The organism is Exiguobacterium sp. SH5S13 (assembly GCF_004337085.1).
GTDB classification, from domain to species: Bacteria; Bacillota; Bacilli; order Exiguobacteriales; family Exiguobacteriaceae; genus Exiguobacterium; species Exiguobacterium aurantiacum_A.
The window spans coordinates 114,346-159,266 of sequence record NZ_SJUS01000004.1 but is presented as its reverse complement, the minus strand read 5'-3'; the positions used below and the strand labels follow the sequence as shown (position 1 = coordinate 159,266).

Genomic DNA, 44,921 nt, shown 5'->3' with positions numbered 1-44,921 from the left:
CTAGCTCTCATCTCATGTACGCTTCCGTGAATCATCCACTTGTCCACTCCTTGTGTCCTCCCCTGACGCTGTTTCTGAGAACAGTGTAGCGAAGAATTGATTGTTGTGGAAAGTGTTGCGTCGTAGTCGTCGCCAGTTGCCCTTTAAGTTTAGCAGTCACATCAATTCCGCAATGGAGGAAGGCGGTGGTGCGGATGGAACAACTGTGGAATTGGGTCGGCGATTATGTAATCGTCCCGATTCTCGCTCCGATCATTGTTCACTTGGTAATCCACCAATCATCCGATCGTGCAAAATCTGAACGCACAAAAAAATGACCCCCTCGGCGCAATGAGATGGGTCACTTTCTGATTCACTAACCATTGTGGCGGCTGGGCCACTTTTGAAGTGGTAGCCTGTAAGCCAGAGGCCGGTGTATCGAGCACCGGTCTCTTTCTACTTGTATCATACCATACTGGTTCCCATTTTTCAGTAATAGAAACACCAATTGATTTTAAATTAGTTAAGAAATAGTATTATCCATTTCATCTGAAACTTCAAAGCGGCTGGGACCACTCGTGGACTACTTTGATGTATAAATTATATCGCAGTTTCTTGGGAACGTCTTATACTTTAAGACTATTTACCAAGCTCTATGGGTCGTCCCGACCCTGACAATTCAAGAATTTCAATTGTAATAACACTTCTTTATCATTTATTTAGATATTAGTAACACCAGTGAACTACTTGCAACTTGGCTGCTTCGCATCCTGAAGTACGAGCTGCTTGGGAAGACCGTGCTTTTACTAGCTACGGTTATGGGCCAAGCTCGTCGGGCAGTCCTTGCCTTGAAGACATGATTTCCTCGGCGAGGCGCAACAGGTTGAGGCTCGCGTTGACGTCGCGGTCGTGGTGCGCGCCGCACGCGACACACGTCCACTCCCGGATGTCCAATCCTTTCTTGCCACTGTTCTCGCCACAGCGCGAACAGATTTGGGTTGAGGCGAACCATGGGTCGGCCTTGATGAGCGTGCGGCCATGGGTCCTGCATTTGTAGGCGAGCTGGCGGACGAACTCGCCCCATCCGGCGTCCCCGATCGACCTCGCCAGGCGCCGATTTTGCATCATCTCCCTCGTTCGGAGTGTCTCGACCACGACGACTTGGTTCTCGTCGACGATGCGTCGCGACAGCTTGTGGAGGAAGTCGTGTCTTCGGTTATTGACCTGCTCGTGTCTCTTCGCGAGGAGAATCCGTGCCTTCTCACGGTTCTTGCTTCCCGGCTTCTTACGGGCGAGCGCGCGCTGCGCCCGTTTGAGCTGCGCCTCGGCCTTTCGCAGGTTGCGCGGGTTCGGGATTTTCTCCGTAAAGAGCGCGTCGTTCGTCATGGAGGCGAAGTGTACGAGACCGAGGTCGATCCCGATCCTGTGCGCGGCCGGGACCCATGGCTCGTCGGCCTGCTCGACGAGGAGCGACACGAAGAACTTACCCGTCTTCGTCATCGACACGGTCGCCGACCGAATGTCACCGTCGAAGTCGCGGTGCTGCTTGAAGCGGATGAACCCGACCTTGGGGAGCCGGATGCGTCCGCCCTCGATGCGGATCGTGCCTTGCTGGTTGTTCGTCGTGTAGGACGCACGCGACCTCCGTTTTGATTTGAACACCGGGAAGCCGGCCGTCCCGGCGAAGAACTTCGCGAACGCCGCGTCGAGGTGTAGCTTCGCGTTCGCGAGCGCGAGACTGTCCGCCTCACACAGGAACGGGAATAGCGGCTTGTAGGAGGCCGGCGTCGGCGGCTTCCGCCTTGGTTCGTTCCCCGCCTCCGCCTCCTTGTGGATGGTGATGTGGTCCTCAAGCAGCTTGTTGTAGATGAAGCGGGCGCAGCCGATCGTCCTGACCAGGAAGTCAGCCTGGGCCTCCGTCGGGTAGAGCCGGTATTTGTAGCCCTTCAGCATGCCTCCGCCCCTCTCGGCCAAAATCGTGATGCGTCTCTTCCTCATCCGATACCCCCGGAGGAGGCGAGGAACTCTGACGGAATCACGAACTTTTGTTCGTTATGTTTGTCACAGGGATGACCGTGATAATGGGGGACGGGCGATTCATCTCAATCCTACGCTGGACCATGACCGAGCCGCTCAGTGGAGCGAGAACTCTCGCCTAATATATTTAAGATTCGTTTGCTTAGTTATCGTCTAGAATGAATAAGGACAACCACGACTCCAATCAATTATGATTATTTTAAACTAAATCATCCCTTCCTCATTTGTGTACTGAATACATACCTTACGTTTTAGACAATAGTCCCAATGCCTATACTCACAGACAGCAATTAGAAATTTAGCCCTGCCTTTTCGTGTGTTGTACGTTATAGCGTGAGAACCAGGCGAGCATCGCGTCCGCCTCTTGGCGCGGGATGTCCTCGACCGACTCGACGGACAACAGGCCGCCGCGCGTCGACAATTGGACATCACATAACCCGAAGCGGCGCTGGAGCGGCGTCTGCGTCACTTCGATCCGCTCGATCCGCGGTTTGTCGGTCAAGAATGAGCGGACGTTGAACGCACCGGTCCGGAGCTCGATGAAGTCCTCATTCCGGGCATAACGGGTCGTCATATAGCTCAATACACGTCCCCCGATGATGATCCCCCATAAGAGGAGGAGCCACCAGGCGTAGTCGCGGAAGAAATAGAGGACGACGCCACTGATGATAAGACCGAACCAACTGATTCGCATCAGCTTGATCCAAAGCGACCGTGTCGGTAAACGATGGAGCGTGTCGGCCCATGTGAACTGGTTGAAGTGCTCGTTCAGCACGGACATCGCCTTGTCCCGTTTGACGAACGGGAGGATCGTCGATGACTCGTCTTTCAACTCGTCCATCGTGCCCGCTGCGACGAGCTCGACACCGACGATGTTGAACCAGCGCCGGATGAACGTCTCTTTGATGCGGATCGCTTGAATCTTCTCGTACGGGATCTCTTTCGCCGAACGGTTCAAGAGCCCTTTCTCGACACGGATCCGATCGCCTCTTCGTTCGAGCTGGAAGTTCCCATATTTCAAGAAGTTGATGACCATGCCGATGATGACAGACAGGAACAAGACAGTAAGGACAAGCACGCCGATGGCGATGATTGAGGCGCTGATGACCCACTCCCCGACTTGATCAAACGTCCCATCAAGGTTGATGAAGTCATCGATCGAGGACACGACCGTCGAGGCGACCGGGAAGATGGCGAATACCGACAGTGACGTCAGCGAGGCGATGATGATCTCGCGTGTCGATAAGGCATAGAGCATGACGCCGGCCGGTTTTTCCGTCACGGTCTCGACCGTTTCGCCTTCGAGTGCCGGTTCGGTCTCGGTCTTGCGCTGCCGTGATTGGTCGAGGATGTCCTCTAACCGTTGCGCTTCCCGTGGCAGCACCCCGGCCAATTTGAACGAGGCGTCATCACTGTTCGCGTTCGTGTCGAACGTCAACTCGACGACACTGAGCAGACGGTAAAGGAACGGACTGTTCGAATGGACGCTCTGGATCTTGTAGAGCGGGAGCGACTTCTCTTTTTTGATCCAGTTCCCGTCGATGATATACATCGTCTTGTCGTCCAAGGCGTAACGGAAATTGCGCCAGCCGAAGAACTTTTGGATCATGTCGAGCAAGAGGAAGAGCAAGATCCCGACGCGCAGGATGATGCCAAACGTCGAGCTCCAATCGTTGTTGATCACAAATAGCAGCACGAGCGGGATGATAAATGACTTGATGACCTCTAATACACGTAACAGTAAAACGCGAGTCGGTAGACGATGCCAAGTGAGCGTCGCTTCCGTCATACGACATCCTCCTCCTCGATGCGAGCATAGACCGCGATCTGTTCACGGAGCGTCTTCGCGAACGACTCCTCGATCGCATAGATCTCATGTGACCCGGCCGCAGTGCCGATCGTGATCGTCTGCAGGCCGTACTTCCGGAGCAGCGGTCCTTGTTGGGCGTGGACGTATTGCACTTTCGTCATCGGAATCAACACGTCGTGTGTCGTGATGATGCCATGATGTAATCGTATCTCGAGCGGTTTTACGTCATACGTGAAGCGTTCTTGCTTCCACTTTTGGAACACGACGATGTCAATCACGCTATAGATGAGATCGATGGCGAGCAAGGTATACATCGTATATTGGAGCCATGTCGGCCAGTCGAAATAGAGCGAGGCGACGACGAGACCGCCGGTGATGACGAGCCCGATCAAATAAAAGATGGCACTCGACAGCCGGAACACGGTCCGTGCCTCGACGGGCAGCTTCCCGCTGATTGGTGATGGTGTTTCAAGTTCTGACATTGGTGTTTCCCCCTATCCGTTCGGACGCGTTGTCCGTCTCTCTTTTAGTATACGTCGTTTATTTGAAAAAAGTTTCATTCCGCTACAGGGAAGGTGTTCGAGTGCGCCCGAACGGTCCTTACTCATTCGTGCAGTCTAACTAAAAGTCTTCTTGGAAATGTTCGATGTATCTTGAGTGTCCCAAAATTTTGTGGGATGCATATAAGGCTCCTCAGCTTAGCTTAATTTAATTGAGAACAAATAACATTCATCCGTTTATATGCTGATAAAGACTTTTGAGTTGTTCGCTTATATAGTTGCGCGCAGCGGTATCGTAATAGCGCCAGTGCATACGCATATATCATGAATTAAAAAAAGAAGCGTCCTAAATTTTTATTAGGAAGAATTATCGTCATTCTTATCTGCCAGGCGAAGCTCATCTAGGTCACTGAACACTACATGTGTCCACTGCTAGAGATTTAATGAGTTGTCTTTCTCGTACATAGATTCAATAATAAAAATCAATCGCTCCTTGGCTAATTAATAAATCGATTTCATGTTCTTTGGAATATGAAAAATCTAGATGAAGTGCAGTATGTAACGAAATATAGGAATTCATCAACGTAGTCCTCTTAATCATGACGCGAGCTTCTCTTTCATCTAAATGAACCTTTAGATGAACGACACTCGATTTCGTAGTAACTATTTTGCCGCATGTCAATTGGCTCACTTAAAAAGTCTCCAGTCAGTTGAGTGTCATTTTCATAAAAAGACAAGTCGACAATCTCTCCGTCCAATTCGTCCCACGTCAATTCGCCCGCCCATGTCTCCTTTAAAGAATGTGACACGGTATAAATTGCGTTAAACTTTTCATCTTCAGAACTCGCAACAAGCTTTGGCGGGAGTGTCAGTGAAAAGCCCACCCATATCACTAAAAAGAGGCCAATCATTCCTAGTTCAACTTTCAGTTTCTTCACTCCGTCTCCTCCTTTTAACTGATTACCTTTATTCCGTTCGGTAGTCACTTTCCACATTCCTTTTTATCCGGCAAAAAAGCCAAGTCGCATGAGCGGCTTGGCATGTACGTGAAACGTTTAGTCTTCAAAGAACCACTTCTTGCGCGGTTCCACTTTCAAGTTGTCGCTATGCTTCTTCATCTCGGTGATGAGGTAGCGTTCGAGTTCGTTCATCGCCTTGACCCAGTTCGTCATCGCCGCGACGAGCGGGACGACGGTCAAGATGAGTTCTTCCTCTTCGTCGCGCATCTTCTCGATCATCAGCTTGGCGAAGTCGAAGTTCTCGTGGATCAAGTCTTCCTCGCGGTCGATGATGTGTTCGTTCTCGAGCTCATATGCCGAGAACAAACGCTCATGCCGACGCAACAAGTGCCGCATATGGCGCAACAGTTCTTCTTCGAGTTGTGGCGGCAGATGTTCGACCGTCAAATAATCGTCGTACAACTTGTCGAGCACGTGGATGGCGGCACTGTTCGTGTCGATCATCTTCGACTTGAGGACGGCCCGACGGTAGATCGGCGTCTTCTTCTCGAGCCAGCGGTTGGCTTTGATCTCTTCTTCGAAATAATCATACGTCGTCTTCGAACCGCGATGTTTCTTTTTCGTCTCGTCGAGCGATTCGAACGACGAGCGGCCGCCTTCCGTCTCGGAGAACAAGCGGGCGATCCGGACTGCCATTTGAAAGACGGTCGTGATCTCGTCTTCGAGCTTCCGTTCATAGCGCGGCGGGAACAACAACGCGTTGACGAGCAGCGCGACGGTGATTCCCATCATGATGAGCAAGTAACGTTCGCCGGCGAACATAAAGATCGACAGGTCGGACTGGCTCGCCCCTTCCATGATCAAGATCGTCGTCAAGATGACGGTCCGCGTCGTCGACTCGAGGTTCAAGAAGAGCAGGATCGAGATGGCGATGATGATGACGACGCCGATCGCGATCGGTGTCGGGTTCGGTGTCAGCATCAACGAGAACACGGCCAGTAAGGCGCCGATCAAGTTCCCTTTCATCTCCTCTAAAAGCCGGACACCCGTCTGATACACCGACGGCAGCAAGGCGAGCGAGGCCGCGAGTGCAGGGACGACGATTTGTTCAAATTGAAACGCTTCGGCAATAAGTAACACCAGGGCGACAGAAATCCCAGTTTTGATCGTTCTAGCTCCAAATCTCATGCGTTCTCGACACCGGAGTGTCTTCCCCCTTTGTACACGTCATGCAATTTTTTAGCCGACTTCGGCGTGCGTGAAACATTTGCCTTTCGAATCGGTCGATGTCAGGTCATTTTGCCCGATTCGAGAGCGCTTCCGTGGTATGATGGCGTTGGATATTTTCTTTAATCTTGATGGGGAGGGGTTTACTTGTCAACCATTGCTTTATTTGGAGGAAGCGGCCGCACGGGGATGCGGATGCTTGAACGATTACTGGAGGACGGACATCACGTCCGCTTACTAACGAGACGACCGCTTCAACCGAGGGACGGTCTTGACGTCATCATCGGCGACGCCACCGACCAGGAAGCCGTCATTGAAACGATACAACGTGCTGACGTCGTCATGTCAGCGCTCGGCACCGACAAACAAAACGTCTTGTCGCGCTTCACCCCGCTCGTCATCGCGGCGATGCAACAGGCAGGACTCAAACGCATCTTGATCGTCGGAACAGCCGGCATTTTACGGGCACACGACTCGGACAACTATCGCTTCGAGACGCGTGAGTCGAAACGGTCGATGACGACCGCAGCCGAGGACCACGCCCGAGCCTATGAGCTGTTCGAAGCCTCCGACCTCGACTACACGATCGTCTGTCCGACGCAATTGATCGAAGGCAAATCTGTCGGTGAGATCGTCATCACGGCCGACGTGTTGGGCACGTTGAACTCAGGCCCGATCGCACGGGATGACGTCGCCGAGCTCGTGCTTCGCGCCTGGAAAGACAGAACATACATCAGACACCGCGTCGGGATCACGACGGAATCATGATTAGGGGATGGGGATTATGAGCGAACAACGCATGCGCCTGGCGCAATTGACCGACGTATTTGAAACAGAAGACGAGACCGAGTCGGCCCGGCTCGCCCGGACCGCACTCCGGAAAGTGACGCGTGACGAGATTTGGATCGCCGTCTGCGGTCACTTCTCGGCCGGTAAATCGACGCTGCTCAACAACTGGCTCGGCGACGGGGTATTGCCGACGAGCCCGATCCCGACGAGCGCGAACATCGTCACGCTCCGTAACGGTGACGCAAGTGCCTCGGTCGCCATCAATGACACGGACTGGATCCGACTCGGGACCGACGAGCTCGAGCACTTGGGCGACTACTGCAAAATCGAAGAGATCAAAGAAGTCGAATACGCGCTACCGCGCTTCCCGTTCGGAAGTGATGTCGTCTTGATGGACACACCAGGTATCGACTCGACCGATGAGCGTCACCGCCAAGCGACGGAACGGTCGCTCTTCCTCGCCGACCATTTGTTCTTCATGATGGACTACAATCACGTCCAATCGGAACAGAACATCCAGTTGATGAAACAGTTCAGCGCCGAAGCCCGCCCCTACTCGATCATCATCAATCAGATCGACAAGCACGATGAGACGGAACTTCCGTTTGACGCGTTCAAACGCTCGCTCGAGACGGCGTTTATGCGTCATGCCATCAATCCGGACGATATGTTCTACATCTCGCTCCGCGAGCTCGACCACCCGGAGAACGAGGTCGTCCGGCTCCGGACCCACGTCCAAGCCGTCATCGAGACCGCCCGAGAGCAGAGTGAGGCGCGAGCAAGTCTCCTCGTCGACACGTTGCTCGACCGGTCTGTGCGGTCAATCGAGACAGCGCTCGAACAGCTTCCGGTCGTCGAGAAGCAGACGGCGGAGATCCAATCCCGGCTCCAGCGACTCGAGAAGAAATCGACGTGGCTGCAGTCGTTCCGTCGTGAGTTCTTTAAACACCAGTCGCCGATCGTCGCCAGTGCGCCGATCATGAACTATGAGTTCCGTGAACTGTTGCGGGATTACCTGGAGAGTTGTTCACCTGAGTTCAAAGTCGGCCTGTTCTTCTCAAAGGAAAAGACGCGCCAGGAACGTGTGCGGCGTGAAGACACCGCCGCCAAAGAGTTCAACCGATTGATTGATACGAACTTGCGGCCCCACTTGATCAAATACGCCGAGGACATCGTCCGTGACTTGAAGCTGCCAGAAGCGATCTTGTCTCGTCCCGACACATTGCCGTCCGCACCGAAGACGCTCATCAGCGAGCAAGTGAAGTCCGGGGCGTCACTCAGTGGCGACACGGTCCTCCAGTTCAGCCGTGACATCGAGTCGGCCCTCGCCGCCTGGGTGACGAAAGTGTCCGACACGTGGGTCACCTCGGTCGAGACGTATCTCGAGGCTGAAGGAAAAGACCGGATCGACCAAATCAAGACCGAGCAAGACGACTTATATGACATGCTCGATACGCTGGCGCTTCAACGCCGGCTTGCTGAAAAGCAAGCGCTGCTCTCTACTTACGCCACACGTGACATTTCGGAAGACCGGTTGGGCGACCTCGAGACCCGACATTACGTAGAGGCCGGCCAGTTACCGAAAAAACAAGTCGAACACCAGCAACAAGAAGTTGCGTCGACCTCGCTTTTGGGCGATGATGTAACTGTTTTTTCATTTGATTTTTCGTTTGAATATGCGGTATGTGAAATATTAGAGAAACATCCGCTATTCAAGTCACGCGTGAAGTCGTTGCGTCATAAGTTGGCCCGGGCCGAGTCCGAGCGTTACACGCTCGCCATCTTTGGTGCGTTCTCGTCCGGAAAGTCGTCGACGCTGAACGCGTTGCTCGGCGAAACGGTGCTCCCGACGTCGCCGAACCCGTTGACGGCCTCGATCACAAAGATCGTGCCCCCGAACGGTCTAGCCCATAAGAGCGCCTCGATCACGTTCAAGACACGCGACGAGCTCGAGGCGGAACTGAACGGCTACGGCGCTTCGCTTGAAGCGCTCAGCATCGACCACCCGTTCGTCAACGCCGTCAAGAACGCTCCCCTGTCCTATCTCGGCAGTGAGCAGTCGGTCGACTACGACACGTTCTGCTCGTTCGTCACCGAGGAAGAGAAGAGTTGCATCGTCAAGGAGATCGAGCTATATGTCGACTCCCCTTGGGCCGAGCGCGGTATCATCTTCGTCGACACGCCGGGCGCCGACTCCCAGTTCAACCGCCACAGCGAGGTACAGTTCGGCTATATGCGCGACGCCGACGCCGTCCTGTTCGTGACGTACTACAACCATGCCTTCACCGAGGCCGACCGCGAGCTCGTCATCCAGCTCGGGCGGGTCCAAGGGACGGGCGGCCATGACATGTTCTTCCTCGTCAACGCGTCCGATTTGGCGACCGATGACGCGGAACGCGATGCCGTGACCGATTACGTGTCGAACCAGTTGACGAAGCTCGGCGTCCGCAATCCGACCGTCCTGCCGATCTCAAGCCGGAACGCCATCCAAGGCAGAGACAATGGTTTCGACCGCTTCTCGGCCAAGCTCGAGCAGTTCGTCGACCATGACCTGCGCCAAGCGAACGCCGTCCGCATCAAAGACGAGACGAGCGCTCTCGTCGCCGCGTTCGAAGACGTCTTACGCGAAGCCGAAGCCGATGCGACTGTCAAAGAAACACATCGCACACAACTCGAACAGTTGCGTGAGTCCGACAACCGATTAAGCGTCACGACGCTCGTCGACCCGTTCACGCGCGAAGTGAACGAACTGCTCGCCCACCTCGAGACGCGCTCCCTCTTCCGGCTCTCGGACTTCGTCAAGGAGACGTTCCATCCGGTCGAAGTCGACGGCTCGAAGGCGAGTCTCGAGCGCGCCCTGACACGCACGCTCGACAAGTATGCGTATGACATCCACCAAGAGCTGCAAGTGTTCCAATATCGGCTCGAGCGCTTCTTGAAGCAAGAGACAGAACGGTTGATCGAGCGTGAGACGCTCAAACTGCGCCCCGTCTTGCCGACGTTATCATACGAAGAAGACATCGACATCGACTGGCTCCGCGACGCCGTCGATCCGGTCACGTTCGAAGCGGACCCGTTCCGTCCGGTGTTGAAGCACTATAAGAACGCGAATCAATTCTTCGAAGCCGACGGTCGGACGAAGCTGCGCGACGACTTGAGCGCGCGCTTAAAAGCCGCCGTCCGGGAACAGCTCGAAGCAGTCGGGACACGTCAAGCCGAACGGACCACTTCGCACTTACAATTGCTCGAGACGACGCTCAGCACTGCTTGGAACCGTGAAGTGAACGACCTCGTCGCCGGTGAGCTGAGCGTACTGACGGACGGGCAGTCGTTCGATGACATGAAACAGCGCCTCGATGCGCTCAGAAAGGATTGAACGCATGGGTTCATTATTGCTCGTCGGCCTGATCCCGGCCGTCATCATGACGGTCGCACTCGGGTTGTTTATCCGCCATTTGTATCTCAATAAAGAATCATAAAATAAGCCTCGAGCGCGCGCTCGAGGCTTATTTTTATACATCTGCCGGATAACGGACGTCGATGCGCCGCCGGATATCGGTCATGACGTCAGCAAGCAACTGCATGTCGTCAAATGAGTGGATCTCGGTCTCCCTCTCGCCTGCTAGAATCATAAGCACGAACGCTTCAATCTCGTACTTCATGTGTGTCGTCTGTTCCGTGGCGAGTTCCTCGGTCGTCCCGTCGCGGCCTTCGAACGTCAAGCGGTCGAGCGAGGCGATATCGTCGATGACGATGCGGCCCGCTTCCCCGATGATCTCAGACGGTGCGTCCGTGCCGTGAATCTTCGAATGAAGCACGATGATGTCCATGCCGTCATACGACAAGATGGCCGAACCACTCCCGTCGACCCCAGAGTCGAGTTTGACGGCGTTCGCCTGCACGGCGTCCGGTCGACCGAACAGTTTCAAGGCGGGACCGAGGCAATAGACGCCGAGGTCCATCAGCGAACCATTAGAGAAAGCGGGATTGAACGTGTTTGGGTTATCGCCGCGTTTATACAAGTCGTAGCGTGACGAGTATTGCGATTTGTTCAAGATGACACGCCGGACGGGACCGATGCGATGCAGCGCTTGACGCAATATTTGGAAGTTCGGCATGAACATGTTGCGGAGTGCCTCAAGGAGGACGATGTCGTGCTCGCGCGCCGTCTCGAGCATCAGTTTGACCTCGTCGACGTTCGAGGCGAACGGTTTCTCACAGAGGACGTGCTTGCCGTGCCGCATGAACAGGATACTCTGCTCGGCATGGAGCGAGTTCGGACTTGCGATATAGACCGCGTCGATGACGTCGCTCATCGCCATATCGTCAAGCGATGTGAACGTATGGACGATCCCATACTCGTTTGCGAACTCGATCGCCCGCTCCGCTGTCCGTGAATAGACGGCCGCAACGGTCGCACCTTCGACTTCGTGGACGGCTTCTAAAAATGAATGGGTGATAAAGTTCGTGCCGATGATACCGAATCGAATCATAAGGATGTACCTCGTTTCTTTAGTGGGTGATAATTTTATGTAGGATGATTTCATCATGGAGCGGGATGCCGTGCTCGCCGATCATTGGAATCGACGATTTTTGTAGGCGGGCCTCATCAACCGCACCAGGGATGATTCGTTCGAGGCGCCAACCCCGCTTTTGATAAAAAGCAAGCGCCTTCAGGTTGTCGTTCGTCGTGATGAGCGACATACGCTTGAGTCGATGAAGCCGGGCCCAGCGCTCCACTTCATCGAGTAGTGACGACCCGATGCCGCGGTTTTCTCGTAAACTATCGAGCGAGATGATTTCAAGTTCCTCTTCTCTAATGACATACGTGATCAGCCCGATGATTGTCGCTTCTTCCATCGCGACGAAACCGTCGAGCGTAGCGCAGTCATACGTCCCGGTCGAGATGACCATTTGAGATGATCCCCACTCAGCGATAAAGACGTCACGCACCGGCTCACGCAGCGTCGGAATAATAGGTCGAATCATTGTCACTCCGCCCCCTGAACGGAAGGCTGCTTCGGTGCGCTCGCTTCCTTATAGATCCGAAACTGTTTAAACTGATCGTCGTAAATGAGCCGAATCGCCCAAGCAAAGCCTTTCACGTACAAGGAGTACAGCCATGACGATGGGATGAGCGTGAGGCGAATCGTCACGTCCGTCCCATTCGGTGTCTCGGTCAACACATAAGTCGATGTCGATATTCCCTGATTCGTCATCGCTAGCACTTCACACTCATAAGGGCGATTCACATACGTCAATTCGGATTCGACCCGAATCTCTTTCTTCTCGAACTGTTGGACCGAGATGAACCGTTTCCCCGTCACGAGCGATGCGTCCCCATCCTCATAAATGTTTTCAATCAAATGGTCGTTCCATTTGACGATATGTTCATCTTCTGCGAGGCAGGCGAAGACATGGTCGATCGGGGCTTGAATGGTCATCTGATAAGTCGCGATTTCAGTAGGTTGTTTCATTGTTCCTCCTCGTGGACTGGTCTATGTTCTCCTAAAGAAGATTAACCACTCAATCCCTTTAGCGTTCGTCTCGTCCAAATGTGTGGCCGGCACGACGAAGTTTTCGTAATGTTCAGACTCGACAGCCAGCCCCGTCAGCCAGTGATGAAGCGTCGCTTCAGACAATGTGATGGTGACGTCATGATGCTCCACTTGAAGCGAAGACACGTCTCCATACTGAAGCACAAGCCGTTTTTGGATTGAACCAAAACCGGACGTGATTGAGGTCGTCTCAAACGTTTCGATGGAACCATCTTTACATCGGCTCAATTGACGATGAATGTCCATCCGCTTAGAGGCAGGGAAAAATAAATAGGCGATGGATTGTGTATGGCGAACAAGTTCGAACATAATACCCCTTCCTAGCGTAACTGATACTTTCGCTTGTATGTTTCTAAAGTCTCTTTGCCGAGATTGAAACCGAGTAATGCGGCAGTTGTCTTTTGCTTCCATGTTGCCGGATTGAACCCTTCCGGCATCAGAATTCCCTGGAGACCATGATGTTGAACCTGATCCAAACCTTGACGAACGATTGACTTTCCTCGTACAGGGTCGCGCCTGTACATTGAAAAGAAATCGTCTCGTGTCACACTGCTTCACCCTCGATTGTCTGCTCTGAAACCTATTTTGTAGGAGTTCGTATACAAAACTTATAGATATCTTACCTTAGGAGCGTGAGCAAAACATGATTCAGTTGTTACTTATCGGAACGACACATTTGAATATGCCGAACAACGGGGATGTATTGATGCCGGAAGCGTCCGATATCCTCAGTCCGACCCGCCAACAGGAGCTAGACGATTTCGTAGCCCAATGTTCTTGCTTCAAACCGACTACCGTTTGTCTCGAAGTCGCAACCACTGATCAACACTCGTTGAGTCAACGCTATCAATCGTATGTGGCAGACCCTCGCACAGCGACCGAAGATGAGCGCGAGCAAATCGGGTTCCGGCTAGCCAAACTGTGCGACTTGTCATTCGTTCAAGCCGTTGATTGGAACGAGACGATTGACGGTGACAGCCTCGGCGACGTGATGGACACTCATCCGGTCGAGATGGAGGCAATCATCGCGACACAACGCGTACTCATGCATAGCGTGGAGACTGCTTTCCGTCTTCGCTCGATTACTGATTTTTATGCGTATATAAACCAGAGAGAAGTCACGGATGTCATGCATCAAGCCTATACAGACATTGCTGCTATCGGACCGACTGGCTCGCGTTGGGTCGAATCGTATTGGAACGAACGCAACCAGCGCATCTATGAAAACGTGAGGCGTGCCGCGAAGACGGGTGACCGCATCGTGCTATTGTATGGCCTAGCACACGTCCATTTGTTGAGAAAGTTTTTTGAGACGGACGACGACTTTCTCGTCCGTACACTCAATGCCATCCTTACTTAATACTTTTACTGTTCCCTTCGTTCGATACTACGGGCCAACGCCTCAATTCGTTCCCGTGAGATGCCTTCTCGCTGCTCTACGGCGAGTGGGTGGTCGGTCGGCTCTAATTCGATGAACGGCCGCATCCCGACCTCTCGGATATGGACATTCGTCTTCAAATTGATTGTATCCGGATAATCGGGCAAGTCTGTCGAGAACCAGCCGAACATCGGTTCAAGTCCGACACGAGCCGGGTCTTCCCACGCATCAAGCATCCGAAAGAAGTTATCAGCGCTGAGCGATACCCAGACGTTCCAAGTGAAGACGTCGTCCTCTCCGATCATCGGGAGTTCGAGGCAACAATTCACAAAGAAATGTTCCTCGTCTAGGACGCAGATGTCGTCGGTCAAAAAGACACGCCGCTTCATGTCTTTCTTTGAGAAATCCTCGATATAGGTCGGCATGAGTGAGCCATATCCGAGCGGTGTGTCAATCTGCGTCTGGCAGACCGAGCAGGCACACTGCGCGCTATGCTTGCGCTTCTGTTTGAAACGGTTCATCATTTTATGCGTTCTCCTTTAAAAAAACAAATACAATTGCGGTATGTGAAATAAAATCATTCTGCTTCTTCGATGGCTTCTAGGACGGTCTCGGGATCATATTCCATCCCTTTCAAGTCACTAGGCCAGTCCAACCCGCATAACAACCCGTCCTCTGACATATTCGGCAACCAGGCCGCAATAAATAAATCGAGCGGTAACTCAATCACATGATAGTTGTCCCATTCCTCTACTCTGCAAGAAAGTGCACGTTCACGAGTCGAAAAGAAAAGTAACACGTCTGTCTCCTCAATGACCGAGGGCGCATATGCCCAACCGTCATTCGCTTCTGCCGACAACCCGAACACCGTCTCGCTTTCATTGACACGTTCACAGAACGTCTCAATCACGTCCAACTCCAATCGCGTCACCTCGACGAACGCCTCGATTGAATCAGCCACTCGTTCGAGTTCATCCGTCTCGTGCCACCAGACATAAATCGTCTCGACGTCTGAAGTCAAAAAACCAAGTTCGTCCCCGCTCCCGTTCGCAGCGACCGTTATAAAGTGTTCAGGCAACCCGCGCTCGTCCCTGTTCGCACGGATGATATCGTCCCACGTTTTGTTGAAGAAGCGTTCGTCTTTAATCGGATAGAAGAACCATTCCCCGACCTCGAATTTATTATCATGTCGCCACGCCTCCCGAAGTTCGTTCGGCAAACGACTCCCGAGCTCTTTTTCGACCGCTTCGATTGTCTCTAACGTAAATCCTGGAAGATTTGTTTCGATTCGCATTGCAATCCCTCATTTCGTCATTCAATAACATGAGTATACTTTTTTTGGCGAAAAGAGGGAATGCGTTTTTCGTGGTTTGCTTTGGTGTTTTAACGCTTCAAACACGAAGAAACGTTACATCCGTTCCGTTGATTTGAAGAAATCCGCCAGTACATCCGCGCAGGTCACCTGTCACCCGTCCGCATCGAATCGGCTTCTCCCGACGACCGAACGTCCAACGGTACAGTTCGCCGCCCGTCACGAAATAAGCTATCTCGTCGACAATCGTCATCGCCTCGCTATCACAGATTATCTTTGGTGTCCGATAGGCGACGATGCGTCCGTTACGGTCAATCTGTGTCAATTCGCGTTCGAGCGACGGGAAGAACCAGACACCTGATTCGGTCGTGACGAGGTGCTCACAGTCGACGATAATCGGGGCTTTACGCGTGTCGTGGTTATAGCGAAACAAGACGTACCCGCTTCTTGAGAAACAGACGAGCGCCTCGGTCGATATCCCCTCGCCAAAGATTCCCTCATCTCCATAGCCGACCCAAATACCCGACTCATCGACGACGATGGACGCGATAAACGTACCGGCGTGAAAACTTGTCTCGATGGAACCGTCCGCTCGAACGACCCAGGCGTTTGGTCGCAAGTTATCGCGTGTGAAGTCGACAAGCACAAATGTGGTTTCATCCATCACGCGAATGAACGGATCTGTCAATGCGAGTGCGAGTTTTATTTCTTCGCCTCGCCACGTCACGATGGCAGCGTCGTCTGCTTGATGCAGCGTGATGATTGTCCCGCCCCACAAGTCGGCATCAAGTAACCGGTTATGTGATCCGCTCATCGTCATCGCGTTTCACTCCTTTTTGTTTGGCTGACTTAAACCATTTTTTCAGCAACTGAATCCCAATCCATAAAATGACAATGATCCAGGCAGCCTCACAGGCACTCGTGAATAGGATGAAAGCCAGTCGCCCGACGTCTTCAAGCTCACGAAAACCAAACTGTGGAATCTCCCAACTGATAAAAACTTGATAATAACCGACCAACCCAAAAACAAACGGAAACATCGACCAGAAAAACGGATTTATTCGCTTAGGCAAATGCAGCTCCACGTGATTCCCTCCGATTTGAAGTGACTCCCATCAAGATTCGTTCGAAATGTTGCACATCTTCGCCCGATGGTTCTTTCAATAAAGCAAACCTCGATTCGTATCTTAACCGATAAGTTCTTGGAATAAGATAGTTACCGCATATTTCACCCCTGCTCTAAATATTTGATGGATGAATGAACGCATCAACGAACCAATAATAAATTTGTTTATACTTTTAACCTATCATATAATTTATGTAATCATTATCTAAAATTTGGTTTAACAGGAGTCGTGTTATGCGAACAAGATTGATAGGAATTATCTCGTTTTTAGCCTGGAACTGCATTTTAAATACATCTTATTTCAAAGTTGAAGTGAAACTTATTGAAAGGGACAGTGCACTCCTTGATTTGGTAGCTTTTGATCATCTTCTCTTCTTGCCATTCATGATGACCTTGGCGATTGCGCCTGTATGTAGCGTAATCATCTCTGAATACACGATTCGCTACTTCAAAAAGAACGACAACCCTCGCCTTTATTTAACTCTTATGTTGATTTATATCGTTATCATCATACATACGTTTTTCACCGTGCGCTCATTCTTGCAATAGATAAACGATATGACTTTATACTTGGTACGATTAACGCTCTAAGCACTATTTCTCAAGTGACTGACTAGACATCAAATAAAAGCAATGAATCCATCCGGTTTCATCAGGTCCCTTCCATGAGTCACTACATGGACAGTAAGAATCCATAGCGGTAGAGAATTTTGAGAATATCAATGAATTAAAAAACTGAGGCAAACTACCTCAGCTGAAATTAATCATAAAATCGCTTCCGCTATTAAACGATCAAATTTTCGAATATCCACTTTTTTGTTTAAATTGATTTTGATTGTACCCGCTTTTGTAAAAAGCTGAACCTCTGAGTTTAAATCAAACATTCCACCAGCATTTTCTGTCGAGTACATATTAATCGAATGATATGGAAGTGAATAAATTTCCACTTTCTTTCCGCTAAGCCCTTGTGCGTCACGTAAAATAAGTCGTTTGTTTGTGAAAATTGCAACATCACGAATAGTTTTATAAGCTGCGACCGGGTTTTCTCCTGAAATAAGTAAATCCGAAACATCTTGTGGGACTTCACACTCAGAATTAAAAGTCCAAGTTAATTGCGTTAAAGAGTTAGACATATAAAGTTCTCCTTTTTCTTGATTTTTATAGCATTAACTATATTTTACAATTTAATTTATCCATACTCAAGAAGTTATCGAACAAACAATCGAACGATCGCTAACTATAAAGTCAGTACTTAAGTTCTCATCATATTTCGAAATTATCGAAATTATCGAAGGTATCGTAGCCACCAACCGAGCTCTTCTTCCCCATACAGATACACACCGGGCTCCGTTTGAAAATCGACTCCGTGCAAAAACGCCAATCCGGCCATCACGCGCGCATCAAGGTGCATGTCTTCCGTCCGCCATAATGCATGTGCGGCCAAGTCGGAGACGTTTTCTAACGTCAGCGCGCCTGTACGGACAGCGGATAACCAATCGACAAGATCCTCTCGTAAAGGTGGGATTCGGCGCCTCGGGAGCTCGTCTGGCGTCAACTCGCCACGGTTCACCTGCTTGAAGAGCTCGATCAGCCGGTGATTCGTCGGCACAATGTCGAGCACCATCTCAATCGGCGTCCGAATCGACTTGATTTGATCAGTCGTCTCATTCCATAAAGAGAGCGTCTCATCCCGTCCATAGACGAGCCAGTCACCAGAAGCGTCATATCCGAGTCGTTGCCCGAGCCGAGAGAACGTAAGACGCGAAGCATCCTCGAAAGTGAGCAGCGTCGCATGAAACCGCTCACCCGAAAATGTCGTAATGCTGACGGGACGCTCTTCGGTCAGGAGTGATTTCAGCACGTCTTCACATGTCATGGTGAGTCGCCATCGGCTGAACGTAGCCAATCTTCAAACGAAGGCACGATTTGTTCGACACGTTCACCTGTCTCATGGTCGACAATGACGACTTCGTTCGTCTTCAAGTCGACACAGACGAGGTCACCGAGGAAGTCTTCATACCCGATGATGGGGAGATAGTTTGGCCACGGTTCTTCCTCGTCGAAAACCTCTAATTGAACCTCGTCGAAGCGATCGCGTTCATTTAAAAATGCGAAACGCTTTAGCCCTTCTGTATCCTCAAGTTTAATTTCTATCTCGGAAGTCGGCAACAGCGCCATCAACTGTTCTTTCGTCATACTCATTCTCCTCTCCAACTTTCTCTAGTTTATCGCAATAATGATACCTAGTTATATACATGAAATGAGAAATTGCATTGACACCAACCTCATTAAGTGTAAAATTACACTTGTAACTAATTGTAAATAAAACACCTGGAAAAGGGTTAATGCTTTCAAGCAAAGAGGTGCTCGATGAACAAATCGGATTTCATCCAACTCGTATCGAAACAAGTAAAAACGGTTCGTCTTGAACGACAATATTCTCAAGAAGAGATGGCTGACATCTTAGGCTTATCCAAAAAGACGCTCATTCAAATCGAAAAAGAGCGGACCATCGCCAACTGGAGCACGGTCGTCACATTGTGCGCCCTGTTTAATGATAGCGAGATTCTTTTGAGCGAAATCGGGGACGACCCAGTCGAGTTCGTCAGACTGATCGCCAAAGACGTCTCGTACGAACCGAAGTCAAAGACACTCGGTGGTCGTGTCTGGTGGAAGCAAACCGCAACAGAAGGAGATTATGTGTTGCAACAAAACTTGATCAGCGGCCATTACCGGATTTTAGATCGTCAAAACGTCCGGTGGCACAGCTCGTTCGACGTAGAAGAAGCCACACTCGTGTTGGTCAAACTAGCGCAAGACGCATGAAAGGAGTCAGATCGTGAAAACTAATAAAAGATGCATCGTGACGTTGTCAGTCGTTTATGTCATCGCGTTGATCGTGAATATTATCCCGTCGGCCACCTTCCCCGACGCAACAATTCGTCCCCTGCATGCCGCAGCCTCGGTCGCGCTCCTGTTCTGTCTACTAGGAACTTGTTTATTGCGAAATCAGGTTGCCAAGCTGTATATCACGGCACTCCTGTTCGCGAGTGTCACCGTTTTCACATTGAACAGCTTCGAGACGTATATGCGTGACATCCTTCTTTTGGACGCTTTATTTTCAATCCAATACCCGCTCTACATTCTATTCGTGTCCCCGTTGTTCGGCCTCAACTTCTTTTTGAACGTCGGAGCGGAATACGTCTCATTGATCACTTTCTTCATCGCGATTCTGTTACTCATCATCCACGAGGTCTCAATGACGGCTTCACGTGAACGGCTATGACAAGAGCGCAACTCATCGGATCTTCAAGCCTGCTGATTGCCATTCCCTACTTTCTACTCGCTCCGAACTGGACGCATGCTGGATTCGTCTGGATAGACGGTACAGCCACCTTGCTCATCATTTCGGCCATCGGCTTCAGTTTACATATGTGTCGCAGTCGAAAATGGACGCGACGACAAGGCATTACTTTCGGGATCGGCTTGCTCACAGCCTATGCTCTCGCGTTTCTATTTCTATTATGGCGAGTCGTCGCATACAACATGAACACGATTTAGGAGGCTACTTATGAAGTTTTACATCGGGTCCGGTTTTTATAACATCAATCACGTCCGGCAATTGCGGGACCATTTCATCGAACAAGGCCACACCCATACATACGATTGGACCATGAATGAACGAGCAGCGACAATCGAGGACTTGCGAGACATCGGCGCCAAAGAATACGAAGCGATTCGTACATCTGATTTTGTCGTCATCTTGCTACCGGCCGGGAAGAGCAGCCACGTCGAACTCGGGATCGCCCTCGGCGCGGACGTACCACTGTTCATCCATGACGCAGCAAATCGTTTCGATGACTTCGAGACGACGAGCACGTTTTATCATCTCCCCCACGTCATCAAGTTGACGGGACCGCTCGAGGACATTCCTTCATGTATCGCCGCCCATTACGTAACGTCATATGTAAAGCAGGATAGTTTATGATGTTCCCGATTTATTTAGTCACAGGGTTTGTCATTTTGGTTCTGGTCGCAACTGCTACCACCATTTATATCAAAGTGTACAAACGACGTCGAACTAACACTGTACAATCAAATCCAGGCCAAGGTGCCGCCATCGCACCGCCTGATAAACTTGCGATTGTCTTATTCATCGTCACTATAGTCGTGAGCGTCTTGATCAGTTATGTTGCAGGATACACCGACGCCTACAAAGCGTATGAACAAGATGTCTGGGTCCTTTCACCGTCTGACATTGAAACATTTTATGCTGAGGTACGAGAAGTTGAAGACGATGCTATTGAAGTCCAAAAGATGTCGTTCGATGACGCAACTGATCAAGGCACGCTTCGATATGAGATTGTGGAAGAACAGGTGAGCATCTATCGACAGGATAAAATCATCCAACTCTCTGACTTGTCTGAAGAGGATTTAATCTCAGTCATCCTGATGAAAGATCGATCGGGGATGACGAGCGTATTTAAAATCGAATTACTTAACGCCAAAAATTGATCCTTCTAAATAGAAGAGTCGTAATCCAATAAAACCGGCTGATTGAGAAAAAACTCTCACTAGCCGGTTTTTATTTGAATCTAAAATCATATTGAATAAGTCCTTATTCAATATGTCTACTCGTTTTCAGCCGAGACAAACATTCCTCTACGACCGAAATAATGACGTCTGGACAATCTAAATGGATTGCGTGCGACGCTTGCTCCGCAATCACAAGTCGGCTATCCGCCGAGAGAATCGTTTGCTAAATGCCCCAGCTATAAGTTATAGATTTCAAGTTTATTTTGAAATCGCTCATACGTATCCAAAATGATTTGAACATCTTCTTGGTAGAGATGACTGATTGTATGCATTGAATCAATCGACACCCACTGCACAGCTGAAATATCTTGATCAATCTGGCTCGACGCCAACGTATCTGTAAGTGCCACAAGATAATAGTGAGTTTGAATGTATTGTCCGCCGTGAGACTAACGTATGATCATATAAGCTGTCGTCAAATTTATTTAAAAAGTATTGGGATGAATTCAGACACCAATTCTGTTGCTTAGTCTATAATCAATAGTTTAGTCTATACTATTACTAGTTGAACTACCCCCACCTACGCCTTGTTTAGAGGTGGAGGATTCCTGAGTTATCCGACCTATCAGTCGGAACCTGATCAGGCTAACCCCGTCGTCCCGACGGTTGGAAGTTGATCGTGTCCGTTTCTTTAGTGCTGATGCCTACTTTGCTTGGTTTTCGCTACTTCAGTCATCTGCTAGGTGAACGTTGAAAATTTTACGTGACAGACGAACTTCCTGCCACAACCCTATATCTTCAGTTTTCAAGGAACGTGACACTTATTTTTTACCTGATTTCAGGAAGTTCAAACACGATGTCGAACCATTGCCGTATCGAAAGACACGCCTGGTTCGAAGGCGATTCATCTCCCACTTTCACTAGGGCTTCGCCCGCGTCGTTTAGAAGTGGGCGTATTCTCGCCTAATTTTGATAAACGAGGAATTTCCGTAAACATGGGGACAACACGAACTCAGAAAGAGGAATGATCATGAATCAATGGACTCAAGAATCAATTAAACTATTCGGGCTCATCTCTTGCCTCATCATCGGCACCATTCTATACGTGTCTCTACTCTTGATGAGTGACGTCGGAGTCATCGGATTAGTCATCTTACCAATCATCGTCATTGCCTCTCTCGCCTTTGGGATGCGGGCAGGATTGACGTTTTCTGTCGCCTTGCTGGCATTCTTGTTTGTCTACTTCTTGTGGTTCGCTCCTATCTATCAAGAAGGAGAAGTTCAGTTTTTCAACTGGAAAGGGCTTAGCTATACAGCTCTCCTCCTCACCATGTCTATCTTGTCCGGCCTCATTCATCAACTCGTGAAGAAGGTCCAGTTGTCACGACATGAGCTAGAAGAACGGGCCCGGCAACTGATCGCCGTCGATCCCGAGACGTGGCTCGACAACTCAGAACGGTTTCAGATGGACGTCAACTCAGAACGAGACCGTCTTATCCGCCATGGTGGTTCCTTCGCGGTCTCGTTTATCCAGCTGCACGAGTTCACGCATTTCGAGGAACGTTATGGACGGACCGAATATGAATGGTTTTTGAATTACTTCAGTGACGAACTCCACATGGCGACAAGACGTACCGATCAAAAATATCGGATCGCACACGATACGTTCGCTATCATTTTCCCGTATACATCACCTGAATCGGCACAAGTCGTCCATGATCGCATCCGTCCGCTGCTCGAACAATATGAACTGCAGAGCGGCGAACACGTTGGATTGACGTATGAGGACACGTTTTATGAAGTGAATCGAGAGAATTGCAATGCGATCGTCGAGCAAATCCTCTCTAAAGCATCAGCAACTGGCTAGATGGAGAAGACGTGATTGACGGACGTCGCCCATATAGTGTATCAAGCGTTCGTCATGGGTACATCGAGCAAAAAAACATACGAAGACGTCGTCCACGACTTATCCGCAAACGTTGATTGCGCTCAAAGAAGGGAGGTGCGTCGGGACCGTGTCGTTGTTTGAGCAAGATTGCGCGACTCGGCCCGCCTACACTCCTTGGCTCGCTTCGTTATACACTGATCCGACATACCGAGGACAAGGCATTGCTGAAAAGTTGATTGAGTCATTACTTGCCCTTGCAATCGAGTTCGGTCATTCAACCGTCTATTTACGTACAGACAATGCGACCGACTATTACTTGGCGCGTGGATGGCTGCATGTCGAAACAACCGAATCAGGACTCGACATCTGTAAAAGGGATATTTTGAATCAATCGCTCGAGTAAAGGACGTCTCCTTCTGCCGAACGCAACTCATAGTCAACTCCAGTCGACTGTACTTTCGTCAACGTGACCGTACAATCAAACAGCGTGCCCGGCCCGTACGCGACGTCCGGCGTTGCTCGAAAATCGTACGATGCTTCTTCAAACCAGAGCGTCACCCCGCCCTGTTTCGATTGATTGTCGACGACGTAGCAACTTCCGCTCTCCGTCTCATAGCGGCCAAGCGCACGATCATATGTATCGGGTACGGCGAGCATAAAACAAACGATGGCTATTAAAACACTAAATACAGCACCTAGCAGTTTACTCAGTTTACGCTCGCTCCGCCACTGCGATATATACATGAAAGTTGAGAACACACACATGAATCCGACAACCCAAAACGCAATTAATTGTGCCAATCTGATCACCTCTTCCGTAGTATACGAGCACTGCTGAATAATGTTTCATCATCCCACCAGATTAAGGAGTCCTATATGACCCACTTCCTCAAGTTACAATCAATCTCAATTTTAATGGCACTCGTCTTATTGGTTAACATTCAACTACTCGCCAACAGTGGACGGCTGTCCTTGTGGATCGGCGACGCGTATGTACCTGTCATCGCTGTGATCGGACTCACCTCACTCGTCGTATTCGCACGTGTAGCTATCCAGCAAATCGTGCAGTTGACCCCAACACTTTGGAATCTCTTGCTTTATCTCTTATGGCTTCCGTACTTGGCTTTGTTCACGTTTGGCTGGACGCGTATCATCCCTCCTCCTAACGAAGCAGCCTGGCCGACACCGGTCGTCGGTCTATTGATAATCGCCCTCACGCTCACGTTCCCACTCTATATATTCATCGTCCATATGTGGGCCCGCTCCAAACAACCAACGACCTAAAAAACGTGTGCGACCGATTCCGGTTGCACACGTTTTTTACGAGAGTTCCTGGCGTCGCTTCTGCCACGCCACGAGCAAGATACTGATGATGACGAGCAAGAACCACGACGACAACTTGCCGAGGTCGACGAGTGCCCAGCCGCTCAACTGATTCGGATACGCCCAACCGTTATAGAACGTGACGATATTCTCGGCGAACCAGATGAAGCAGGCGATCAAAAAGAAAGCGACGACGACCGGCATCGTGAAACGGCGGTCGTCAAGCCGGTACGTGACGATGGCCCGCCCAAACGTGAGGAAGACGAGACCAATCAACAGCCAGCGCAAATCGAGCCAGATGTGGTGCCAAAAGAAGTTGAAGTAGATGGCAATACCGAGCCCGAAAGCGATCAGCGGTGGTGGCATCTTCAAAAACTCGAGGTCGAGCCGGCGCCACGACTGGACGACGTAACTGCCGACGCTCGCATACATGAAGCCGGCGTAAAGTGGGACGCCAAAAAGTTTCGTCAGCGCCTCGTCGGGATAGCTCCACGACCCCATCTGTACTTTGAACAGTTCGAGGCCGAGACCGATGACGTGGAACCAACTGATGACTTTCAGTTCTTCCATCGTCTCGAGCCCGGTTTTGACGAGCACGACTTGGACGAGCAGGCACCAAATGAGCAGCACGTCATAGCGTGGCAGCGGAAAGTCGAGCCATTTTGTCAGCGCGAGCGCACCGAAGATCGCAACCGGGAAGATACAACTGAGCGCCTGCTCGTAACCGAAAATGAACAAATAACGTAGCCGTCGCATGATGTCACCTACAATTCGATGTATTCATAGAGGAATGACGACTCGCCGTCAAAGAAACGCGGATCGTATAGACCGAGACGTTCATCCTCTTCGACGACGACAACGAACGGGGACCACTGTTTGAGCGTGATCGCTTCTTTATTCTCATCAAACAGCGGCGTCAAGTCGGCATCGTCCGCGCTCGTCAGCTCGTATTCGAGCTCAGGTGTCTGATAGATCGAGTCACTGAAGATCGAGACGGTCTCGTCCGTTTTCGTGACGACTGTGAACTGGGTCGGGATGAACGAGGCCGATAGTGCCACTTCTTCATGCTCGGCGGCGTACGTCTGATACAAGTACGCACCCTGCGCACTTTGAATCAAGACGTGGACAAGGATGGCTGCCCAAGCGTAGCGGTACACCGTATGCCGGACGTCCGCCCGACGCGCGACGAGCCAAGCGACGAGGAAAATCCCCCAATAGACGAAGTCAACGATCGGGATGACGCCGAACGTGACCCGGACGTCGGACAACGGTTCGAAATAACCGGTCCCCCAGGCGTTGAACAAATCGGCCGTATTGTGGATGAACACAGATAAGAGTGCCCACCAGAAATAGCGGACATCGGTCACGTTGAACAGCACGCGGACGAGTATGTAAATCAGTAACGCGAACAGCGGCACGAGGAAAATCGAGTGGGTGATGCCGCGATGCCACATCTGATACATCCCTTCCGTATCCCACAGCCGCGATATGACGTCACTGTCCGGAATCTGACTCCCGACGAGTGTTGTCACGAACAGCGCCCGCTTTTCATTTTTTTGTAGTTCACGCTTGTCGGCCGCCCCGTAGAGCGTCAAACCGAACAACGTATGTGTGATCGTATCCATGCAACACCTTCTTTCTGTTTTGAAAAGACATCCCCCTCATCGCGAGGCGGATGTCTGTCCATACTTTATTTCTCTTGGTCCATTTTCATGGCGCGTCTTGCGACGACGGCGACAAAAATGACAGCGACAATCGGAATGATCAAAGGCATCCAATTCAACATCCGCCTGTCCCCCTTCTACAAGTGTCGCAAGCAGTATATCACAGTTTCAAATCAATCGTTTTAGTGGATGCTCGCCTTGGCGTAACGGCCTGCCATCGACTCAATCGTTTCACGCATATGGTCGCGCAGCGTGACCGGTTCGAGCACCTCGACTTGCGTGCCGAGCGACAGGAGCCAGAAGACGAAACCGTCTGATACGGCCGCGTCGAAGCGGATGAGGAATCGTTCCTCTTCACGTGTGATCGATACATCTTCCCCGAGCTTGTCGAAGATGACCGGGAGCACCCGCTCATCGACGGCAAGAATGATCTCCTCATCGAGCCCGTTATACATGTTAAACGATTTTTGGAAGTAATCGTCCGCCAGATGATGCTTCAGGCGCGGCGTGTCGTCCTCGACGATTTCCGAATTGACGATGCGATCGACACGATAGTTGCGAATCTCCCCGATCGATTCGTCGATGCCGATCAAATAGTACTGCTCATGGTTCCAGTGTAGGTCGATCGGATTGACGACGTAGCGCTCGCCGTCACGGCGGAGCGGGAACGTGCGTTTCGTGACGTCAAAGCCGACGACGTCCGTGTATTGGAACGAGATCGCCTTCTGTTCTTGGATCGCCCGTTGGATGCGGTCGATATGGTACGGAATCTGTCCATGCTTTTTCTTCGGTGTCTTGATGATCGACTGGAGCGTCTCCGCTTCCGGGATGCTCGTCAGCTTCTGGAGCTTCTCGACGATACTTTCCGTCACATCTTCCGAGATGAACTTGGCCGCGACGATCGCATCGACCATCATGCGAAGCTCGTGAATTTCAAACAGACGGGCCGAATGCCAGTATTTTTTGGCGAGACCGTTCTTTTCAAGCTCATCCTGCACCTCGAACCCCGAATCGGTCAATGCTTGAATGTCGTCTTTCACCGATTTTTTTGCTAACTTAGAAGTATCTCCAATTGTCGATAAATATTCGAGCAAGTCTTCTAACGTCTTTGGATGATTGTCATCTGTGTGGCGTTCGAAAAACCGTCTCACCTCGAGTAACCGTTCTCGGTTGTTCACGGTTTAATCCCCTTTCAGTTCTCTATATGTATGATGTATAAACAGACATTATCATGTAATTTCCATGAAATAAAGTTATTTTCCATTACAATTCATTTAAGGAGGCGCACGCCGCTGTGAAACACTATGCCCATGTCAACGGCACGAAAATCGAATATATGGACCGCGGTCATGGTCCGGTCGTCATCTTGATTCATGGGACCCAATCGTCGAGTCTAGAACCGTACCATGTGGACCGTCTCGTCTTGTCCGGCTTCCGGGTCATTGTCCCATCACGGCCTGGATACGGTGAGACTCCGTACTCATTTTCGGCCACGCCGCAACAGTTCGCAGGACACTTACGGCGCTTGATGGAAGTCATGGCCATCGACCGCTATCACATCTACGGCATCTCGGCAGGTGGGCCAACGGCGATTGAGCTCGCTTCTAACAATGAGCGGACGGCGAGTTTGACGCTCGCTGCCGCCGTGACGAGCGTAGTCGACTTCCCGTACCGTGATTACGTCAGCCGAAACGTCGCCCAGCCCGCGTTCATCATGGCGCAATATGCGATGAAGTACTTCGTCTTTAAAGCGCTTCAAAAGCAACCGTTCGAGGCGACGGCGCGGATGATCGAATCGACGAGTCTGCTCGCGCTTGACGTCATCCGGGACGAAGTGACGCCGTACGATATCTTCTTATTGAAGCGGGTCGCGAGCCAGATGGCGTTCGGGCTCGGTGCCCAGTTCGATCTTAGGCAACGTGTCCCCGCCGAGGCGTTACGCGGGGTGACGTGTCCGACGTACATCGTCCATTCGAAGAACGACAAGGCCGTCCCGGTCCGGCATGCGTTCTACGCGAAGCGGCTTATCCCGCACGCCCAAATTATCATTTTGAACAGCCCCGGCCACTTGATTTGGATCGGCCGCCAAGCCCGGAAGAGCGAACAGCAGATCGAACGCTTCATCCGCTTCAACTCGTGAGACACCTTTAGTCAGGTGTCTTTTTTCAATCCGTCTCAAGCAGTTCAATCAACTCGTCCGTCACGTCAGCCGGGACGAGGTAAACCGTGTTCGTATCGTTTACGTTCATCAGGCTAGTCGGTTTACCAAATTCCCCAATCCAGACGTAATAGCGGTCTGTCTTATCACTCGTATATCGAACTTCCACATCATATTCGGGTGTCGCCATATTCACGATTCCTGGTTGTTCGTCAGCGTTTCGAATCATGTCCGCAAACACTTTGACGTCTTCGAGTCTGTCGTACGTGACGACGGCCCGCTCCTGGAACCGACCAAAGTCGACCGATTCAGCGATACGGACTTGCGCGATGTCTTCCGCAACCAGTTCGCTCGTTTCGCACCCTCCCATCAAGCCGACGGTCAAGGCCGCCAAACCTGTCATCCATTTATCCCGACGTTTCATCTAGTCTCACCTCCGCATGTTGTCTTGTATCTATACGAGAGACGCGTGTGATTGGTTTCATAGGGCAAAAAAAACCTTCTTATATACCGCTTCAGTCGTCAATCCCGAGCGTACGAATCAGCCGGTCCGTGACGTCCGCCGGCACTTTGTATACGAGATGCGTTTGCGAGACGTTCATCAGTACACTCGGTGACCCGACTCGACCGAGCCAAAGATAATAGCGTTCCACGTCATCGCCCTTGTAACGGATTTCGAGATCAAAATCCGGTTCATTGTGAATCGTTTCGCCCGTAAACTCATCAGCATTTCGAAGCATGTCCGCGAACACTTTAATGTCACTTAATCGATTCAACTCGATTAAAAATTGTTCACTGAATCGCGTCCTCCCTGAGGACTCAGCGATTTTCACCTGATCCATCTCTTCAGCGTCAATCGCCTTGAGTCGTTCTCTGCCATATCCATATGGCAACGTGATCCGCCTTACTTCTTTCATAAAATCAAACAGTCGGTCCACAATTACATCACTCCCAAGTTTATGATTATCCTTTCATACGCAAAAAGTGAGCGCTTGGTTTCACTTGCATTTCGGAATTATAATCTTCGTTTCTTCATGCTTCGTTCTAAAAAGATTGGCAACATGTTCAATCCAATCGAGATGCTCGTCAGTACCCACCAAGCTCGCCCCATGCCAGGTACGACATCCGCCAACGCACTCCAATCCTCCGCTTCGACCCAGACAGATAAATAGCTATAATCCGCGCACACCGTCAACGCGGTCAGCGACAAGGCAATCGCCATCGGCAGCTTGTAGTCTCTCCCGACACTGAACGTATACAAGTTGAACAGCGTCGCCGCAATCGCAAGTAATCCAAATATGATCCACATTGTCCTATCGTCTCCTATTGTTTGATATGTAAGTTATTACCTATTCCCAGAATAACACACGCAAGGAATGAAACAGTCGGATTTATAGGACAACAAAAAAGCCGGGCCGAAGCCCAGCTCTTCCTTATTGATACGTCCAACCTGTCAGACTTGCGACCGCACCCACGTAGCGCAACTGCTTCTCGAGCTCGCTCGGGAACACGCGGAGCGTGGCGACGGCCTCGCCGTCATTGACGAAGCATTCGACACTCGACGAGTCGACGAACACATGAAGTGATTCGACGGCGATCGTTTTCGTCCGTGTCGTTCCGAACTCGGTCGCGAACGGCTCACCGGCGTTCGTCCGGTCGATCGTCAATTCATGCGTCGCTGCATCATAACGGATGACGAGTGACTCATTCCCGACTTGAAGCAGGTCGAGCGTGAAGTCAGATCCGTCCGTTTTCAGCTCGAGCTCGTAACGGTCCGGTGTCGAAGTTTCAATCACCGTACCGGATGCGTTGACGAATTCGTCTTGGCGCAGCTTCGTCATCGCTTGCACCGGACGCTGTTTGAGCGCCCCGTCCTCGAGCGAGAGTTCACGCGGTAACGTCAAGGCGTGGGCCCAGCCGTAGCGGTCCGTCGGGTAGTCAATCTCCGGCAAACCCATCCAACCGACAAGTACACGGCGGCCTTCATGTTCGGTCGTCTGTGGTGCGTAGAAGTCGAACCCGAAATCGAGCTCTTCGAACGCGCCGTGTGTGAACGTCAACGTCTCGACGTCGAGTTTGCCGATCAAGAATCCAGACTGATAGATGTTGTGATAACGGTGGCCTTCCGGCTCGATGCCTTGTGGCGAGAAGACGAGGACGTGTTGACCGTTCAGTTCGAACACGTCGGGGCATTCCCACATGTAGCCGAACGGGTCGAGACCCGTTTTGACTTCGCCGAGGAACGTCCAGTCGTTCAAATCAGCTGAACGATACAAGACGACACATCCCGTCTCGTTATCACGCTGCGCTCCGACGATGGCGTAATAGACATCGTTCTCGAGCCACACTTTCGGGTCACGGAAATGTTCCGTGTACCCGGCCGGTACGTCCGGGATGGCGACGTTCCGGCGTTCGATCTTGCCGTCTCGTAGCACGCCGATGATTTGCGAGGCGTGACGCGTCCAGTCGTCCGTCCGGTGGTTGCCGGTGTACATGACGTGGAGTTCACCGTCCTTCACGAAGCCGCTGCCCGAATAGGCACCGTGTGAGTCTTCGGTCGTCTCCGGGACTAACGCCACCCCGCGGTCCGTCCACGTGACGAGATCGGGTGATGTGACATGATACCAATGCTTCAGACCGTGTACCGGTCCGAGCGGGAACCACTGATAAAACATGTGATACTCCCCGTTGTAATACGTGAATCCGTTCGGATCGTTCAGGAGTCCTGTCGGCGGTTGGATATGGTATCCGAACCGCCACGGGGAAGCGGCCGTCTTCGTGCGGAGCGTCTCCATCTCGAGGGCACTCACGTCACGTAACGAGCGGTAACGCTCTGCCTTCGTCCAACTCATACAATCACTTCCTTTTTCTTAAGCTGCTTGTTTGACTGCTTCTTTTTTCGCTTGGCGTTTCGCAAGGACGAACGTCAATCCGAATGCGACCGCGAACGAAATTGCCATGCCGATAATATACGACACGATCGATGCCGGTGCGATCGAGATGATCCCTGGAAGACCTGCCGCGCCGAGGGCGACGGCGAGGACTTCACGACCGACGATGAACGCCGAGGCGATCCCAGAACCGATGATGGCGGCGATGAACGGATAGCGTAGTTTCAAGTTGACCCCGAACATGGCCGGCTCAGTGATTCCTAACAGTGCCGAGATGCCTGATGCCGAAGCGACACCTTTCATCTTCTTATCGCGTGTCAAGAAGAAGACGGCAAGCGTAGCCGCGCCTTGGGCGACGTTTGACATGGCCGCGATCGGGAAGATGAACGAACCACCTGTGCGCGCGATGTCGGCGAGAAGCTGCGTCTCGATGGCGATAAAGCTGTGGTGCATCCCTGTGATGACGATTGGGGCGTACAAGAGACCCATGACGAGACCACCGAAGAAGCCGAGTGAGTCATACGTCCAAACGAGCGAATCGATGATCAAGTTACCTGCTTCACGCGTGATCGGTCCGACGAAGGCGAACGTGACGAACGCCGTGATGAGGAGTGTAAGCAGCGGTGTGAGCAAGATGTCGAGTGATACCGGCATGAATTTGCGGATGTTGATCTCAAGTTTCGATAAGATATAAGCCGATACGAGGACTGGTAACACTTGTCCTTGGTAACCAAGCTTCTCAATCTCAAAGCCGAGAATGTTCCAAACCGGGATGTCACCGACCGTCGCTTGTGCGTAGGCGTTGACGAGATCCGGGTGGACCATGATCATCCCGAGCGCGGCGCCGAGGTATGGGTTGCCCCCGAACCGCTTGGCGGCGGAGAACCCGATCAGGACGGGTAAGAAGACGAAGGCGGCGTTGGCGAACGTGTTGATCATCGCGGCGAGATCGGCGATACCAGGGTACTGGTCGATCAGCGAGCTGCCGTCGAAGAACAAATCAGGTGCCGTGAGCAAGTTGTTGATCCCCATCAAGAGACCGCCGGCGACGATGGCCGGGATGATCGGTACGAAAATATCAGATAGCATCTTGACGAACTGTTGGAGCGGGTTCATCTTCTTCGCCCCGGCCGACTTGACGTCGGTCGTTGACATGTCACCGAGACCTGTCAATTCGGCGAATTCGGCGTACACTTTGTTGACCGTACCTTGGCCGATGATGACCTGATACTGGCCGCCTGTCGAGAACGTTCCTTTGACGACGTCAAGTGCGTCGAGTTTTTTCTCATCGACTTTCGACTCGTCGTTTAGGACGAGGCGGAGCCGGGTCGCACAGTGGGCCGCGGCGGCGACGTTATCTTTTCCACCGACCGCCTCTAAAATCGCTTCTGCTTCTTGTCTGTAGTTCATTCTGATTTCCCTCCTAGCGCTTCAAGCACACGTTGTTGTGATGGTATGGCCGGAATCGCGCCGTAAGCGGTGCATGTAAGCGCGCCGGTCACGTTCGCATATTCGATATCCTTTAGTAAACGAGCGTCATCGACCCCGAGTGTCGCTAAGCGATACAAGTAGGCACCGACGAAGGCGTCACCCGCTCCCGTCGAATCGACGCTGTCAATCTTCACCGACGAAATCACGTTGTTGCCGTCTTTCGTGGCGATCAATGTCCCGCGCGAGCCGAGCGTGATGGCGATCCGTGTCGCACCTGTTTCGAGAAGTGACGCGACCGCTTGATTTAAATCGTCATGCCCGGTCAAAAGTTGCGCTTCCTCTTCGCTCAACTTCACAAAATCGGCTTCTCCGATAAAGTGGAGCGAGTCTTGTTTAAACGCGTCGATGTCTGTGACGAGCGCGTCCCGGTAGTTCGGGTCGAACGAGACGAACAAGCCGTCACGCTTGGCGAACTGTAACAGTTTGAAGTAAGCATTCTTCAACTCACCGTCTAGCAGTGCCGTCGCTGAACCGAAATGGACGATGTCACCTGGCTTGAACGCGGTCAAGTCGATCGCTTCGAACGCATAGTCGCCGTCACTCCCACGACGGAACGTGAAGTCGCGCTCCCCGTCCGCTTGGATCGAGACGAAAGCGAACGTCGTGTCACCCTGTTCGACTAGATTCTCGACGCCGACGCCGTTGTCGACGAGCGTCTGTTTTAAAAATTGTCCGAACGGGTCGGCTCCGACCTGTCCGAGAAAACTTGAGCGTCCCCCATGTTTACTGACGACGGCGGCCACGTTCGCCGGTGCGCCACCTGCTTTCTTCACGAACGTCGTCCCATTGACGAGATCGCTCGACGCGTCTTCACAAACCCAATCAATCAATAGTTCACCAATGCAATGTACGGTGTTCATCCGTCCACCTCCATGTTTGAATGTATTGCTTCGTATCATTTATCGAACCGGTTCCATAAACAAATAAAAAATGTTGCGGAACCGGTTCCGCAACACAAATGTAAACGATTTAATTCAACATGTCAACGCTTTCTCGCAATTTTAATTCAAAAGTTGTGAACGTTTTCATCGGGGTGGCTTCACCTGTCAGCAACTGGAGGATCATGTCAGCCGCACGAGACCCGGTCCGTCGATATGGAAGGTGAACCGTCGTCAGCGATGGATGCAATACTTCTGTGAAATCATACCCACCGAAACCGCTGACCGAGATGTCGTCCGGCACTCGTTTGCCGCCGTTCGCTAACCCTTTCAAGACACCTAGCGCGATGTTGTCGGTCGCACAAACGACGAGCGTCGCGTCCGTCACGTCGGTCGCGAGCTGCTCACCGATCGGAATGGCGTCGTCGATTCTGAACGTCGTCGTCATCGAACGGACGATGGCGCCAGCTTCATTGAACGCTCTCAAAAATCCGTCACGACGGGCTTGTCCGACGGCGATATCATCCTCTGCCACTCCGACATAGATGATGTCCCGGTGCCCCCACTCCATGAACTGTTGCCCGAGCGCATAAGCCGACTCATTGTCCGGGTAGACGAGGCTATGCACGCTATCGTGCTGCTGACCGATCAACAGGACCGGGATTTGAATCGCTTCGATCGCCTGTAGATGCGCTGGCGTCACGGTCGTCCCGAGCCAAATGATGCCGGCCACTTTTTGTTTGGCCAAGTTATACAGTTGCTCGATCTCACGCTCGGTCTGTTGGGCCGTGTTGACGACGAGCATCTGATAGCCATGCTCGGTCAAGCGTTCGTCAATCCCCATCATCGTCCTTGAAGCCGCGTACGAATCGAGCCGTGGGACGATGACGCCGATCATTTTCGTCTGCTTCGACTTCAAACTTTGGGCGAACTGGTTCGGTTCATATTTCGTCTCACGGATGACCCGCTCGATTTTTTCGCGGGTAGCCTTCCCGACCGATCCACCGTTCAAATAGCGGGAGACGGTACTTTTGGCGACCCCGGCGAGCTTGGCAATATCATTGATCGTCACTTGTTTCATCTCAAAACCTCCATACGAAAAAACTGACGCGCTAGACGCCGTCAGTTCAGTGGTTCATCACGTATCGTTTTTTAAAGTTTAAATAATAAAGTCCGTTGCGTTTCTCGAAGCCGTTCTTTTCAAGGACGCGACGCATCGCATCTTTATGTGGACTCGTCGGCGGAATGCCGGCGCGGACGGTATGACCGTCTTTTAAATCGGATTGCTCAAGCGCGAGGCGCAATCCTTCTGTCGCATAACCTTTATCTTTATACGGGTCAAACACCATCAAATCGAGCTGATAGACGCGAGCAAGCTTGAGAAGCAGTACTTTACCGACGATTTGTCCGTCTTGAACGAGGTCGAAGTAAAAGTCCTCCCCATAACTATGTTCGTCGGCCGTGTATACATGCTCGGCCCCCATCTCGACGAAAATACCTTTTAATTCTTCGGCTGAGATGCCGTAAGAGCTTTGACCATATTTCTGAAAATGTTCATATTCGATCTCATCGATCTGGCGAATAGGTTGACGCACGATTTTCATCCCGTGCCCTCCTTAACAGTTATTCCAACGTCTTTCCAAACTCATTATATACGAAGCGCGTCACGAAGCGCAAAAGATAACCTAAATCAGACCGGTTCGATATGAATGTGGACTGAATCGACGGCGTGGTGTTTATCGAGTTCCCGTTCGATATCGTCACAAAGCGTGTGGGCCTCGTCGACGGTCAAGGCACCGTCAACGGCGATCGTCACGTCGAGCATGACGTGGTTACCGAGATGCCGGCCTTTGATCTCCCGAACTTCTTTGACGGTATCGAAATGTTGAATCGTCTCTTCATAAGACTCGACGAGATCAGGCGGGAACCCGTCAGACAGTTGATGCGTCGCATCGAGAAAGATTTGGATGGCGGTGCGGATGATGAGTCCGGCGATGACGACCGCGAGCACTGTATCCATCCACGGCAGCTTAAAGTAAGCGAACAAGACGCCGAGCGTCGCACCGATCGAGATCAAGGCGTCGGCCAAATTGTCTTTCGCGGCCGCTTTCAGCGCGAGTGATTTGGTCTGTTTCGCCAAGTTCAAATTGTAGCGATGGACACCGTACATGACGATCGCACTAAAGAATGCGACGACGGCGGCGAGCGGGTTCGGCTCGACGTAGACACCGGCGAGCAGATTGGCGATGCTGTTCAATAACACGAACAACCCGACCGCGACCATGATGAGCGAAGCGACGAGCGCGGCAATCGTCTCCATCTTCGCATGGCCATACTTATGTTCAGCATCCCGCGGCGTTGCCGCCACACGAATCCCGATATAGACGGCAATTGATGCGATGACGTCGGTCGTATTGTTGAAACCGTCGGCGAGCACGGCTTCCGAATTGTAAATATAGCCGAAGACGACTTTGAGAACAGATAAAATCAAATAAGTCGTGATTGATAAAATGGCTCCTTTGAGCGCTTTTGGTGGATGATTTGTCGAATGCATCCGCCCACCTCCTTTTTAGCTAAGTTAGTATACCAGTTGTTCTTCGTGTGGGCATAGAGAAACAGTGTTTCCCGAAGTCAAAATAAATGGAATATATTCCCGGTAGTTTCGTCTTCCGAAAATTATGGTAAAGTAAACAAGAAGAGACCCTTGTGGTTAAACCGTAAAAGAGGTGAAAGATATGTTCACAGAACGTGATGGTATTAAACTTCGTTTGGAACAAATTGACAGATTGTTATCCGATTTGAATCGTGAAGCGAAACAATTGATGGTACGCTTACGCGAACTTGATGCGAGTGGTGAGAGCCCACAAGAAGCGTCACTTAAGCCAGAAGATCGTGATACGCTCAAAACGTCGATCGATGAGACGCTCGAAGCGCTCCAAACCCGCTCGAAACGCCCGATCAACCCGAACGATGAGAAAAAGAAAGAACTCGCCTCGAACAAGGCGCTCATCGACGAGTTGTCAGATCTACTCAGTAAGAAAAAATGAGACGCCACCGCGTCTCATTTTTTAAGTAAGGAGATTAAATGATGTATATCGTCACAACTTGTCTACGGCCGACTGAAGCAATCATTCATAAAGCAAACGAGCACTCATTGCTACACGATGTGCCGTTCGTCTCGCGGCGAAAGCATTCAATCGAGACGTTGATGAGCCGGCACGGTGCCGCCGTCCTCGTTTTCGATAAGCGCCGCGTTGAGTATACGCCGCTCGGCGCCAAAGAGCCGTTCTTCTTCCATCCATCAAGCTCGGTCTTCCGTGTCAAGCAACTGCTTCGTGATGGCAACGACCCACTGATCGATGCGGCCGACATTCAACTCGGAGACCGCGTGCTCGATTGTACACTCGGACTCGGTTCCGACAGTATCGTCATGAGCCACGCCGTCGGCCCGAGCGGTCGCGTCGTCGGCCTCGAGAGCGAATTCATCACAGCGACACTCGTCAAAGAAGGCATGTCGGTCTGGGAAGAGAAAGAGAACGCTTTGAATGAAGCGATGCGACGCATCGAGGTCGTTTGGACCGACGCCCTCACTTATTTGAAAAATTGTGCGGATGACGAATTTGAGGTCGTCTATTTCGATCCGATGTTCGAAAAAACGATTTCAGAATCAGTTCATCTGAACCCGTTACGAGCGTTGGCAAACGAAGCGCAGTTGTCAGATGAACTGATTTCAGAAGCCAAACGCGTTGCGAAAAACAGAATTGTCCTAAAAGCACATTTTGAGAGCCCGGCATTCGAAAAGTATGGATTTAAGCGACTTTCACGCAAAACTTCGAAGTTCCATTATGGATATATCGACTGAGAGACTCGTTCGGATTAGGTATTTTGACTTAATCGGGACGAAAGTCTCTTTTTTCTTATTTTTCATAATTATTATTTTCTGAATATTGACATTAATCAGACAAAAGTTTAACGTTTACATCAAGCTCACACAATTTCCCATTATTTTTACAGGAGGTCAGTCCAAATGAAAAAACGTTCCATCCGTCGTACGACGCTCGCCGTCGCGCTGACATCGGTCATGAGCGTCAGTGCGATCCCGGCCGTCGGTGCCGCTCCACTTGCCGCTTCACCGTTACCAACCGCAACAAATACTGCCCCATTCGATCACAACATCATCGATGAGGATCGACTCGCCAAAGCGCTCGAAAAGCGTGGCGTCATCAAAAAAGGGCTTTCAACGAAAGAGCGACAGAAAGCCGTCGACGCGTATATTAAAAAGAAGCAAGGTACAGCGCAAGATGCCCACGATCACAAACATGATGACAAATTGAATGACAAAGCGGCGAAAGCGAAAGAGAAGATACATAACCAATTCGAAAAAGAATCGAAACGTCTCCTCGACAAAGCGAAAAAAGGTCAAGGCAATTATCGAAAAGGCAAACCGAATGGCCAAATCAAAGTTGATCCGGCCAAAGCAACGGGCTATAACGGTGCGGTTCGTGAAGACAAAGTGCTCGTCCTCCTCGTCGAGTACAGCGACTTCAAACATAACAACATTGTCCAAGATCCCGGTTATATGTATAGCGACAATTTCAGCAAAGAACACTACGAGCAGTATATGTTCGGTGATAAGTCGTTCGAACTGTTCAACGGTGAGAAAGTTCAGACGTTCAAACAGTATTATGAAGAACAGTCTGGCGGCAGCTACACGGTCGACGGTACCGTCTCTGAATGGTTGACCGTACCAGGTACGGCGAAAGACTACGGCGGTGACAATCCGGCCGGCGGGAATGACAACATTGGTCCAGGTCCCCGTCAACTCGTCAAAGACACGTTGAATGCGGCGGTCGCTTCAGGAATGGACCTCGCCGAATACGATGAGTATGACTTGTATGACCTCGACGGCGACGGCGACTTCAACGAACCGGACGGCTTGGTCGATCACTTGATGATCATTCATGCTGGTACCGGCCAAGAAGCGGGCGGCGGTGTCCTCGGTGACGACGCGGTCTGGTCACACCGTTGGGTACTAGATGGCGTATATGGCGTGGAGAACACGACGGCTGACGTCCCATATTGGGGCGGTAAAATGGCCGCATACGATTACACGATCCAACCTGAAGACGGAGCGGTCGGCGTATTCGCCCACGAATTCGGTCATGACCTCGGTCTTCCTGACGAATATGACACGCAGTACACAGGCCAAGGCGAGCCGGTCCAATCATGGTCGATCATGAGCGGCGGCAGCTGGGCTGGTAAAGTGGCAGGAACGGAGCCGACGAGCTTCTCGCCACAAAACAAGGAATACTTCCAAAAATTGATGGGCGGCAACTGGGCCAACATCACGGAAGTCGATCTTGAAGACATCACCCAGCAAGGTTTCGTCTCGAAACTCGATCAATCGGTGACGAAATCGAACAACCCAGGGTTGTTGAAAGTGAACCTTCCGGACAAGAAAGTGAAAGGTATTGAACCTGAGTTCGGACAGTACTACTACTACTCGACAAAAGGTGATAACTTGCACACTGAACTCGTGACACCAAGCGTCAAGCTCGGTGCTGACGGCACACTCGCCTTCGATACACGGTTCGAGATCGAATATGATTACGACTACTTGTACGTCAAAGCACTGAGCGGCGGCAAAGAAGTCGTCCTTGACGTCTACGGCGACGACAACACCGGTAACGGTGCCGAGTCGACGAACGGCGCGTGGGTGAACAAATCGTACGACTTGTCACAGTTCGCCGGTCAAGACGTCCAGATCGTGTTCGAATACGTGACGGACGGCGGGCTCGCCCTCGAAGGATTCGCCCTCGACAACTTGGCGATCACGTCAGGCGGACAGACGCTTCTCGCAGATGACGCGGAAGGCGCTGAGGCGGTCACGCTCGACGGCTTCGTCAAGTCGGACGGTTATGACACGAAACCGCACTACTACTACCTCGAATGGCGTAACCACGCAGGCGCTGACACGGGTCTCTTGAACGGCCGTGGCGTCAAGTACAACACCGGTCTCGTCGTCTGGTATGCTGATGACTCGTTCTCGGACAACTGGGTCGGTATCCACCCGGGTGAAGGTTTCCTCGGAGTCGTTGACTCACATCCAGAGGCGATTGTCGGTAACTTGAACGGCAAAGAAACGGTTTCAGGCAGCACGCGTTACCAAATCGCGGACGCGGCGTTCAGTTTAGACAAAACGCTCGCTTGGTACCTCGATTCTCCGAGCCGCGGAATTTACGATTACAAGGCGCAATCTGGCGTGAAACAGTTCAATGACGCCAATACGTACATCAACTCGCTCATCCCGGATGCGGGCCGTAAGCTTCCACAATACGGACTCGTCGTCGACGTCGTCGGCGAAGCGAAAGACAATTCGGCTGGAGCTGTTTGGGTCCGGACGAAGTAAGCATGATTTGTTTGACCCTCGCCCTTCTCATCAAGAGAAGAACGGGGGTCTTATTATTCTAAAAAAGCTTGAATTTTCAATCGAGACTGTGTAACATACTAGTTGTAACGCCTCTGTAGGTTAGTGGCAGACCTCAGCAATGGTAATGCTGCAGCACGAGTTCGATTCTCGTCGGAGGCATCAAATATCCCGCTCAACCAAGCGGTTCACGGCACTTCCTGTATCTTGCAGGAGGTGCCTTTTATTTATCCGTGGACAGTTTGTGCACACTTGGCGTTTGTCGAACGATTCCGATTGATGTCGAATGAATCAGATATCCCTGACAGAATGTTCGTCCATCAACATCCAAAACGTATCGGCCGTCTGTTTCTGGAACGACATTATTATTTGCTTATACGTGACCTCTTTGTAATGCGATGTCACGTATTGAATTGTAGCCATGAATGTAACTTTGACAGACGACAAAAAACGCCCCTAAGGACGCTTATTTGCTCATTTGATGCATTCTCTAATCTTTTCTAAACTCTTAACTAGTCATTCAATTTGTTTTCTTTAGCTTGATAGCTTTCTTTAGAAGTGAAAAAGAATATGATAGACAATATAAAAAGTGCTACTGGGAATGTTACTAAAGAAGGATTAAATTTAACAGAACTAATAGCATATTCTCCATACAAATAAATTGTCATCCATAAAGAGCAACACAATAAAATCACTGCTGATATATTTTTCATATTCCCCCCACCTTTCAAGTGATATTATAACCGATTTCTCGATCCACTTTCGGCTGCTTCCGAAAATAGACAACATTATTATTTCGAAACCGCCATTAAAATTACATATTGGTGTCTAATTACAATTAGATACTTCATTTAACAAATATGGGTATATGTAGTATAGGTGCTACAATATACGTGATGATTCGAAAGGAGTTTAGATGATGGAAAATCTATTCAATGGACTGATGGGTGTCGTCCTCATCGCGGGAGTGATCGCCGGCATCGCCCGGCATGACTTCAGGAAACGCAAGAACGAGTATATGGACACCGTTGAAAGAAAGAACAAATATAAGCGGACCACGCGGAGAATCGACCTGACGCTCGCCGCCTCGGTCATCTTGATGTTCGCGCTGTTCTACTTCGAACCGAACGTTCCGAAAAGTCCCGCCTCACAACAAGGCCCAGTCGTCGCCGATACGAGTGGCGAGACGTTGCCAGAGGGCGTGTATGGACCGGGAACATATAAGGTGGGTGCCGACATCCCAGCGGGCGAGTACAAGCTTGCGGCCGTCGAGTCGGACTATCGCGGCTATTACGAGGTGAAGGACGATATGTCGTCGGACGGCGGCATCCTCTCGAACTCGTTATTTGACGGTACGGAGTACGTGGAAGTACAATCTGGCGAGTATTTGAGCGTGACTCGCGCGACGTTTACTCTCGTTGCACAGTCATCCTCAATCAAATCAGATCCAGAGACAAAAGTTGATGAAGAGGCGCCTGTAGAAAAATCTACAGAATCCGACATACCTTATCCATTTGCCAGCACACAAGCCGAAGCCGACTTCTTCACAGCGATCGGTCTCACGCTCGAAAATGGCATTGCCACCATGCGAGACGCTTCCTCAATGAGTCGGGTATGCGGCAAAGTATGTCCTGACGTGCCAGGTAGCGATTGGGGACTTCAGCTTGAACCAATGAATCAAGAAGTTTTCGAGTTAGACCACACCCTTTACGACTTCGCCCGCTCACTGAAAGATATCCCGGAAGGCAGTTCGCCGAATATCGACTTCGAAGAGCGCGACATACTCGTCAAGGACATGGAACGGATGAGTGAGTATATCTCCCTCCTTATGACCCATAACGATTGGGCAACATGGCAAGAAGCTTGGGACAAGATGGAAGAAGCAAATCTTTTGATAGAAAAGATGTATGCAACCGAAGTATACACAGTCCCACGCTAAGTAAAACTACTGATTTCGTGCACAATTTTGTGCACACTTACCTCGAATGCACAGGTGGATTCACAATTTTGTTCACCAAATTCTTACAGCGATTTCACTAGAATCAGCGTGGTTGACGTATCGTTCGATTTCGTTCCGTCCCTATGTTTTCCCAAAATAGAAATGGTAATGCTGCAGCACGAGTTCGATTCTCGTCGGAGGCATCAACTGAATCCGTTTTACGGAGCGATAAAAAGCACTTTCTCGAAAAATAGAGAAAGTGCTTTTTATTGTATCTAATCCGATTTGATATTCCAATAAATGGTATAATGAGCAGATACATACCTAAAGGAGACTAGATATGAAACGTTTCATCACACTACTAGCTGCCGTCGCCTTGTTGGCCTCTTGTACCCAAGAGACAACGGATCGTCCGATTGACTCACCACCAAAGAATGAAAATATCGTGATCGATGTATCTGAGACGCAACCCTTCTCCGAACCTGTCCCGACCGAAAAAGAAGTCTCGATATTTTTAGGCTATCTCCAGTCATTGAGCAGTGATACGCTCGGTGCGCTGCGTCAATCCGAGCAATCCACCTTCGCCTGTGGGACGTCTTGTGAAGACCGTCCGCTCGAAGAAATCTCTACTCAAATCGACAGTAACCGGGAAGAGCTTGAATCAATCCGTGCCGATATTGATGAAATTCTTCCGGCGCTTGACCACCTTGTGTCATCTGACGTATCAGGAATCGACCGTGAAGGACTGACCAACGTATTGAACGAATTCACATCCGTGAGTGAGGCGTTGACGCAGTTTTTAGAAGCTGACGATTGGTCATTTTGGGAAGAAGCCCGGACCCAATTGAATAGCATGTCATCGACCATAAAAGGCATCGCTATTTATCTAAGTGGTGTGTGACATTATATCAACTACATAGGCTGCTCTCATCCAAACTCGGATGAGGACTTTTTTCTTACAGTCATGGATACTGTCTTGACACGTTTACGGTTCCTCTATAAACTTGAAAAGTTGAATTGAATGATTTTTTTGGAAGGAGCATGACAGATGCTGAATGAATGGTTATGGATCCCTTCTGCCCTGCTCACGCTCGGTCTGCTCGTCCTCAGCTATAAACTGTTCGGACGGGTCGGACTGTACGCCTGGATCGCGATGGCCTCGGTCGTCGCCAACATCCAAGTGACGCAGCAGATTGTGATTGGTGGTTTCATCTTCACACTCGGGAACATCGTCTACGGTTCCCTTTATTTAGCGACAGACATCTTGAACGAGAAACATGGCCGTCACGCCGCCCGCAAAGGCGTCTGGCTCGGCTTCTTCATCTTGATCGTCTCGACGGTACTCATGCAGTTCGCCTTGCTTTACGAACCGTTCGAAGAAGCGCTCTACATGCATGAGAGCTTCAAGGCGTTGTTCTCGATGCTCCCGCTCATCACGCTCGGCAGTCTCGCGGCGTACCTCGTCTCGCAACTGTTCGACGTCTTCATCTATTCGAAGATTCGGGCGAAAACGGGTGAGAAGAAACTGTGGCTCCGGACGACTGGATCGACGGTCGTCTCACAGTTGATCGATACGCTCACGTTCTGTACGATCGCCTTTTGGGGAATGGAATGGGATATCTGGTGGAACATCTTCGTCACGACGTATGTCGCGAAGTTCATCATCGCTTGGATGGCCACGCCGTTCATGTATTATGCGAAACGGACCGAACCACAAGACGACGAGACGGAAAAAGCAGCCTAAATAAAAAACCGCAACCTCAACGGGTTGCGGTTTTTTCTCGAATTTGCAGACGCACCGCGTAAGGCCGCGCATCTTCGAGTGACGACGTCTCCCGACAAACAGTGAGCGCCATGTAAGCGTCGATAGCGAGCGCTTCGATGGTCTCGTCCGTCGTCTCGACCTCAAGTATGGTGTAGGGCGGCAGATGTTCGAGCTTGACCCACTGCCCGTGCAGGTTCTTCACATAGATGATTGGTTCGTCAATCGAGTAACGTCGGAGTAAATCAGACACGTTCACGCGATCCCCTCCTTAAACCAAACCTTTATCCTCATTATAGAAAGCGCTTACGATTCTGTAAACCGTGCTTCCCGAAAATTTGGCGGTCCAACGCTTCAAAAATGGTGGAACCGAACCGATAATCTAGAAGAGAAATGAGGTGAACCGATGCGTTATCGCCGACAAGAAACGTTCCGCTACATTTTACCGAACCCCCGTTTCATCCCCTACCGCCTCGTATGGGAAGATAAGGAGTTGCATGACGGTGAAGGCATGCTGCTCAACATTAGTGCCCACGGCTTGAAGTTGCGCTGCGACTACTTGTTCCCACTGTCGGAAGGGCTGAAAGTTCAGGTCGTGCTCGACCTCGTTCCTTTAATCCAATCAATCGAATTGACTGGTCACGTCCGTCACCGTAGTCAAATGGGAAGCATGTACGATTACGGGATCCGTCTTGAAGCGAATTCAGAAGAAGCCCAACAGCTCGTGACGATGATCAAAGCTTATGCAAGAGAGAACCAATGAGAACGTGTCGTCAGACACTTCTCATTTTTTGTTCGTCCGATAACAGGGTATACTAATGACAACAGAGACAGATTAGAGGTGTAGCCATGACTAGAAAATTTTTATTGATTCCTTGGGCCGCCGCGATCGCCATCGCGCTACTCGGTCCTAACACCCCGTTCTCGAGCCGGTTCTTGCTCGACTTCCTGACGTACAATACCGATGCCTATGAAGGATATTCTTTGTCCCTCTTTAGCGTGCTAGGCGTCTACCCGCTCGCGCTGTTCCCGCTGCTTTGGTCGGAAGTGAACCAACTGCGGCCGAATCCACTCCTACCGGCAGCAACCGGTTTTGTCGTCGGAGGATTCATCATCGCTCCGTATCTCGCGTTCGCACGGCAGTCGCCCTACCCGACGCCAATCAAGCCGTTGCCGACGAGACTGCTCGGGGTCGTGTTGCTCCTCGTCACGATCGGTTTATTCATCGCTGCCGTGATGACTGGGAACGTCGCACAGTATTGGTCATACGTCGAACAGAATCAATTCGT

The 44,921-nt window shown here is 50.9% G+C and carries 50 protein-coding genes and 1 tRNA gene (1 of these 51 running past the window's edge); 21 read left to right on the top strand and 30 right to left on the bottom strand.

From position 1 onward, the window contains the following. Positions 1 to 795: 795 nt before the first annotated feature. The 5 genes from EVJ30_RS04330 to EVJ30_RS04305 form a co-directional block, all read right to left on the bottom strand. A complete protein-coding gene (locus EVJ30_RS04330) occupies positions 796 to 1,932 on the bottom strand; it encodes an RNA-guided endonuclease TnpB family protein (RefSeq protein ID WP_131468123.1) in 1,137 nt (378 codons plus the stop codon). 382 nt (positions 1,933 to 2,314) lie between these two features. Further along, positions 2,315 to 3,805, bottom strand: a complete 1,491-nt coding sequence (locus tag EVJ30_RS04320; protein ID WP_131468119.1) for a PH domain-containing protein — start codon at positions 3,803 to 3,805, stop codon at positions 2,315 to 2,317. Further along, a complete protein-coding gene (locus tag EVJ30_RS04315; protein WP_131468117.1) occupies positions 3,802 to 4,308 on the bottom strand; it encodes a PH domain-containing protein in 507 nt (168 codons plus the stop codon). Before EVJ30_RS04315 ends, EVJ30_RS04320 begins: the two co-directional genes overlap by 4 nt. A 635-nt stretch (positions 4,309 to 4,943) precedes the next feature. Then, entirely contained in the window at positions 4,944 to 5,264 is a 321-nt protein-coding gene (locus EVJ30_RS04310; RefSeq protein ID WP_131468115.1) for a hypothetical protein, read from the bottom strand. Between the two features lie 117 nt (positions 5,265 to 5,381). Beyond that, the gene (locus EVJ30_RS04305; RefSeq protein ID WP_070327270.1) at positions 5,382 to 6,473 is read right to left on the bottom strand and encodes an FUSC family protein; all 1,092 of its coding nucleotides are present in this window, start codon (positions 6,471 to 6,473) and stop codon (positions 5,382 to 5,384) included. Positions 6,474 to 6,659: 186 nt separating this feature from the next. On the opposite strand from EVJ30_RS04305, the gene EVJ30_RS04300 reads away from it, so the two are divergent. Together EVJ30_RS04300 and EVJ30_RS04295 are read left to right on the top strand one after the other, a co-directional pair. Beyond that, positions 6,660 to 7,280, top strand: coding sequence for an NAD(P)-dependent oxidoreductase (locus tag EVJ30_RS04300; RefSeq protein ID WP_035386033.1), 621 nt, complete (start codon positions 6,660 to 6,662; stop codon positions 7,278 to 7,280). A gap of 16 nt (positions 7,281 to 7,296) precedes the next feature. Beyond that, positions 7,297 to 10,677: a dynamin family protein gene (locus EVJ30_RS04295; protein ID WP_236635981.1), complete on the top strand. Its 3,381-nt coding sequence runs from the start codon at positions 7,297 to 7,299 to the stop codon at positions 10,675 to 10,677. Positions 10,678 to 10,813: 136 nt separating this feature from the next. On the opposite strand, the gene EVJ30_RS04290 is transcribed toward EVJ30_RS04295, so the two are convergent. Genes EVJ30_RS04290 through EVJ30_RS04275 form a run of 4 tightly spaced genes read right to left on the bottom strand, consistent with a single transcriptional unit; the run spans position 10,814 to position 13,168 of the window. After that, entirely contained in the window at positions 10,814 to 11,794 is a 981-nt protein-coding gene (locus EVJ30_RS04290; protein WP_131468111.1) for a Gfo/Idh/MocA family protein, read from the bottom strand. Positions 11,795 to 11,813: 19 nt separating this feature from the next. Then, complete coding sequence (locus EVJ30_RS04285; RefSeq protein WP_131457678.1) at positions 11,814 to 12,290, bottom strand: GNAT family N-acetyltransferase; 477 nt, start codon at positions 12,288 to 12,290, stop codon at positions 11,814 to 11,816. A gap of 2 nt (positions 12,291 to 12,292) precedes the next feature. Further along, on the bottom strand, positions 12,293 to 12,778 hold the full coding sequence (locus tag EVJ30_RS04280) for an SRPBCC family protein (protein WP_131457677.1): 486 nt from the start codon (positions 12,776 to 12,778) through the stop codon (positions 12,293 to 12,295). 21 nt (positions 12,779 to 12,799) lie between these two features. Next, complete coding sequence (locus EVJ30_RS04275; RefSeq protein WP_131468109.1) at positions 12,800 to 13,168, bottom strand: hypothetical protein; 369 nt, start codon at positions 13,166 to 13,168, stop codon at positions 12,800 to 12,802. 334 nt (positions 13,169 to 13,502) lie between these two features. On the opposite strand from EVJ30_RS04275, the gene EVJ30_RS04270 reads away from it, so the two are divergent. Beyond that, positions 13,503 to 14,219: a DUF5694 domain-containing protein gene (locus tag EVJ30_RS04270; RefSeq protein ID WP_131468107.1), complete on the top strand. Its 717-nt coding sequence runs from the start codon at positions 13,503 to 13,505 to the stop codon at positions 14,217 to 14,219. 5 nt (positions 14,220 to 14,224) lie between these two features. On the opposite strand, the gene EVJ30_RS04265 is transcribed toward EVJ30_RS04270, so the two are convergent. The 7 genes from EVJ30_RS04265 to EVJ30_RS04235 all read right to left on the bottom strand — a co-directional run bounded on the left by EVJ30_RS04265 (position 14,225) and on the right by EVJ30_RS04235 (position 18,871). Next, entirely contained in the window at positions 14,225 to 14,761 is a 537-nt protein-coding gene (locus EVJ30_RS04265; protein WP_131468105.1) for a DUF2199 domain-containing protein, read from the bottom strand. A gap of 53 nt (positions 14,762 to 14,814) precedes the next feature. Then, positions 14,815 to 15,531 (bottom strand): DUF2750 domain-containing protein, encoded by a 717-nt coding sequence (locus EVJ30_RS04260; protein ID WP_131468104.1) that lies wholly within the window; start codon positions 15,529 to 15,531, stop codon positions 14,815 to 14,817. Between the two features lie 97 nt (positions 15,532 to 15,628). Then, the gene (locus EVJ30_RS04255) at positions 15,629 to 16,369 is read right to left on the bottom strand and encodes a hypothetical protein (protein WP_131468102.1); all 741 of its coding nucleotides are present in this window, start codon (positions 16,367 to 16,369) and stop codon (positions 15,629 to 15,631) included. Continuing rightward, a complete protein-coding gene (locus EVJ30_RS04250; RefSeq protein WP_131468100.1) occupies positions 16,347 to 16,634 on the bottom strand; it encodes a hypothetical protein in 288 nt (95 codons plus the stop codon). Before EVJ30_RS04250 ends, EVJ30_RS04255 begins: the two co-directional genes overlap by 23 nt. 805 nt (positions 16,635 to 17,439) lie before the next feature. After that, positions 17,440 to 17,808: a PH domain-containing protein gene (locus EVJ30_RS04245; protein ID WP_070327279.1), complete on the bottom strand. Its 369-nt coding sequence runs from the start codon at positions 17,806 to 17,808 to the stop codon at positions 17,440 to 17,442. Between the two features lie 152 nt (positions 17,809 to 17,960). Then, a complete protein-coding gene (locus EVJ30_RS04240; RefSeq protein ID WP_141737210.1) occupies positions 17,961 to 18,536 on the bottom strand; it encodes a hypothetical protein in 576 nt (191 codons plus the stop codon). An 11-nt stretch (positions 18,537 to 18,547) separates the two neighbouring features. Next, positions 18,548 to 18,871, bottom strand: coding sequence for an SMI1/KNR4 family protein (locus EVJ30_RS04235; RefSeq protein ID WP_161568815.1), 324 nt, complete (start codon positions 18,869 to 18,871; stop codon positions 18,548 to 18,550). Positions 18,872 to 19,045: 174 nt separating this feature from the next. Here EVJ30_RS04235 and EVJ30_RS04230 point away from each other — a divergent pair, with 174 nt between their 5' ends. The 7 genes from EVJ30_RS04230 to EVJ30_RS04200 all read left to right on the top strand — a co-directional run bounded on the left by EVJ30_RS04230 (position 19,046) and on the right by EVJ30_RS04200 (position 23,502). After that, on the top strand, positions 19,046 to 19,501 hold the full coding sequence (locus tag EVJ30_RS04230; RefSeq protein ID WP_070327282.1) for a helix-turn-helix transcriptional regulator: 456 nt from the start codon (positions 19,046 to 19,048) through the stop codon (positions 19,499 to 19,501). 13 nt (positions 19,502 to 19,514) lie between these two features. Further along, a complete protein-coding gene (locus EVJ30_RS04225; RefSeq protein WP_131457669.1) occupies positions 19,515 to 19,961 on the top strand; it encodes a hypothetical protein in 447 nt (148 codons plus the stop codon). Further along, the gene (locus EVJ30_RS04220; RefSeq protein ID WP_131468096.1) at positions 19,958 to 20,236 is read left to right on the top strand and encodes a hypothetical protein; all 279 of its coding nucleotides are present in this window, start codon (positions 19,958 to 19,960) and stop codon (positions 20,234 to 20,236) included. The genes EVJ30_RS04225 and EVJ30_RS04220 overlap by 4 nt, the downstream gene beginning before the upstream one ends. Positions 20,237 to 20,246: 10 nt before the next feature. Then, positions 20,247 to 20,663: a group-specific protein gene (locus EVJ30_RS04215; protein WP_070327285.1), complete on the top strand. Its 417-nt coding sequence runs from the start codon at positions 20,247 to 20,249 to the stop codon at positions 20,661 to 20,663. Further along, positions 20,660 to 21,190 (top strand): hypothetical protein, encoded by a 531-nt coding sequence (locus tag EVJ30_RS04210; protein WP_131468094.1) that lies wholly within the window; start codon positions 20,660 to 20,662, stop codon positions 21,188 to 21,190. The genes EVJ30_RS04215 and EVJ30_RS04210 overlap by 4 nt, the downstream gene beginning before the upstream one ends. A gap of 1,051 nt (positions 21,191 to 22,241) precedes the next feature. Further along, positions 22,242 to 23,078: a GGDEF domain-containing protein gene (locus EVJ30_RS04205; protein ID WP_161568814.1), complete on the top strand. Its 837-nt coding sequence runs from the start codon at positions 22,242 to 22,244 to the stop codon at positions 23,076 to 23,078. Between the two features lie 112 nt (positions 23,079 to 23,190). Further along, the gene (locus EVJ30_RS04200; RefSeq protein WP_236634086.1) at positions 23,191 to 23,502 is read left to right on the top strand and encodes a GNAT family N-acetyltransferase; all 312 of its coding nucleotides are present in this window, start codon (positions 23,191 to 23,193) and stop codon (positions 23,500 to 23,502) included. Here EVJ30_RS04200 and EVJ30_RS04195 read toward each other — a convergent pair. Next, a complete protein-coding gene (locus tag EVJ30_RS04195; RefSeq protein WP_161568813.1) occupies positions 23,487 to 23,843 on the bottom strand; it encodes a hypothetical protein in 357 nt (118 codons plus the stop codon). The genes EVJ30_RS04200 and EVJ30_RS04195 overlap by 16 nt on opposite strands. A gap of 132 nt (positions 23,844 to 23,975) precedes the next feature. Here EVJ30_RS04195 and EVJ30_RS04190 point away from each other — a divergent pair, with 132 nt between their 5' ends. Continuing rightward, positions 23,976 to 24,383 (top strand): hypothetical protein, encoded by a 408-nt coding sequence (locus tag EVJ30_RS04190; RefSeq protein ID WP_131457663.1) that lies wholly within the window; start codon positions 23,976 to 23,978, stop codon positions 24,381 to 24,383. A gap of 36 nt (positions 24,384 to 24,419) precedes the next feature. Here the strand turns inward: EVJ30_RS04190 and EVJ30_RS04185 are convergent, their stop codons facing one another. The 3 genes from EVJ30_RS04185 to EVJ30_RS04175 form a co-directional block, all read right to left on the bottom strand. Then, positions 24,420 to 25,178, bottom strand: coding sequence for a DUF817 domain-containing protein (locus tag EVJ30_RS04185; RefSeq protein WP_131457662.1), 759 nt, complete (start codon positions 25,176 to 25,178; stop codon positions 24,420 to 24,422). Between the two features lie 8 nt (positions 25,179 to 25,186). Next, positions 25,187 to 26,047 (bottom strand): metal-dependent hydrolase, encoded by an 861-nt coding sequence (locus tag EVJ30_RS04180; protein ID WP_131457661.1) that lies wholly within the window; start codon positions 26,045 to 26,047, stop codon positions 25,187 to 25,189. Positions 26,048 to 26,268: 221 nt separating this feature from the next. Continuing rightward, positions 26,269 to 27,264 (bottom strand): helix-turn-helix transcriptional regulator, encoded by a 996-nt coding sequence (locus EVJ30_RS04175; RefSeq protein WP_071397464.1) that lies wholly within the window; start codon positions 27,262 to 27,264, stop codon positions 26,269 to 26,271. Between the two features lie 116 nt (positions 27,265 to 27,380). On the opposite strand from EVJ30_RS04175, the gene EVJ30_RS04170 reads away from it, so the two are divergent. Continuing rightward, positions 27,381 to 28,226, top strand: a complete 846-nt coding sequence (locus EVJ30_RS04170; protein WP_131468089.1) for an alpha/beta fold hydrolase — start codon at positions 27,381 to 27,383, stop codon at positions 28,224 to 28,226. 25 nt (positions 28,227 to 28,251) lie between these two features. Here EVJ30_RS04170 and EVJ30_RS04165 read toward each other — a convergent pair whose 3' ends face one another. The 9 genes from EVJ30_RS04165 to EVJ30_RS04125 all read right to left on the bottom strand — a co-directional run bounded on the left by EVJ30_RS04165 (position 28,252) and on the right by EVJ30_RS04125 (position 36,058). After that, the gene (locus EVJ30_RS04165; protein WP_236634085.1) at positions 28,252 to 28,668 is read right to left on the bottom strand and encodes a YhfM domain-containing protein; all 417 of its coding nucleotides are present in this window, start codon (positions 28,666 to 28,668) and stop codon (positions 28,252 to 28,254) included. A gap of 91 nt (positions 28,669 to 28,759) precedes the next feature. After that, positions 28,760 to 29,161, bottom strand: a complete 402-nt coding sequence (locus EVJ30_RS04160; RefSeq protein ID WP_236635980.1) for a YhfM domain-containing protein — start codon at positions 29,159 to 29,161, stop codon at positions 28,760 to 28,762. A 98-nt stretch (positions 29,162 to 29,259) separates the two neighbouring features. Then, on the bottom strand, positions 29,260 to 29,553 hold the full coding sequence (locus EVJ30_RS04155; protein ID WP_131457657.1) for a hypothetical protein: 294 nt from the start codon (positions 29,551 to 29,553) through the stop codon (positions 29,260 to 29,262). 124 nt (positions 29,554 to 29,677) lie between these two features. Further along, positions 29,678 to 31,096: a glycoside hydrolase family 32 protein gene (locus EVJ30_RS04150; RefSeq protein WP_131457656.1), complete on the bottom strand. Its 1,419-nt coding sequence runs from the start codon at positions 31,094 to 31,096 to the stop codon at positions 29,678 to 29,680. 18 nt (positions 31,097 to 31,114) lie between these two features. Then, a complete protein-coding gene (locus EVJ30_RS04145; RefSeq protein ID WP_070327302.1) occupies positions 31,115 to 32,545 on the bottom strand; it encodes a sucrose-specific PTS transporter subunit IIBC in 1,431 nt (476 codons plus the stop codon). Continuing rightward, entirely contained in the window at positions 32,542 to 33,486 is a 945-nt protein-coding gene (locus EVJ30_RS04140) for a carbohydrate kinase family protein (protein ID WP_131457655.1), read from the bottom strand. Before EVJ30_RS04140 ends, EVJ30_RS04145 begins: the two co-directional genes overlap by 4 nt. A gap of 109 nt (positions 33,487 to 33,595) precedes the next feature. Continuing rightward, on the bottom strand, positions 33,596 to 34,585 hold the full coding sequence (locus EVJ30_RS04135) for a LacI family DNA-binding transcriptional regulator (RefSeq protein ID WP_131440597.1): 990 nt from the start codon (positions 34,583 to 34,585) through the stop codon (positions 33,596 to 33,598). A gap of 46 nt (positions 34,586 to 34,631) precedes the next feature. After that, positions 34,632 to 35,108: a GNAT family N-acetyltransferase gene (locus EVJ30_RS04130; protein WP_070327305.1), complete on the bottom strand. Its 477-nt coding sequence runs from the start codon at positions 35,106 to 35,108 to the stop codon at positions 34,632 to 34,634. Between the two features lie 86 nt (positions 35,109 to 35,194). Further along, positions 35,195 to 36,058 (bottom strand): cation diffusion facilitator family transporter, encoded by an 864-nt coding sequence (locus tag EVJ30_RS04125; protein ID WP_131468087.1) that lies wholly within the window; start codon positions 36,056 to 36,058, stop codon positions 35,195 to 35,197. 181 nt (positions 36,059 to 36,239) lie between these two features. On the opposite strand from EVJ30_RS04125, the gene EVJ30_RS04120 reads away from it, so the two are divergent. The 7 genes from EVJ30_RS04120 to EVJ30_RS04090 all read left to right on the top strand — a co-directional run bounded on the left by EVJ30_RS04120 (position 36,240) and on the right by EVJ30_RS04090 (position 43,614). Then, positions 36,240 to 36,551 carry a hypothetical protein gene (locus EVJ30_RS04120; RefSeq protein ID WP_070327307.1) on the top strand — a complete coding sequence of 104 codons (312 nt, stop codon included), beginning with the start codon at positions 36,240 to 36,242 and terminating at the stop codon, positions 36,549 to 36,551. A gap of 41 nt (positions 36,552 to 36,592) precedes the next feature. Continuing rightward, a complete protein-coding gene (locus EVJ30_RS04115; protein ID WP_236635979.1) occupies positions 36,593 to 37,366 on the top strand; it encodes a class I SAM-dependent methyltransferase in 774 nt (257 codons plus the stop codon). A gap of 165 nt (positions 37,367 to 37,531) precedes the next feature. After that, complete coding sequence (locus tag EVJ30_RS04110) at positions 37,532 to 39,913, top strand: immune inhibitor A domain-containing protein (protein WP_131468083.1); 2,382 nt, start codon at positions 37,532 to 37,534, stop codon at positions 39,911 to 39,913. 109 nt (positions 39,914 to 40,022) lie between these two features. Beyond that, positions 40,023 to 40,093, top strand: a tRNA-Thr gene (locus EVJ30_RS04105). 757 nt (positions 40,094 to 40,850) lie between these two features. Next, positions 40,851 to 41,870 carry an Rv1352/Rv1906c domain-containing protein gene (locus tag EVJ30_RS04100; RefSeq protein WP_131465105.1) on the top strand — a complete coding sequence of 340 codons (1,020 nt, stop codon included), beginning with the start codon at positions 40,851 to 40,853 and terminating at the stop codon, positions 41,868 to 41,870. A gap of 340 nt (positions 41,871 to 42,210) precedes the next feature. Next, positions 42,211 to 42,771 (top strand): hypothetical protein, encoded by a 561-nt coding sequence (locus tag EVJ30_RS04095; RefSeq protein ID WP_131468081.1) that lies wholly within the window; start codon positions 42,211 to 42,213, stop codon positions 42,769 to 42,771. Between the two features lie 147 nt (positions 42,772 to 42,918). Beyond that, positions 42,919 to 43,614 carry a queuosine precursor transporter gene (locus EVJ30_RS04090; RefSeq protein ID WP_070327311.1) on the top strand — a complete coding sequence of 232 codons (696 nt, stop codon included), beginning with the start codon at positions 42,919 to 42,921 and terminating at the stop codon, positions 43,612 to 43,614. A gap of 16 nt (positions 43,615 to 43,630) precedes the next feature. Here EVJ30_RS04090 and EVJ30_RS04085 read toward each other — a convergent pair whose 3' ends face one another. Then, the gene (locus EVJ30_RS04085; RefSeq protein WP_233589672.1) at positions 43,631 to 43,891 is read right to left on the bottom strand and encodes a hypothetical protein; all 261 of its coding nucleotides are present in this window, start codon (positions 43,889 to 43,891) and stop codon (positions 43,631 to 43,633) included. Positions 43,892 to 44,038: 147 nt separating this feature from the next. Between EVJ30_RS04085 and EVJ30_RS04080 the strand changes: the two genes are divergently transcribed. Both EVJ30_RS04080 and EVJ30_RS04075 read left to right on the top strand, forming a co-directional pair. Then, complete coding sequence (locus EVJ30_RS04080; RefSeq protein WP_070327312.1) at positions 44,039 to 44,395, top strand: PilZ domain-containing protein; 357 nt, start codon at positions 44,039 to 44,041, stop codon at positions 44,393 to 44,395. An 86-nt stretch (positions 44,396 to 44,481) separates the two neighbouring features. After that, a protein-coding gene (locus EVJ30_RS04075; RefSeq protein ID WP_131457650.1) for a hypothetical protein crosses the window boundary here: on the top strand, positions 44,482 to 44,921 show its 5' portion. It continues 193 nt past the right edge of the window; 440 of the gene's 633 nt are visible here — the first part of the coding sequence; it begins with the start codon at positions 44,482 to 44,484; the stop codon falls past the right edge of the window.

Excerpts from the sequence above, each read along its gene's own strand:
- EVJ30_RS04330 (WP_131468123.1), bottom strand. The coding sequence starts at position 1,932 with ATGCTGAAGGGCTACAAATACCGGCTCTACCCGACGGAGGCCCAGGCT.
- EVJ30_RS04320 (WP_131468119.1), bottom strand. The coding sequence starts at position 3,805 with ATGACGGAAGCGACGCTCACTTGGCATCGTCTACCGACTCGCGTTTTA.
- EVJ30_RS04315 (WP_131468117.1), bottom strand. The coding sequence starts at position 4,308 with ATGTCAGAACTTGAAACACCATCACCAATCAGCGGGAAGCTGCCCGTC.
- EVJ30_RS04305 (WP_070327270.1), bottom strand. The coding sequence starts at position 6,473 with ATGAGATTTGGAGCTAGAACGATCAAAACTGGGATTTCTGTCGCCCTG.
- EVJ30_RS04295 (WP_236635981.1), top strand. The coding sequence starts at position 7,297 with ATGAGCGAACAACGCATGCGCCTGGCGCAATTGACCGACGTATTTGAA.
- EVJ30_RS04290 (WP_131468111.1), bottom strand. The coding sequence starts at position 11,794 with ATGATTCGATTCGGTATCATCGGCACGAACTTTATCACCCATTCATTT.
- EVJ30_RS04285 (WP_131457678.1), bottom strand. The coding sequence starts at position 12,290 with ATGATTCGACCTATTATTCCGACGCTGCGTGAGCCGGTGCGTGACGTC.
- EVJ30_RS04280 (WP_131457677.1), bottom strand. The coding sequence starts at position 12,778 with ATGAAACAACCTACTGAAATCGCGACTTATCAGATGACCATTCAAGCC.
- EVJ30_RS04275 (WP_131468109.1), bottom strand. The coding sequence starts at position 13,168 with ATGTTCGAACTTGTTCGCCATACACAATCCATCGCCTATTTATTTTTC.
- EVJ30_RS04270 (WP_131468107.1), top strand. The coding sequence starts at position 13,503 with ATGATTCAGTTGTTACTTATCGGAACGACACATTTGAATATGCCGAAC.
- EVJ30_RS04265 (WP_131468105.1), bottom strand. The coding sequence starts at position 14,761 with ATGATGAACCGTTTCAAACAGAAGCGCAAGCATAGCGCGCAGTGTGCC.
- EVJ30_RS04260 (WP_131468104.1), bottom strand. The coding sequence starts at position 15,531 with ATGCGAATCGAAACAAATCTTCCAGGATTTACGTTAGAGACAATCGAA.
- EVJ30_RS04255 (WP_131468102.1), bottom strand. The coding sequence starts at position 16,369 with ATGACGATGAGCGGATCACATAACCGGTTACTTGATGCCGACTTGTGG.
- EVJ30_RS04245 (WP_070327279.1), bottom strand. The coding sequence starts at position 17,808 with ATGTCTAACTCTTTAACGCAATTAACTTGGACTTTTAATTCTGAGTGT.
- EVJ30_RS04235 (WP_161568815.1), bottom strand. The coding sequence starts at position 18,871 with ATGACGAAAGAACAGTTGATGGCGCTGTTGCCGACTTCCGAGATAGAA.
- EVJ30_RS04230 (WP_070327282.1), top strand. The coding sequence starts at position 19,046 with ATGAACAAATCGGATTTCATCCAACTCGTATCGAAACAAGTAAAAACG.
- EVJ30_RS04220 (WP_131468096.1), top strand. The coding sequence starts at position 19,958 with ATGACAAGAGCGCAACTCATCGGATCTTCAAGCCTGCTGATTGCCATT.
- EVJ30_RS04215 (WP_070327285.1), top strand. The coding sequence starts at position 20,247 with ATGAAGTTTTACATCGGGTCCGGTTTTTATAACATCAATCACGTCCGG.
- EVJ30_RS04210 (WP_131468094.1), top strand. The coding sequence starts at position 20,660 with ATGATGTTCCCGATTTATTTAGTCACAGGGTTTGTCATTTTGGTTCTG.
- EVJ30_RS04205 (WP_161568814.1), top strand. The coding sequence starts at position 22,242 with ATGAATCAATGGACTCAAGAATCAATTAAACTATTCGGGCTCATCTCT.
- EVJ30_RS04195 (WP_161568813.1), bottom strand. The coding sequence starts at position 23,843 with ATGTATATATCGCAGTGGCGGAGCGAGCGTAAACTGAGTAAACTGCTA.
- EVJ30_RS04190 (WP_131457663.1), top strand. The coding sequence starts at position 23,976 with ATGACCCACTTCCTCAAGTTACAATCAATCTCAATTTTAATGGCACTC.
- EVJ30_RS04185 (WP_131457662.1), bottom strand. The coding sequence starts at position 25,178 with ATGCGACGGCTACGTTATTTGTTCATTTTCGGTTACGAGCAGGCGCTC.
- EVJ30_RS04180 (WP_131457661.1), bottom strand. The coding sequence starts at position 26,047 with ATGGATACGATCACACATACGTTGTTCGGTTTGACGCTCTACGGGGCG.
- EVJ30_RS04165 (WP_236634085.1), bottom strand. The coding sequence starts at position 28,668 with ATGAAACGTCGGGATAAATGGATGACAGGTTTGGCGGCCTTGACCGTC.
- EVJ30_RS04160 (WP_236635980.1), bottom strand. The coding sequence starts at position 29,161 with ATGAAAGAAGTAAGGCGGATCACGTTGCCATATGGATATGGCAGAGAA.
- EVJ30_RS04155 (WP_131457657.1), bottom strand. The coding sequence starts at position 29,553 with ATGTGGATCATATTTGGATTACTTGCGATTGCGGCGACGCTGTTCAAC.
- EVJ30_RS04150 (WP_131457656.1), bottom strand. The coding sequence starts at position 31,096 with ATGAGTTGGACGAAGGCAGAGCGTTACCGCTCGTTACGTGACGTGAGT.
- EVJ30_RS04145 (WP_070327302.1), bottom strand. The coding sequence starts at position 32,545 with ATGAACTACAGACAAGAAGCAGAAGCGATTTTAGAGGCGGTCGGTGGA.
- EVJ30_RS04140 (WP_131457655.1), bottom strand. The coding sequence starts at position 33,486 with ATGAACACCGTACATTGCATTGGTGAACTATTGATTGATTGGGTTTGT.
- EVJ30_RS04135 (WP_131440597.1), bottom strand. The coding sequence starts at position 34,585 with ATGAAACAAGTGACGATCAATGATATTGCCAAGCTCGCCGGGGTCGCC.
- EVJ30_RS04130 (WP_070327305.1), bottom strand. The coding sequence starts at position 35,108 with ATGAAAATCGTGCGTCAACCTATTCGCCAGATCGATGAGATCGAATAT.
- EVJ30_RS04125 (WP_131468087.1), bottom strand. The coding sequence starts at position 36,058 with ATGCATTCGACAAATCATCCACCAAAAGCGCTCAAAGGAGCCATTTTA.
- EVJ30_RS04120 (WP_070327307.1), top strand. The coding sequence starts at position 36,240 with ATGTTCACAGAACGTGATGGTATTAAACTTCGTTTGGAACAAATTGAC.
- EVJ30_RS04115 (WP_236635979.1), top strand. The coding sequence starts at position 36,593 with ATGTATATCGTCACAACTTGTCTACGGCCGACTGAAGCAATCATTCAT.
- EVJ30_RS04110 (WP_131468083.1), top strand. The coding sequence starts at position 37,532 with ATGAAAAAACGTTCCATCCGTCGTACGACGCTCGCCGTCGCGCTGACA.
- EVJ30_RS04100 (WP_131465105.1), top strand. The coding sequence starts at position 40,851 with ATGGAAAATCTATTCAATGGACTGATGGGTGTCGTCCTCATCGCGGGA.
- EVJ30_RS04095 (WP_131468081.1), top strand. The coding sequence starts at position 42,211 with ATGAAACGTTTCATCACACTACTAGCTGCCGTCGCCTTGTTGGCCTCT.
- EVJ30_RS04090 (WP_070327311.1), top strand. The coding sequence starts at position 42,919 with ATGCTGAATGAATGGTTATGGATCCCTTCTGCCCTGCTCACGCTCGGT.
- EVJ30_RS04080 (WP_070327312.1), top strand. The coding sequence starts at position 44,039 with ATGCGTTATCGCCGACAAGAAACGTTCCGCTACATTTTACCGAACCCC.